The organism is Fictibacillus nanhaiensis (assembly GCF_023715445.1).
Classification (GTDB): domain Bacteria; phylum Bacillota; class Bacilli; order Bacillales; family Fictibacillaceae; genus Fictibacillus; species Fictibacillus nanhaiensis_D.
Map to the genome: position 1 here is coordinate 115,344 of NZ_JAMBOD010000007.1, position 57,671 is coordinate 173,014.

60 protein-coding genes and 5 pseudogenes (2 of these 65 cut by a window edge) are annotated in these 57,671 nt (G+C 38.9%); 51 read left to right on the forward strand and 14 right to left on the reverse strand.

From position 1 onward, the window contains the following. From M3196_RS17005 to M3196_RS17125, 25 genes and pseudogenes are all read left to right on the forward strand, one after another. A protein-coding gene (locus M3196_RS17005; protein WP_251323529.1) for a 2-keto-4-pentenoate hydratase crosses the window boundary here: on the forward strand, positions 1-67 show its final stretch. Its footprint begins 734 nt before the window's first position; the window shows 67 of its 801 coding nt (coding positions 735-801); its start codon lies off the left edge, out of view; the stop codon is at positions 65-67. A gap of 11 nt (positions 68-78) precedes the next feature. Further along, entirely contained in the window at positions 79-261 is a 183-nt protein-coding gene (locus M3196_RS17010; RefSeq protein ID WP_251323530.1) for a 4-oxalocrotonate tautomerase, read from the forward strand. A gap of 615 nt (positions 262-876) precedes the next feature. After that, positions 877-1,772: pseudogene (locus tag M3196_RS17015) on the forward strand (manganese catalase family protein). 83 nt (positions 1,773-1,855) lie between these two features. Next, positions 1,856-2,674 carry a sensor histidine kinase gene (locus tag M3196_RS17020; protein WP_251323531.1) on the forward strand — a complete coding sequence of 273 codons (819 nt, stop codon included), beginning with the start codon at positions 1,856-1,858 and terminating at the stop codon, positions 2,672-2,674. Beyond that, positions 2,671-3,303, forward strand: a complete 633-nt coding sequence (locus M3196_RS17025) for a response regulator (protein ID WP_251323532.1) — start codon at positions 2,671-2,673, stop codon at positions 3,301-3,303. The genes M3196_RS17020 and M3196_RS17025 overlap by 4 nt, the downstream gene beginning before the upstream one ends. 121 nt (positions 3,304-3,424) lie before the next feature. After that, positions 3,425-4,714 (forward strand): PepSY-associated TM helix domain-containing protein, encoded by a 1,290-nt coding sequence (locus tag M3196_RS17030; protein ID WP_251323533.1) that lies wholly within the window; start codon positions 3,425-3,427, stop codon positions 4,712-4,714. Between the two features lie 116 nt (positions 4,715-4,830). After that, a complete protein-coding gene (locus tag M3196_RS17035; RefSeq protein WP_251323534.1) occupies positions 4,831-5,466 on the forward strand; it encodes an SCO family protein in 636 nt (211 codons plus the stop codon). 186 nt (positions 5,467-5,652) lie between these two features. Then, positions 5,653-5,934 carry a DUF3817 domain-containing protein gene (locus tag M3196_RS17040; protein WP_251323535.1) on the forward strand — a complete coding sequence of 94 codons (282 nt, stop codon included), beginning with the start codon at positions 5,653-5,655 and terminating at the stop codon, positions 5,932-5,934. A gap of 418 nt (positions 5,935-6,352) precedes the next feature. After that, entirely contained in the window at positions 6,353-6,985 is a 633-nt protein-coding gene (locus M3196_RS17045) for a flavodoxin family protein (RefSeq protein WP_276531420.1), read from the forward strand. 16 nt (positions 6,986-7,001) lie between these two features. Then, positions 7,002-8,276 (forward strand): ergothioneine biosynthesis protein EgtB, encoded by a 1,275-nt coding sequence (egtB, locus tag M3196_RS17050; RefSeq protein WP_251323536.1) that lies wholly within the window; start codon positions 7,002-7,004, stop codon positions 8,274-8,276. Continuing rightward, entirely contained in the window at positions 8,273-9,238 is a 966-nt protein-coding gene (gene egtD, locus M3196_RS17055) for an L-histidine N(alpha)-methyltransferase (protein ID WP_251323537.1), read from the forward strand. Before egtB ends, egtD begins: the two co-directional genes overlap by 4 nt. A gap of 83 nt (positions 9,239-9,321) precedes the next feature. Continuing rightward, on the forward strand, positions 9,322-9,648 hold the full coding sequence (locus M3196_RS17060; RefSeq protein WP_251323538.1) for a YnfA family protein: 327 nt from the start codon (positions 9,322-9,324) through the stop codon (positions 9,646-9,648). A 360-nt stretch (positions 9,649-10,008) separates the two neighbouring features. Continuing rightward, complete coding sequence (locus M3196_RS17065; protein ID WP_251323539.1) at positions 10,009-10,980, forward strand: ring-cleaving dioxygenase; 972 nt, start codon at positions 10,009-10,011, stop codon at positions 10,978-10,980. 132 nt (positions 10,981-11,112) lie between these two features. Beyond that, positions 11,113-12,051 carry a VanW family protein gene (locus tag M3196_RS17070; protein ID WP_251323540.1) on the forward strand — a complete coding sequence of 313 codons (939 nt, stop codon included), beginning with the start codon at positions 11,113-11,115 and terminating at the stop codon, positions 12,049-12,051. A 51-nt stretch (positions 12,052-12,102) separates the two neighbouring features. Then, positions 12,103-12,966 (forward strand): MBL fold metallo-hydrolase, encoded by an 864-nt coding sequence (locus tag M3196_RS17075; RefSeq protein ID WP_251323541.1) that lies wholly within the window; start codon positions 12,103-12,105, stop codon positions 12,964-12,966. Between the two features lie 53 nt (positions 12,967-13,019). Continuing rightward, positions 13,020-13,772, forward strand: coding sequence for a sugar phosphate isomerase/epimerase family protein (locus tag M3196_RS17080; protein WP_251323542.1), 753 nt, complete (start codon positions 13,020-13,022; stop codon positions 13,770-13,772). Positions 13,773-13,785: 13 nt separating this feature from the next. Further along, positions 13,786-14,181, forward strand: coding sequence for a GNAT family N-acetyltransferase (locus M3196_RS17085; RefSeq protein ID WP_251323543.1), 396 nt, complete (start codon positions 13,786-13,788; stop codon positions 14,179-14,181). A 21-nt stretch (positions 14,182-14,202) separates the two neighbouring features. Next, positions 14,203-14,595, forward strand: coding sequence for a VOC family protein (locus M3196_RS17090; RefSeq protein ID WP_251323544.1), 393 nt, complete (start codon positions 14,203-14,205; stop codon positions 14,593-14,595). A gap of 18 nt (positions 14,596-14,613) precedes the next feature. Continuing rightward, positions 14,614-16,014, forward strand: coding sequence for a bifunctional metallophosphatase/5'-nucleotidase (locus M3196_RS17095; RefSeq protein WP_251323545.1), 1,401 nt, complete (start codon positions 14,614-14,616; stop codon positions 16,012-16,014). 173 nt (positions 16,015-16,187) lie between these two features. Next, on the forward strand, positions 16,188-17,858 hold the full coding sequence (locus M3196_RS17100) for a M3 family oligoendopeptidase (protein ID WP_251323546.1): 1,671 nt from the start codon (positions 16,188-16,190) through the stop codon (positions 17,856-17,858). 318 nt (positions 17,859-18,176) lie between these two features. Further along, positions 18,177-18,362: a hypothetical protein gene (locus M3196_RS17105; protein WP_251323547.1), complete on the forward strand. Its 186-nt coding sequence runs from the start codon at positions 18,177-18,179 to the stop codon at positions 18,360-18,362. A 193-nt stretch (positions 18,363-18,555) separates the two neighbouring features. Then, a complete protein-coding gene (locus M3196_RS17110) occupies positions 18,556-19,308 on the forward strand; it encodes a gamma-glutamyl-gamma-aminobutyrate hydrolase family protein (RefSeq protein ID WP_251323548.1) in 753 nt (250 codons plus the stop codon). 116 nt (positions 19,309-19,424) lie between these two features. Further along, positions 19,425-19,688 carry a hypothetical protein gene (locus M3196_RS17115; RefSeq protein ID WP_251323549.1) on the forward strand — a complete coding sequence of 88 codons (264 nt, stop codon included), beginning with the start codon at positions 19,425-19,427 and terminating at the stop codon, positions 19,686-19,688. Positions 19,689-19,710: 22 nt separating this feature from the next. Continuing rightward, entirely contained in the window at positions 19,711-20,034 is a 324-nt protein-coding gene (locus tag M3196_RS17120) for a hypothetical protein (protein WP_251323550.1), read from the forward strand. Positions 20,035-20,424: 390 nt separating this feature from the next. Beyond that, positions 20,425-20,811, forward strand: a complete 387-nt coding sequence (locus M3196_RS17125) for a gamma-glutamylcyclotransferase family protein (RefSeq protein WP_251323551.1) — start codon at positions 20,425-20,427, stop codon at positions 20,809-20,811. A 71-nt stretch (positions 20,812-20,882) separates the two neighbouring features. Here the strand turns inward: M3196_RS17125 and M3196_RS17130 are convergent, their stop codons facing one another. Continuing rightward, the gene (locus M3196_RS17130; protein WP_251323552.1) at positions 20,883-21,110 is read right to left on the reverse strand and encodes a hypothetical protein; all 228 of its coding nucleotides are present in this window, start codon (positions 21,108-21,110) and stop codon (positions 20,883-20,885) included. Positions 21,111-21,243: 133 nt separating this feature from the next. Then, positions 21,244-21,690, reverse strand: a complete 447-nt coding sequence (locus M3196_RS17135; protein ID WP_251323553.1) for an OsmC family protein — start codon at positions 21,688-21,690, stop codon at positions 21,244-21,246. A 282-nt stretch (positions 21,691-21,972) separates the two neighbouring features. Here M3196_RS17135 and M3196_RS17140 point away from each other — a divergent pair, with 282 nt between their 5' ends. Continuing rightward, on the forward strand, positions 21,973-23,496 hold the full coding sequence (locus M3196_RS17140) for an MDR family MFS transporter (protein WP_251323554.1): 1,524 nt from the start codon (positions 21,973-21,975) through the stop codon (positions 23,494-23,496). A 245-nt stretch (positions 23,497-23,741) separates the two neighbouring features. Further along, a complete protein-coding gene (locus tag M3196_RS17145; protein ID WP_251323555.1) occupies positions 23,742-24,056 on the forward strand; it encodes a hypothetical protein in 315 nt (104 codons plus the stop codon). 40 nt (positions 24,057-24,096) lie between these two features. Here the strand turns inward: M3196_RS17145 and M3196_RS17150 are convergent, their stop codons facing one another. Next, positions 24,097-24,906: an undecaprenyl-diphosphate phosphatase gene (locus tag M3196_RS17150; protein WP_251323556.1), complete on the reverse strand. Its 810-nt coding sequence runs from the start codon at positions 24,904-24,906 to the stop codon at positions 24,097-24,099. A gap of 239 nt (positions 24,907-25,145) precedes the next feature. Here M3196_RS17150 and M3196_RS17155 point away from each other — a divergent pair, with 239 nt between their 5' ends. The 4 genes from M3196_RS17155 (at position 25,146) to M3196_RS17170 (ending at position 29,257) form a co-directional block, all read left to right on the forward strand. After that, on the forward strand, positions 25,146-26,495 hold the full coding sequence (locus M3196_RS17155; RefSeq protein ID WP_251323621.1) for a hemolysin family protein: 1,350 nt from the start codon (positions 25,146-25,148) through the stop codon (positions 26,493-26,495). 88 nt (positions 26,496-26,583) lie between these two features. Next, on the forward strand, positions 26,584-26,817 hold the full coding sequence (locus M3196_RS17160; protein WP_251323557.1) for a hypothetical protein: 234 nt from the start codon (positions 26,584-26,586) through the stop codon (positions 26,815-26,817). 189 nt (positions 26,818-27,006) lie between these two features. Further along, complete coding sequence (locus M3196_RS17165) at positions 27,007-27,258, forward strand: hypothetical protein (RefSeq protein WP_251323558.1); 252 nt, start codon at positions 27,007-27,009, stop codon at positions 27,256-27,258. Positions 27,259-27,415: 157 nt separating this feature from the next. Next, positions 27,416-29,257: a PAS domain S-box protein gene (locus M3196_RS17170; protein ID WP_251323559.1), complete on the forward strand. Its 1,842-nt coding sequence runs from the start codon at positions 27,416-27,418 to the stop codon at positions 29,255-29,257. A gap of 198 nt (positions 29,258-29,455) precedes the next feature. On the opposite strand, the gene M3196_RS17175 is transcribed toward M3196_RS17170, so the two are convergent. Next, complete coding sequence (locus tag M3196_RS17175) at positions 29,456-29,611, reverse strand: hypothetical protein (protein ID WP_251323560.1); 156 nt, start codon at positions 29,609-29,611, stop codon at positions 29,456-29,458. Between the two features lie 314 nt (positions 29,612-29,925). On the opposite strand from M3196_RS17175, the gene M3196_RS17180 reads away from it, so the two are divergent. The 4 genes and pseudogenes from M3196_RS17180 (at position 29,926) to M3196_RS17195 (ending at position 33,528) form a co-directional block, all read left to right on the forward strand. Beyond that, entirely contained in the window at positions 29,926-31,674 is a 1,749-nt protein-coding gene (locus M3196_RS17180; RefSeq protein WP_251323561.1) for an alkaline phosphatase D family protein, read from the forward strand. Positions 31,675-31,985: 311 nt separating this feature from the next. After that, entirely contained in the window at positions 31,986-32,576 is a 591-nt protein-coding gene (locus M3196_RS17185) for a guanylate kinase (protein WP_251323562.1), read from the forward strand. 222 nt (positions 32,577-32,798) lie between these two features. After that, positions 32,799-33,253 (forward strand): annotated as a pseudogene (gene tnpA / locus M3196_RS17190) (IS200/IS605 family transposase). A 122-nt stretch (positions 33,254-33,375) separates the two neighbouring features. Further along, positions 33,376-33,528, forward strand: coding sequence for an excisionase family DNA-binding protein (locus M3196_RS17195; protein ID WP_251323563.1), 153 nt, complete (start codon positions 33,376-33,378; stop codon positions 33,526-33,528). A gap of 49 nt (positions 33,529-33,577) precedes the next feature. Here the strand turns inward: M3196_RS17195 and M3196_RS17200 are convergent, their stop codons facing one another. After that, entirely contained in the window at positions 33,578-35,674 is a 2,097-nt protein-coding gene (locus tag M3196_RS17200; protein WP_251323564.1) for a DNA topoisomerase III, read from the reverse strand. Between the two features lie 199 nt (positions 35,675-35,873). Between M3196_RS17200 and M3196_RS17205 the strand changes: the two genes are divergently transcribed. The 9 genes and pseudogenes from M3196_RS17205 to M3196_RS17245 all read left to right on the forward strand — a co-directional run bounded on the left by M3196_RS17205 (position 35,874) and on the right by M3196_RS17245 (position 43,313). Next, complete coding sequence (locus tag M3196_RS17205) at positions 35,874-37,091, forward strand: MFS transporter (RefSeq protein ID WP_251323565.1); 1,218 nt, start codon at positions 35,874-35,876, stop codon at positions 37,089-37,091. A 389-nt stretch (positions 37,092-37,480) separates the two neighbouring features. Continuing rightward, positions 37,481-38,071 (forward strand): bifunctional transcriptional activator/DNA repair enzyme AdaA, encoded by a 591-nt coding sequence (locus M3196_RS17210; protein WP_425311027.1) that lies wholly within the window; start codon positions 37,481-37,483, stop codon positions 38,069-38,071. After that, on the forward strand, positions 38,058-38,966 hold the full coding sequence (locus M3196_RS17215) for a DNA-3-methyladenine glycosylase family protein (RefSeq protein WP_251323567.1): 909 nt from the start codon (positions 38,058-38,060) through the stop codon (positions 38,964-38,966). Before M3196_RS17210 ends, M3196_RS17215 begins: the two co-directional genes overlap by 14 nt. Then, a complete protein-coding gene (locus tag M3196_RS17220) occupies positions 38,959-39,450 on the forward strand; it encodes a methylated-DNA--[protein]-cysteine S-methyltransferase (protein WP_251323568.1) in 492 nt (163 codons plus the stop codon). Before M3196_RS17215 ends, M3196_RS17220 begins: the two co-directional genes overlap by 8 nt. Before the next feature lie 187 nt (positions 39,451-39,637). After that, positions 39,638-40,177: a hypothetical protein gene (locus M3196_RS17225; RefSeq protein WP_251323569.1), complete on the forward strand. Its 540-nt coding sequence runs from the start codon at positions 39,638-39,640 to the stop codon at positions 40,175-40,177. 210 nt (positions 40,178-40,387) lie between these two features. Beyond that, a pseudogene (locus tag M3196_RS17230) lies at positions 40,388-40,898 on the forward strand (DUF1572 family protein). A 295-nt stretch (positions 40,899-41,193) separates the two neighbouring features. Next, complete coding sequence (locus M3196_RS17235) at positions 41,194-42,204, forward strand: phosphotransferase enzyme family protein (protein WP_251323570.1); 1,011 nt, start codon at positions 41,194-41,196, stop codon at positions 42,202-42,204. Then, positions 42,201-42,758 carry an isochorismatase family protein gene (locus M3196_RS17240; RefSeq protein ID WP_251323571.1) on the forward strand — a complete coding sequence of 186 codons (558 nt, stop codon included), beginning with the start codon at positions 42,201-42,203 and terminating at the stop codon, positions 42,756-42,758. Before M3196_RS17235 ends, M3196_RS17240 begins: the two co-directional genes overlap by 4 nt. Before the next feature lie 81 nt (positions 42,759-42,839). Continuing rightward, on the forward strand, positions 42,840-43,313 hold the full coding sequence (locus M3196_RS17245) for a DinB family protein (RefSeq protein WP_251323572.1): 474 nt from the start codon (positions 42,840-42,842) through the stop codon (positions 43,311-43,313). 60 nt (positions 43,314-43,373) lie between these two features. On the opposite strand, the gene M3196_RS17250 is transcribed toward M3196_RS17245, so the two are convergent. Next, complete coding sequence (locus tag M3196_RS17250) at positions 43,374-44,240, reverse strand: phosphatidylinositol-specific phospholipase C/glycerophosphodiester phosphodiesterase family protein (RefSeq protein ID WP_251323573.1); 867 nt, start codon at positions 44,238-44,240, stop codon at positions 43,374-43,376. Between the two features lie 315 nt (positions 44,241-44,555). On the opposite strand from M3196_RS17250, the gene helD reads away from it, so the two are divergent. Together helD and M3196_RS17260 are read left to right on the forward strand one after the other, a co-directional pair. Beyond that, positions 44,556-46,868, forward strand: a complete 2,313-nt coding sequence (helD, locus tag M3196_RS17255; RefSeq protein WP_251323574.1) for an RNA polymerase recycling motor HelD — start codon at positions 44,556-44,558, stop codon at positions 46,866-46,868. 81 nt (positions 46,869-46,949) lie between these two features. Then, positions 46,950-47,391, forward strand: a pseudogene (locus tag M3196_RS17260) (DUF4385 domain-containing protein). 29 nt (positions 47,392-47,420) lie between these two features. Here M3196_RS17260 and M3196_RS17265 read toward each other — a convergent pair. Next, positions 47,421-47,618 (reverse strand): hypothetical protein, encoded by a 198-nt coding sequence (locus M3196_RS17265; protein ID WP_251323575.1) that lies wholly within the window; start codon positions 47,616-47,618, stop codon positions 47,421-47,423. A gap of 118 nt (positions 47,619-47,736) precedes the next feature. Then, positions 47,737-48,114 carry a hypothetical protein gene (locus M3196_RS17270; protein ID WP_251323576.1) on the reverse strand — a complete coding sequence of 126 codons (378 nt, stop codon included), beginning with the start codon at positions 48,112-48,114 and terminating at the stop codon, positions 47,737-47,739. 330 nt (positions 48,115-48,444) lie between these two features. On the opposite strand from M3196_RS17270, the gene hmpA reads away from it, so the two are divergent. Together hmpA and M3196_RS17280 are read left to right on the forward strand one after the other, a co-directional pair. Further along, positions 48,445-49,671 carry an NO-inducible flavohemoprotein gene (hmpA, locus tag M3196_RS17275; protein WP_251323577.1) on the forward strand — a complete coding sequence of 409 codons (1,227 nt, stop codon included), beginning with the start codon at positions 48,445-48,447 and terminating at the stop codon, positions 49,669-49,671. Positions 49,672-50,180: 509 nt separating this feature from the next. Continuing rightward, the gene (locus tag M3196_RS17280) at positions 50,181-50,642 is read left to right on the forward strand and encodes a hypothetical protein (protein ID WP_251323578.1); all 462 of its coding nucleotides are present in this window, start codon (positions 50,181-50,183) and stop codon (positions 50,640-50,642) included. A 35-nt stretch (positions 50,643-50,677) separates the two neighbouring features. Here the strand turns inward: M3196_RS17280 and M3196_RS17285 are convergent, their stop codons facing one another. Next, a complete protein-coding gene (locus M3196_RS17285) occupies positions 50,678-51,001 on the reverse strand; it encodes a hypothetical protein (RefSeq protein ID WP_251323579.1) in 324 nt (107 codons plus the stop codon). An 84-nt stretch (positions 51,002-51,085) separates the two neighbouring features. Between M3196_RS17285 and M3196_RS17290 the strand changes: the two are divergent. Beyond that, positions 51,086-51,184 (forward strand): annotated as a pseudogene (locus M3196_RS17290) (glyoxalase); the annotation flags it as partial. A 340-nt stretch (positions 51,185-51,524) separates the two neighbouring features. Here the strand turns inward: M3196_RS17290 and M3196_RS17295 are convergent. From M3196_RS17295 to M3196_RS17305, 3 genes are read right to left on the reverse strand one after another with little or no spacing between them, the layout of a single operon-like run. After that, positions 51,525-52,043, reverse strand: coding sequence for a DinB family protein (locus M3196_RS17295; protein WP_251323580.1), 519 nt, complete (start codon positions 52,041-52,043; stop codon positions 51,525-51,527). 16 nt (positions 52,044-52,059) lie between these two features. Continuing rightward, the gene (locus tag M3196_RS17300; RefSeq protein WP_251323581.1) at positions 52,060-52,701 is read right to left on the reverse strand and encodes an alpha/beta family hydrolase; all 642 of its coding nucleotides are present in this window, start codon (positions 52,699-52,701) and stop codon (positions 52,060-52,062) included. Positions 52,702-52,745: 44 nt separating this feature from the next. Beyond that, on the reverse strand, positions 52,746-53,225 hold the full coding sequence (locus M3196_RS17305; protein WP_251323582.1) for a GyrI-like domain-containing protein: 480 nt from the start codon (positions 53,223-53,225) through the stop codon (positions 52,746-52,748). Between the two features lie 261 nt (positions 53,226-53,486). Between M3196_RS17305 and M3196_RS17310 the strand changes: the two genes are divergently transcribed. Beyond that, entirely contained in the window at positions 53,487-54,839 is a 1,353-nt protein-coding gene (locus M3196_RS17310; protein WP_251323583.1) for a glucoamylase family protein, read from the forward strand. An 85-nt stretch (positions 54,840-54,924) separates the two neighbouring features. Here the strand turns inward: M3196_RS17310 and M3196_RS17315 are convergent, their stop codons facing one another. Both M3196_RS17315 and M3196_RS17320 read right to left on the reverse strand, forming a co-directional pair. Beyond that, positions 54,925-56,412: a class I adenylate-forming enzyme family protein gene (locus tag M3196_RS17315; protein WP_251323584.1), complete on the reverse strand. Its 1,488-nt coding sequence runs from the start codon at positions 56,410-56,412 to the stop codon at positions 54,925-54,927. Positions 56,413-56,446: 34 nt separating this feature from the next. Next, positions 56,447-56,857, reverse strand: coding sequence for a MerR family DNA-binding protein (locus M3196_RS17320; RefSeq protein WP_251323585.1), 411 nt, complete (start codon positions 56,855-56,857; stop codon positions 56,447-56,449). A gap of 92 nt (positions 56,858-56,949) precedes the next feature. Here M3196_RS17320 and M3196_RS17325 point away from each other — a divergent pair, with 92 nt between their 5' ends. Further along, positions 56,950-57,671: the beginning of an acyl-CoA dehydrogenase family protein gene (locus M3196_RS17325; protein WP_251323586.1), read on the forward strand. 892 nt of this gene lie beyond the right edge of the window; the window shows 722 of its 1,614 coding nt (coding positions 1-722); the start codon lies at positions 56,950-56,952; its stop codon lies off the right edge, out of view.

The window sequence follows — 57,671 nt, forward strand, 5'->3', positions numbered from 1 at the left end:
TGACACGATTGTTGCTCAATTCGACGGATTAGGTTCTGTTACCCTTTCATCCCGGTATGTAAAGTAGGCGAAGCTTAGATGCCAATCATTTATGTACATGTTATTGAAGGCAGAACGGATGAGCAGTTGAACAGGCTGATGGAACGTTTAACCGATGCTGCAGCCGAAAGTTTAAATGTAAAAAAAGAGCAAGTCCGCGTGCTGATTCAAGAAGTTCCGAACAAACACTGGGGAGTAGGCGGAAAACCGAAGCAAAGTTGAGCCCCTTTGATGACAGAAGCTGCTGAAAAAGCTGAGTTTGAAGAAGCTGATATGATTGTAGAGGAAAACGGAGAACATATCTGGCTAAGAAAAAGAGCTCAGCCTCTCTCAATTGAATAAAAATGTCCCTTCTGATTATTTTCAGTAGGGATATTTTTCATTTTCAGGGGAAAAATGAGGTGATCTTACAAAAAACTAAGCTAGTCAGGGTTGAACCCATCGTAAAACGCTCAAATCAGGTGCAGTTTCGGGTACCAAAACTGTTTCCGGATAATACCTAATGGGGTATTCAGCCTTCACCAAGAGTCCGATTCCAGAAAAAAGCGGACTTAATCCAGAAATTCGTGCAGTTTATCCACGAGTTTTAGCCCTCAATCAAAAAGTTTTAGCTGTTTATCCACGAGTCTACAATCCTCGACAAATTCCGCCCCCTCGTATACCCCGTCCACACCTTTCAGAACAATATAAAAAGCCCTCAAATTCTATATTGAGAAAAAAGGCTTTGACGAGCGCAACCGACAATGAATAGCTCAAGATAACTTTTGTAAAACAGGGATAGTACAATCGTCAAATCACATACCCTTAAACGATATGCTATCGTGAGGAGGGAACTTGATGATTAAGCGTTTTAATAGACTGGCCATCGAATTGCCGACGCCTACGAACCCTGATGCGAATGCAGCAGCTGCCGTTCAGGAGCTATTAGGTGGTCGATTCGGAGAGATGTCTACGCTCAATAACTATATGTATCAATCGTTTAATTTTAGAAAAAGGGGAAAGCTTAAGCCGTTCTTTGATCTCGTTTCAAGTATTACTGCAGAAGAATTTGGCCATGTTGAACTTGTTTCCCATACAATTAATCTGATGATTTACGGTACGACGCAGCCGGGTGATGTGAATTCGGCACCGATGGCGGCAGCTACTGACAAAAGAAACACGCAGCATTTTATTGCAACCGCACAAACTTCATTTCCGTTTGATTCGATGGGGAAAGCATGGAATGGAGATTATGTGTTCAGCAGCGGCAACTTACTGCTGGATCTGCTTCATAACTTTTTCTTGGAATGCGGGGCGCGGACTCACAAAATGAGAGTATATGAAATGACCAGCAATCCAGTAGCACGTGAAATGATTGGCTATCTGCTCGTTCGGGGCGGCGTTCACGTTCTTGCTTATGCAAAAGCGATTGAAATGGTAACAGGTGTAGATATCAAGAAAATGCTGCCTGTTCCAGATCTCGAAAACGCAGCATTTGAAACGACGAGAAAGTTTGAGGCGGAAGGTGTCCACCGGAAACTTTATACGTTCAGTGATACGGATTATCGGGATATTGCATTAATTTGGGCAGGACAGCATCCGCTAGGGGGTCAGCTGGAAACCGTAATCGGTGCTCCAGAAGGTGCTCCTATGCCTGAATTAAGATCAATATCAGAAGAGTTGCACCAGGTATCTCTAAGGAAGATTTTTATCAAATTTATGAAAGATTAAAGAAAAATGCTGGAATTACCTAAACCGGCGCAATATCCGTCCGGTTTTTTTATGTTATATTTTAAATGTTTATTTCGAATGAACTCAATTGAAGGGACTTACCTTTATGACATATAAACAAATTAAATGGCTGATTCTTTTGATTCCAACGATCTCTGTCGGGTTGTGGGAATATGCCCGGCATACGTTGCTGCTGCCTTATATATCTATGAATGCGGGAAACTGGCTGTCTGCCATAATCGTATTTCTTGTTACGCTATATTTTTTAAATATCCTGTTTGGCCGCTTGGAGCGAATGCAGCAGGAATTGCAAAAAGAACGTGCTGAAAAGGCAGTGCTGGAAGAACGCGAGAAAATCGCTAAAGAACTGCATGATGGGATCGCACAGTCACTCTTTTTCCTATCCGTTCAAGTCAACAAACTAGGAAATGAAGTGAAGGATACTGAGCAATATAACAAATTAAAAAAAACGCTGCAGCACATTCATGATGATACGAGAAGTGCGATTCAAAATCTTCGAAATGTCCCAGCTGAATCTGATATTACATGGACAAAATCCTTAAATGTCTTTTTTAATGAAATGGAAAGTCAGCACGATCTAACGATTCATCGGAATTGGCAGCTGACGGATAAAGATCTCACTTCAAAAGATAAGGTAGAACTGTTTGCCTGTGTAAGAGAAGCCATCATTAATGTGATTAAACATGCTGGGTCAAACGAAGTATGGGTTGAATCTAAGCTTACGCCTAATGGCTGGGTTTGCAAAGTGTTAGACAATGGGATGGGTTTTGATAAAAGTAAAAAAACAGGTGGGTTTGGGTTGAAGATTTTAAAGGACCGTGCGGAATCCATGGACTGGAAACTAACCATTGAAAGTGAAAACGGAAAGACGATTATGGTGATTGAAAAGGAGGTAATGGCATGACACAGCCCATCCGGCTATTGATTGTAGATGATCACTTTCTGGCGCGCGAAGGCGTTAAAGAAATTCTTGAAGGTCAAAAAGAATTTGAGATCGTTGGGGAAGCTGCGAACGGTATTCAGGCGATCGGAAAAACGAAAGAACTATTGCCAGACCTTGTTCTTATGGATATCTCCATGCCTAAAATGAATGGCTTTGACGCGACAAAAGAGATCAAGAGGCAGTTCCCCAACGTGAAGATTGTGATGATGACTGTTTCGTATGATATCACCGATTGGTTTGAAGCATTAAAGCGTGGAGCCCAAGGATATCTTATTAAAAATTTGAACACGGAAGATATGCTCAATGGACTGAAAGCTTATTCTTTGGATGAGATTCCGATGTCTAAAGAAATGGCTTTCCGTATTTGGAAAGAGTTTAAAAAAGACGGACAAGCTGAGCAAACACTTTCTGTGAGAGAGCAGGAGGTATTACAATTGGTGGCAAAAGGGTTTTCAAACAAAGAGATATCGAAACAACTCAGCATTACAGAGAATACAGTGAAAACCCATATGAAGAATATTCTCGGCAAACTTCATCTGGAAAACCGCGTTCAGCTTGCAAGTTATGCCTATGATAACGGGATTGTTTGAGAGGAGTGTGTCATGAATTGGACACACTTTTTTTCATGCAATCACCCATTCGAGTGATTACCAAATTGGACGCAACGATTATACTCTTTCATATTGAGTGACAGATAAGGAGAGTATGATCATGCAATCAGCTGCTCAGAAACTACCAGAAAAAGATGTAGTTACAGCTAAAAAATCGAATAGTCTCTATCAGACATTTTGGCGTTGGCACTTTTATGGCGGTATTGTTTTTGCACCATTTTTAATTTTATTAGCCATAAGCGGTGCTCTTTATTTATACCAAGCCGAGATCGAAACAATGATTTACAAAGATAAACTTGTTGTGCAGCAGGGGAATAAAACCTTGCCGCTTTCAGAACAAGTTGAAGCGGTAAAGAGGGAATACCCAGAAGCTGAAATCGGATCGGTTCGTTTGCCGAAGGAAGATGATCGTGCGACACTAGTAAAGATCAATGAGAATGATGTAGTGACCCAAGTCTATGTAAATCCGTATACCGCAAAAATCACCGGGACCATACTGGATGAAAAGCATTTTAAGAATGTGGTCGCAAAACTTCATAGCGAATGGATTGTCGGAGGGACGCTTGTAAATCGTTTAGTCGAACTGGCAGCATGCTGGACTATAATTATTTTAGTAACAGGGCTGTATATATGGTGGCCAAGGAACAAATCGTCGTTCATGGGTACAATTGTTCCGAGATTTAAGAAAAATGGACGTGCTTTTTGGCGTGATATGCATGCGGTTACAGCATTTTGGCTATCATTAATGATCTTGATTTTAATCGTGACTGGTTTACCTTGGTCAGGTGTCATGGGAGAACAAATCAATAAACTGGCAACCTCAGCAAATGCAGGGTACCCGACCTATGCATTTATGGCACCTAAGGCAGAGAAAACAACAGACGAAATTGCTGAGGATATTCCATGGGCAACGGAAAATAATCCAGCACCAACTTCAGAGGCTGATGAAGGGAAGCTTTCACTAGATCAGGTGGTGTATTTAGCCCAAGAGAATAACATCCAAAAGCCGTATACGATTTCGAGTCCTGTCGGAGAAGACGGTGTATTTACCGTAGCGTCTTCAAGAGACAAGCCTGAGAATGAAGCAACTGTTTATTTTAATCAGTATAATGGAGAAATCGTTGAAGACGTGAGATTCAGTGATTACGGATGGATGGCTAAATCGATTTCCATTGGAATTGCGCTGCATGAAGGACATTACTTTGGACTTGCTAACCAGCTGTTAGGTACAGTTGCGGCATTAGGACTAGTTGCGATCGTAATCTTTTCATTGGTCATGTGGAAAAAGAGAAAGCCTGCAGGGAAATTAGGCGTACCAAAAAAATCTGATAAAAAACTGAAACCGTGGCTGATTGGAGTTATGATAATAACGGGAGTGTTGATGCACTAGCTGGGATTTCCTTTATCCTTGTCTTTTTATTGGATCGGTATGTTATTCCAAGGATTAAGCCACTGCAAGAATGGTTATCGTGAATAAGTAGAAATGAATGTTAGAGGTGAAACGTAATGAAAAAAATAATGATGATTGTAAGTTTAGTCTTTATGATGGCTGCATTATCAGCATGCGGCGGTTCAGGTGGATCACACGACGAACATGAAAATCATAAACAACATGAAAATAAGAGTGAAGAATCGTCTCAGTCATTAGACTGGGACGTTCAGTCTTTTTCTTTTAAAGATCAAAACGATGAGGTATTTGGAAGTGAACATATAAAGGGCAAAGTGTGGATGGCTGATTTTATATTTACCAATTGTGAAACAGTATGTCCGCCAATGACCGCACATATGGCGAAGCTCCAGCAAATGGCGAAAGAGGAGAACGTAAATGTAGATTTTGTTTCGTTCTCTATCGATCCAAAACGTGACAATGCACAAGCTAGAACGAAATTCGGTGAGAACTATGATGCTGATTTTTCATCATGGCACTTCCTTGGCGGGTACAGCCAGGAAGAAATCGAGAAGCTAGCAAAGGAATCGTTTAAAACACCAATTACAGCTGACCCTAAATCTGACCAGTTCATACATGCAACATCATTCTTCTTAGTCGATCAAAATGGAACAGTAGTATCCAGATATGATGGAGTAGAAAATACACCATACAAACAAATTATAAAAGATATAAAGAAACTAACAGAAAAATAAAACCTCTTAAAAATAGGCGCGAAAATTGAGTAAATCCCCTAGGTGAAATTCTGAATAATGAAGCGGGAAATGAATTGTAAGGGGACTGAACCCATTTGTTCACACAATAGTTAGGATTGAGAGTCTATCTCCATTGGATTTGTGATAAAACTAGAGATAGAATTGTATCATTGGAGGTTTTCATGTATGAACCCAATTAAAATGCTGAAAACAGTTGGCTACCTCGAAGGCTGGTCTTTTCTTATACTTTTGTTTATCGCCATGCCTTTGAAGTATTTTATGGATCAGCCGATGGCAGTAACGATTGTCGGAGCACTTCATGGTTTGCTGTTTGTTCTTTATATCTTAGCTATCCTTTATGTGTGGAACGTTAAGAAGTGGCCGTTCATGAGGGCGTTTCTTGCAGGGCTGTCGTCAGTATTGCCGTTCGGTCCGTTCATTTTTGACCGCAAGTTTTTAAGAGATTAAGAGATAGGGATGTCCGAATTTTGGACATCCTTTTTTCGTTATACTTCATGCATTGCCCATTCCAGACGGACATATAAATCCAATATTTGGATAAATACGTGATAGAAGGCTTTTTTTATGTGGTCAAACGAATTTTTTATGTGATGATGGTCACTTTTTATGTGATTATCGTAAGTTTTTATGTGATGATTACCATTTTTTATCGGAAGTGTGTTTTTCTCAGAAAAGGTAAAAGAGAAAGAGCAGTTCTAAGTTATATAGAGTCTCGTAATGATGAAGAAGGTGGATCGTTACCATCTTCTTTTATTAATCAAAGCATGTTCCCAGACATAAATGTTAAGAAATCTTATAGATTGTTTTAATTTCCTTATTTCCGGTTATTTATATCTTAATATGTACTATATTAAGGAGGTCCATTTTGACTATTAAAGCTCTTTTACTCAACGCATCTCTTAAAAGCGGTGATGAGGTATCCAATACGGAAAGTTTGATGCATGAAGCAGTTTCTATTTTTCATAAAAACGGTATACAAACAGAGATCGTGAGACTTGCAGATTATCAAATCGCTTACGGCGTAACAGCGGATGAAGGAAACGATGATGAATGGCCAGAGATTTTTGAAAAAGTGAAAGCAGCTGATATCCTGATCCTCGGAACTCCGATCTGGCTGGGGGAGAAAAGCAGTCTTGCAACACAGGCGATCGAGAGGCTTTATGGTGCAAGTGGCATGACGAATGAAAAAGGCCAATATATATTCTATAACAAGGTGGCAGGGGTCGTTGTGACCGGTAATGAGGATGGAGCCAAACATGCAAGTGCATCTATCCTGTACGGTCTGTCGCATATCGGGTTCACGATTCCGCCGAATGTGGATACATATTGGGTAGGTGAAGCAGGGCCGGGTCCATCTTATATCGAAGCTAAGGGAAATCAAAACGAATTTACGATGCAGCACAATCAGATCATGACGTACAACCTGATTCACTTTGCAAATCTCTTAAAAGAACATCCTATTCCATCGGAAGGCAATGTTGTGAAAAACGGCAGCTAAAAAAGGGAGGATATTTATGGCGATTGAGCATGCAGCAGTTGAACGTTTAAGCGAACACTTTCAAAAAATCAGGACCTTAACAGAAAATCTTGCATCAAAGCTTCAACATGAAGACACAATCATTCAGGCTATGCCTGATGTCAGTCCTCCAAAGTGGCACCTTGCCCATACCACATGGTTTTTTGAACGATTTATCCTAAAGGAACATGATACTTCTTATGTAACTTTCAACCCTCAATTTGATTATCTGTTTAACTCCTACTATGAAACGATTGGATCGTATCATCCCCGTCATTCAAGGGGAGTGCTCTCAAGGCCTTCAATGGATGAAGTTTATGAATACCGTAAACATGTGGATGAAGGAATCCTGAATCTTATAGATCAATACAAAGGTCAATTGCCTGAGAAAATACACGCTTTGATCGAGATTGGGCTTCAGCATGAACAGCAGCATCAGGAACTTCTTTTAACAGATGTAAAATATAACTTTTCTTGCAATCCATTATTACCACAATATGCAGATTCAAAATTTACCCCTTTATCAAACTCAAAAGCAGAAACAACCTACGTGAATATTGAAGGCGGTCTTGTTGAGATCGGATTTACAGGAGTAGGATTTTCGTTTGATAATGAACAGCCGCGGCATAAAGTCTGGCTCGAACCGTATCGGTTGGCTTCTCATCCTGTAACGAACGGTGAATATATATCTTTTATAGAAGCGGGAGGTTATGAGCAGCCTGAACATTGGTTATCTGACGGCTGGGCAGCGGTAAAAAAAGAAAAGTGGAAGCATCCGTTGTATTGGAGAAAAACAGAGGATGAATGGTACACATTTACGTTAACAGGAGAAAAGAAGCTTAACCTGGATGAACCTGTTTGCCATATCAGTTTTTATGAAGCGGATGCATTTGCGAGGTGGAATGGAAAAAGGCTGCCGACTGAAGCAGAATGGGAGCACGCCATGGCTTCGATCCCGATTGAAGGTAATTTTGTGGAAAGAGAGGCTTATCATCCAGTCATTGATGAATCAGACAATCTGGCTCCTTTTAAACAAGCTTATGGGGATGTATGGGAATGGACGAGCAGCCCGTACACTTCTTATCCGAGGAGCAAACCGCTGGAGGGTGCACTGGGCGAATACAATGCGAAGTTCATGTGCAATCAGATGGTTTTACGGGGAGGTTCCTGTGCAACATCACAGTCTCATATGCGTGCGACATACCGAAACTTTTTCCAGGCTGATAAAAGATGGCAGTTCAGCGGATTGCGTCTAGCGGAGGATCAATCATGAAAACCGTTAAACAGAACGTGCATTATCATGTCGGAAATGATATTGAAACAGATATGTACACCGAAGTTTTGAACGGTTTAAAAGTATCACCAAAAAAGATTTCACCCAAATATTTTTATGACAAAAAAGGTTCAGAACTCTTCGAATCTATCACTCTGCTTCGGGAATATTACCCGACTCGCACAGAGCTTTTTATTTTAAATAAATATAAGAACGAGATGACGGAAGCTGCAGGAAAAGACAGTGCTCTTATTGAGTTTGGAAGCGGCAGCAGCGAAAAAGTGAGGATTCTGTTAGAAGCGATGCCAGATTTAAAAGAATATGTACCAATTGATATCTCAAAAGATTTTCTGTACCAATCAGCAAGAGCATTATCAATAGAGTACCCAAACCTGAGTGTACATGCGGTATGTGCAGATTATACGTTGAAGTTCGAAATGCCACAATTACAGTCAGATCGGAAGGTGGTATTTTTCCCTGGGTCAACTATCGGAAATTTTGAACCTCATGATATGGAGCTGTTTTTAAAACAAACAGCTGCACTATTAAAACCTGGCGGAGGTCTTCTGATTGGTGTTGATATGAAGAAAGATCATGCCGTCTTAAATGCTGCTTACAATGATAAAAAGGGAGTTACTAGGAAGTTTAATTTGAACGTGCTGAACCGCTTAAACCGTGAATTGCTGGCAAACTTTAAACTGGAAGATTTCAGTCACCATGCTTTTTATCATGCTGAAAAAGGCAGAATTGAAATGCACCTTGTCAGTTTAAAGAATCAAGTGATTATGATCGGTGATGAAGAGATTGAATTTTATGAGGGTGAAACGATCCACACAGAAAACTCTTATAAATTTACTATTGAAGAGTTTCACAAGATATCGAGCATCTGCGGATTCACTCCCAAAAAAGTCTGGTCCGATGAAAGAAACTGGTTTAGCATGCATTATCTGGCGGTTGAATAAGAATGGGGAAAAACTCCTTATACTCCTTATTAGAGGAGTTTTTTTTTATGCTGTAGAATGGTTAAAAAGGAGGTGCTGGTTAAATGCTTGGTGCCATTTTTTTGTTTGTGATTGCCGGTTTAGCTGAAATTGGCGGCGGATATCTCGTATGGCTTTGGCTGCGTGAATCCAAACCGTTTACATATGGAATAGCAGGAAGTTTAATTTTAATTGCATATGGTGTGATACCGACAATGCAGAATTTCCCGACTTTCGGAAGAGTCTATGCATCTTATGGCGGGGTGTTCATCATACTGGCAGTATTTTGGGGATGGCTGGTAGATAAGAAGACACCAGACTTATATGACTGGCTGGGCGCTGGGATTTGTCTAATTGGAGTATCTGTCATGCTCTGGGCACCAAGAAGTTAGAAATTTAGGATGATATATCCTGCGAACAAAAGATACATTCAAAAAATATTTGAAGAATGGGCATAAACATATAAGGATGATTAGAGGAATGCTTCCGGACCGCGTTTTCGGTTATCAAAAAGCCTGAAAGAAGCGAGCAACATGTTTGCATCACGATCTGCTGCTGCGCATAATACACGTATTCAATTCGGGGAATACTTGTGATGAAACTGAGGACGATCCTCTCATCCAAACAGTGGATGAAATGCTCCGTAAAACGGGTTTTTATAACATAAGATGAAAAAACATATCCTTTTCATTGGGCATTCTCTGTACAAAAGTAGATAATATAGGAAAAAGTTTGAAAGTAGGTTTTTGTCGATGGAACTAAAAGGAATTCACCACGTCTCTGCGTTGACGGCTAAAGCGCCTGAGAATTTTAAGTTTTATACAGAAGTGATGGGGCTCAGGCTGATCAAGAAAACCGTAAATCAGGATGATACGAGTGTTTATCATCTGTTTTATGGTGATGAAAAAGGAAATCCGGGAACGGAGCTCACCTTTTTTGAGATTCCGATGGCCGGCCGCAACCATGACGGCAACAACTCTATCTCCGCAATTTCACTTCGTGTAAAAAACGATGCAGCGCTTAGCTATTGGGAGAAACGTTTAAAGGAGCACAGTCTTGAAACGGAAGAAATCAAAGACCGTGCAGGAAGAAAGACACTTGCTTTTCGTGATATTGAAGGCCAGCGCCTCATCTTGGTTTCTGATGAAAACAATAAAGGTGTCGCAGGCGGAAAACCTTGGATCAAGAGCACAACTCCAGAAGATGTGGCGATTATAGGTCTCGGTCCGGTACGATTAACTGTTCCAGCGGCTGAACCAACTATTCAGGTATTAATTGAGCTTTTAGGGTTCCGCCAAAAAGGGACATATACAGCAGAAGTTTCAGGTCAGCCTGATATTATCGTGCTGGAAACAGGCGAGGGTGGATCTGGTGCAGAAATTCATATTGAAGAACGAACGGATTTACCACAAGAACGTTTAGGACGCGGAGGAGTGCATCACGTCGCATTTCGTGTAGACAATGAAGAAGAACTTCGTGAATGGATAGAAACAGTGAGAAATTCACGGTTTCCCAACTCTGGTTTCGTGGATCGTTTCTACTTTAAATCTTTATATTTCCGTGAACCGAATCGGATTCTTTTTGAGCTTGCGACTGATGGACCAGGCTTTGATACAGACGAAGAATTGGAACATCTGGGAGAATCACTTGCTTTGCCGCCATTCCTGGAGCCGCAGCGTGAAGAGATCGAAGCAAGGCTGAAACCGCTTGATACAAAAGCATAAATAAAAATTAAACGTGTGAATCAAAACGATTCACGCGTTTTTTTATTATGATATTTGTAATAAAAAAGACAAATTGGGAAAAAGTAAAAAACGCTAGGTATGACTTTAGATAATGTTATGGAGGTTTCTTAAATGTTTCTAAAATGGTTTACTGGATTGCTATTAATTGCACAACCCGTCAATCAGCCTGACACCTTAACAGTGAACCAGCAAGGGAAGACAATTGCTGAGGTGAATCGTTTACAGTTTACAGTTCCGGTTCCTGGTTTTCCTTTAGTGGATGATACAAAATTCCTTCAGTTTGTCGAACAGCTGGATAGACTATCCTATAAAGCACCCATTAATGCCAAGATTAATGATCATGGGGGAATTCTCCCTGGAGAAGTAGGATACAGATTGAATAAAGCTTTGTTTAAAGAAAACTTTTATACGTATTTTTTTGGAAAGGGATCCTCTAAGATCGATGTTCCAGAAGTTAATATATATCCAAAAGTGGATACAGAACTTTTAGCGCATATTAAAACGCAGCAGATCGGACAATACATAACCTATTTTAATTCGAACAACAAGAGCCGATCAAACAACATTGAACTTGCTTCAAAAGCTTTAGACAGCCATGTCGTTTTCCCGGGCGAAACCTTTTCTTTTAATCAGGTTGTTGGAATTCGAACAATAGCAAAGGGATATATGCGTGCACCAATTATCGTGAGGGGCGAACTTTCTGAAGGAGTTGGCGGAGGGATATGCCAAGTGTCTTCCACGTTATTTAACGCTGTTGACAGGGCAGGTCTGAAAATCGTTCAGCGCTATTCTCACAGTAAGCGTGTTCCATACGTACCTTCTGGCAGAGATGCCACAGTAAGCTGGTATGGTCCAGACTTTCAATTTAGGAATCAATATAATCAGCCGATTTTAATTCGAGCCAAACGATATGGAGGAAGTATGATGGTGAAGCTGTATTCCTCTGATGTTATCAATATGAAAACGAAAAAAGTTCCAAATGCTCCAACTAACTTGCCTGAAGAAATTCATATCGAGCAGAATGTGCATCTTTCTAACCCTTCGAGATAATATAAATGTAAAATTATTGATAAGCAGAAAGAGTTTAGGGAGATGAAAATTGTGCAAACGCTCAAAAAATTAAGCGAACGATTTTGGTATCAGACACCTGTTTCTGAAACAGACCGTCCTATACTGGGTGCAGTTGTTGGAAACGATCTGACATTGATGATCGACGCAGGCAACTCCGAAGACCATGCTACTTATTTTTTGGAGGAATTGAGTAAAAACGGTATACCGAGACCGAGCCTTGCCGTTATTACTCATTGGCATTGGGATCATATTTTTGGATTATCAGCTTTAGACTTTCCATCGATCTCATCCAAAGAAACGAAGACAAAAATGAAAGAATTAATTCCATTTGACTGGACGGATGAGGCACTGAACGACCGGGTAAAAAAGGGGATAGAAATCGAATTTTGCGCTGCGGCGATCAAGCAAGAATTTCAGGAACACCGCGATATTCATATTAAGCTGCCGACCGTAACCTTTGACAAAAAAGTGGAGATTGATCTTGGTGGTGTAACGTGTATCCTGCTGCAGGTAGGGGGAGATCATTCTTCGGATTCGATTGTAGTCTACATAAAAGAAGAGAAGCCTTTATTTTTGTCAGATTGTATATATGCAAATATGTACGCTCCGAAAAATAACTATACCGTACTTAACACACTTAGACTGCTGGATATTTTAGATACGTTTGATGCTGAAACATACATTCTTTCCCATTGGAAGCCTGTCACGAAAAAAGAGTATCAGCAAGAGGTAAATACGTTAAGAAGTATCGCAAAACTTACAGAAAAATTTAAAGGGAAAAAGCAAGCGATTACAGAAGCCTATATTGAACAGATTAGCCGGGAACTGAATGAAGATGAACTGGAAACGATTGAGTTTTTCGTAAATGGATATATGTTGAATCAACAAGATTAGGAGAATAAAATGATACAAGAATTTAAGCTTCCAATTAAAAGGAGAGGATAAATATGCGGAAAATCGGATTACAGCTATACTCCATACATTCAGATGCAGAAAAGGACATGCTGGGCACTTTGGAAAAAGTGAAAGACATGGGCTATGACAGTGTTCAGTTCGCTGGTCTTTTTGGTGTTGCGGCGAAGGAAGTGAAAAAGGTGCTGGATTCAACAGGTTTAACCGTTGCAGGAGCGCACATTCCGTTAGACCGTTTTTCAGGAGAAGCCTTTAAACGTCATATGGAAGAACAGATGGTGTTAGGGAATGACTTGATGATCATGCCCTATTTAACTGAAGAACAGCGGAAGTCGATCGATGACTATAAACGAGTTGCTGAAACGCTGAACGAAGCAGGCTTTAGAGGCAAAGAATATGGTTTGCGAATGGCTTATCACAATCATGACTTTGAGTTTTATGAGTTAGATGGAAAGATTCCTTTTGATGTGATCTACCAAGAAACGGATTCTGAGCTTGTAAAAATGGAGCTGGATACATTTTGGGCGAAGTTTGCAGATTTTGAACCAGAAGACCTTTTAAACAAATACAAATATCGATGTGTATCTCTTCACTTAAAGGACATGACAACAAAAGACAATAATAAGGTAAGCACGATTGCAGGCTCAGGTATGTTAGACATGAGAGGATTTTTGCGACTTGCTGATGAACAAAAAGTAGATTATTGCGTCGTTGAACAAGAACATTTTGAAGGGAATCCGCTTGCAGAAGTTGAAAAAGGAGTGCAGAATATCAAGGCACTTTTATAAGGAGTTCTACCTAATGGCAGAAATACAGATCGTCCCGTTTAAAGTAGAGCATTTCACAGCTATTCAGGAACTGAACAAAAAAGAAGGCTGGACACAGCTCGTTGAGAGGAATGAAGCAACGTTTGAAGCCTGGAAAAACTCAAACGTTGCTTACATTGTAATGAAAGATGAAAGTGTAGCCGGGTATATCCGAGGGCTGACGGACGGCAATGTTACGGTTTATATTTGTGAAATGCTGATTTCAAAAGACCTCAGAGGAAAAGGTGCAGGAGGAAAGCTTTTAAAGTTTGTGCATAGTCAGTATCCCCGCACGAGAATGGAAATGCTCGCATCAAGTACATCACATACTTTTTATAAGTCTCAGAACTTCAGACCTTTCTATGGTTTCCGTAAAACGTTTGAAGAATAAAAAATTCAGGAGGCATTGTCAATGAGTGAAAAAGTAACCAGTATTGCTCCGATTCAAAGTCATATTAATAATGTTTTTGTTCATGTTTCAGATCTGAAAAAATCAGTAGAGTGGTATGCAGAACTCCTGGGAGTCACGATTGATTTGGACACGGTTCAGTCTCCTGTTCATAACATTCCGGTAACAGGACAGACAGGGTTATCGCTCGATGATCATACGTTTGACCCGTCTTTCCATCGCAATCCAGGATCCGGGCCGATATTTAACTTATATGCACCAGACATTGATGCAGCTTACGCCGACATCAAAGAAAAGAACATTAACTTTATCCGGGAGATCGAGTGGCATGGAGAAGTTGCCTGGTTCAATGTGGAAGACCCAGATGGAAATATCATTATGATCTGTAATTGCTAAAAAGTACAGGGGGTACTCATGAAAGAAACACTGACTATACTTCACACGAATGATTTGCACGGTCACTATGACCTTGCTTTGAGACAGTCTGCTTATATTAAAAAAAGAAAACAGGTATTATTGAGTCAAAATGAGAACGTAATCGTTGTGGATGGCGGCGATCATATGGATATGAGCATGAACGAATGCCTTGCCACTGATGGATATATTCACCTGGACATGTTGGCAGCAACGGGCTACGACGTCATGTCTGTAGGGAATAACGAGCTGCTGCGTCTGCCAAAGGAAAAAATCAGGCAGTTAAGTTCGGATTCAAAAGTTCCATGGCTTTTGCTGAATTTAGAAGAAGCTGATGGCTCACAAATCGGCGGAACAAAAAAAACGATGATGCTTGAAGTTGGAGAACATCTAAAGATCGGCATGTTTGGCGCGACCGATCAGTTTGAAGATGTATATGAAAGAAAGCATGGTTTCAGAAACAGGGATACGCTGGCGGAAATTAAAAAAGCTGCGGCTGAACTAAAGGGAGAAGGAGCAAACCTAGTTCTATTCCTCTCCCATATGGGGCATGATGCGGATCAGGAGCTGGCACGCAGCCTGTCAGGGTTAGTGGATGTTATTATTGGAGCACATACACATACAGTCGTAAATAAGCCAGTAGTTGTGTCGGATGTAATCATCGTTCAAGCAGGCTGCTACGGTCAGTATGTAGGTGAGCTAACGATCACAGTTGATCTTGAGAAGAAAGCAGTGATCAGCCATCATGGAAGATTAATTGAGATGGATTCGAATGATGAGGCTGATCTAGAATTGGAAGATGTTTTGAAAAAAGGAAGATTGCAAGCTCAACAGTTTTTAGGAGAGGTCCTTTTTGAATCAGAGGATAACATATCACATGAACAGCTTGTAAAGATGACTGCCGATAGTTTAAAAGAGTATTGGGGATCTGAAATAGGAATCATGTACGGCGGCGGAATAACGGGCGGCCTAAGCAGGGGAAAGATAACGAAGGGCACCATACTGGATGTATGTAAAAGCATGCACACTCCAATCATCATGGAGCTGACGGGCAAGCAGCTTTCGGGTCTCATTGCAGAAACATATAATGACGATATAACGAACAAACCTGTTTACGGAGGCGGTTTTCGTCCCCATGGAATTTCTATTGGAAAGCTTCAGTTTTCAGGAGTGAGCTGGAGTCGGGCAGCTGAAAATGTGACTGATATTTATGTGAATGGAGAGGCTATTGATTTTACAAAAGTATATCGAGCAGGGACTGGAGCTCCGCTTTTATATGAAGATGTATGCGGTTATCCGAGTGTGGAAGGCAGCAAACTGATTGAACTTGGTAAAAATATTATGATTAAAGATGTGCTCATGAATGATTTGAAAAAACGATATGAAGCTACAACGGTTTAAAAATTGAGAAGATTTATTTATATTTATACTTGAAGTTATTACTTTATAAACATAGAGATGCAAGCTAACTCATAAAGGAACATTCCTAAAGGGTTAGCTTTTATCATTGTGTTAATTACATAATTTACCTTTTGTGTTAATGTGAGAGTAGAATGATTGGGGAGGGATTACTTTTGAGCGAATTAAATATCGAGAGTGTAAAACAAGAATTCGAGAATCTTGTAAACGTGCAAATTGGTTCCGTAGAAGAGTTAAAATCATTTTTATCTGATCAAAAGAAGCAGTACGAAAAAGTTGAAGAAAAAATGATCAAGACTTATATCGCATTTCAATGCCAAAGTGATGATGAAGAAAACAAAAAGAAATATGAATTTGAGCAGCAGCATATCAAACCCATGGTCAAAAAGTATCAATCTATTCTTGATGAAAAATTGCTCCAATCACCTTTCCTTGGCCACTTGCCAGATAGTGAATATGGTGAGTTTAAAAAGAAGCTTCGCGTCCAGTTTGCTCTTTTTCAAGAAGCAAATGTAGAGATTGAAAAACAGGAAGACTTACTCGTTAATCAATATTTTGAGACAACCGGCAGTTTTTCAGCGGACTGGGAAGGTAAAGAGGTAACAATTAGCGATCTTTATGTCCATGCGAAAGACTCGAATCGTGATACGAGGAAAAAAGCTTGGGAAGCGATTTTTTCACCTCTTTTAAAAGAAGAAGAAAAACTGCAAAAAATCTTGGATGAATTGATTCAACTGCGTGTTAAAAAGGCAGAGAATGCAGGCCTTCCAAGTTATACAGACTATATGTTTAAGAAATACAGCCGTTTTGATTACACGCCCGAGGATTGCAATCAGCTTGCCGAGTCTATTCGGGAACATGTCGTACCTTTGACTCTCCAATTGGAAAAGGAGCATAAAAATGAACTGAACGTTGATATTTATAGACCGTGGGATATGGCAGCAGAAGCCGGCAGCAGAAAGCCATTAAAGCCTGTAGACTCTGATGAAGAATTGATTGTAAAATCTGCAAAAGTGCTTGGTGAACTTCATCCGGCGTTTGGATCTCTCGTACATGAGATGAATGAAAAAGGACTTTTGGATTTAAAGAGCCGAAAAGGCAAAACACAAGGCGGTTTTTGTGAATCCCTGCCTGAAACAGGACTGTCTTTTATCTTTATGAACCTTTCTAACACAGACGGCGATTTAATAACTTTCATGCATGAAATGGGTCATGGCATTCATGACTTGATGAAAAGGGATCAAGAGCTGTATGCGTATAAACAGATTCCTATGGAGTCAGCCGAACTGGCCAGTATGAGCATGGAATTATTTACAGTGGACCGCTGGAATGAGTTTTATAAGAAGGAAGAGGAGCTTAAGCGCGCAAAAAAGGAACATTTAAAAGCGGCAGTGATGCTTCTGCCTTATATCATGGTCGTTGATCAATTCCAGCATTGGCTTTACAAAAATCCGAACCACTCTTGGGAAGAACGAAATAAAAAGTTTGGAGAGCTAAAAGACCGTTACGATGCCTCGATTATCAATTGGGAAAGCTATGAAGAATGGAAAGAGAAAAACTGGATGAACATCCTTCATATCTATGAGCTGCCTTTTTATTTTATTGAATATGCAATCGCTCAGCTGGGCGCGCTGCAAATGTATAAATTATATAAAGAGAACCCTGAAGAAACAATTGAAAAATATAGGGATGCTCTAAAGCTCGGCAGTTCGAAATCACTTCCAGAAGTATATGAGACAGCAGGGGTTAAGTTCGATTTTTCATCAAAGACGATTTCTGAACTCATGGAATTTGTAGCGAAGGAATTGGACATGCTAACCGTTTAAGTTAAACGGAAAATAAAATTAATAAATAATTAATGAATGTAAATATTTAAAAGGGATTTAGTATTCTAAGTAGAACTATATGAATAAGGTGCCATAAATTCTTGTCAAAACCGGTTGGTGAGATAATCGTCTTTAGCTGTACCCACACACCTGATCCGATATTGAGCTGGACTAATTCAAGTAAGCCTTGTACAACGGGATTCTTAATCAGAGAGAATGAAATAATAGTTTAGGATTTATTTTTCCTTCATAAGGGAAAAAGAAAGTTAGATTGCATATTTCATAAGGCTAGTATTCGTTGATCAAGAGGTGATGGGTATGAGAAAACCGGATGACGAGAAGATCTGGAACACAGGTACATCGGATTTTGAAGAGGGCGATAAAATAACCTTTCACAATACCGAAAAAGGTGTTGAGAAAACCTATATTGTCAAAAGTGTAAAAGAGAACGGTGATATAGAGCTTGTTTATTCAGCAAATAAACAGCAGACACCCATGCAGTGATGATAACTAATTTAAAGAAAACATAAACAGCTCACATCATAGTGGGCTGTTTTTACTTTTAAGTCCATCATTTAATATAAACAACAAGGAATAATTCAATACCAGCATTTGGAATGATAAATATTGGGTGTTTAAGATACCTGTGTATGGGATACATATGAGAAAGCAATACAAATTGAGAGGAAGTATAAATATGGAAAATAAACCATTGATCGGACTAACAAGTACGGTTATGTCAATAAATACAATTGAAACACAACATGAGAATGTGGATACAATCGTAGTTTATAATAAATTTGCGGAAACTGTAAGAGATGCTGGCGGAGTTCCTATCGTCATTCCAATGGGAAAACCTGAGGCAGCAGAATACTATACGAAATTGTGCGACGGGATTATTTTTACAGGCGGTGAGGATATCAGTTCCATTACATATGGAGAAGAACCTCATCCTAAGGTGAAGAAAGTAAATAAGCAACGCGACGATTTTGAAATTGAATTAGTAAAGAAGGCGCGTGAGCATGATAGAGCTATTTTAGCGATGTGCCGTGGTTACCATTTGTTAAATGTAAGTTATGGCGGTTCAATCGTTCAGGACGTTGAAAGTGAATTCTCAGATAGCATCAACCATTTTCAAAGCTCAGCAACTCGAACTGAACCGTCTCATACGGTAACGATTGAAGAAAACAGCAAACTTTATAAAATTGTAGGAGAAAAGGAAGTAGCAGTAAACAGCTTCCATCACCAGGCGATCGGTGAAGTTGGAAAAGGATTACGCGTTGCAGCAAGAGCAGCAGACGGGGTAATTGAAGCGCTAGAGCTTGAGGACGAGAATGCTACATTCTTGCTTGGGACACAGTGGCACCCAGAAGAACTCAGACATGAAAACAAAAACATGATGGCAATTATTACAACATTTATTGAAGCCGCAAGTAAAACAAAAAATTAGTTTTTACAGAAACCTCCAATTTTTGGAGGTTTTTTGCTACGATAAAAGAAAAAGGGGTAGTGAAGAATGTGAGAGATCTGCTAGTTTTAATGATGGCTTTTACGGGTGTTTGGATTATGATCCGTATAATTGCCTTTGTGTCGAGGAGAAAATTTTCACTGAAAAGAGAAATAATTGTTGCAGCTATACCGTTTGCTTCAATTTTTATTTATTTTGTGACACTGTTTCCTTTTCCTTTTTTTAATCCCTATCAACTTGTTGAAACTGGATTAGAAAGATCCCATAATCTAATACCATTTATCGGATTTGCTGCTTTTAAAGGTATTGTTAAAATTTCTCAGAAAGAAACTTTTTCATTTCCCAAGCGTAAGATGGGATAGAACTAATTGAGGAGGTCGTCTCATGAATGTATCGAGACTGTTGAAATGGGTAACTGGTGGAATTGAAGCCTTTCTTGGTATTCCATTTTTAGGAGGAGCTATTATTTTAGGTTCTGCATGGGCTCCGCTTCAGTTTATGTTTGTTCTTCATTTAATCACATTGATTATTTGTGTTGTACAAAAAGAAAGATTTTATGGCAGCGTTCTTGGATTGATTACTTCAGTGGTTGGGTATATTCCAATTCTGGGTATGATCATGCACATTATTACGGCACTTGTATTAATTGTTGATGGTGCAAGAGGCAGCAGGAAAAAGAAAAATGAAGATGTGATTAACGTGAAGTAAAAGATTAAAGCGATATACGCGATAAAAACTGGAAGGAAACAGCAGTTTATAGAGGCGGGCGAAAAATTCTATGGGATGGAAACTCTATGAATTTTTTGATCGTATGGTTCCAGTTGGTGGGGTTCCTACGCAGCAGACCATTTTTTCAAAGCCTGAATAAAATAAATGATTTGTTGAACCTCGAACATGAAGAATGTTTGAGGTTTTTATAGTTGTGGGGTATTTTGGAAGAAAAGGGCTTTGTTGTTTGTCGAAAAGCCTATAAATGATAATGTACGGCCTATAAATCTTTTTTACGGCTTATAAATTTCAATTTAGGGCCTATAAATTAAATTTCATCTTTATTAATACCTATGGGTGTATAAAATCGAAGCAGGAGGATTCTCTAAAATGAAAGATCACCTTGTATTTGTTTATGGTACTCTTCGAAAAGGAGAGAAATATGCTTATTATTTACATCATGCTGAGTGTATAGAGCCAAATTGCTCCGTTAAAGGGCAGCTTTATGATACGGGCTGGGGTTATCCTGCTTTGTTAGAAGAAATGGGGAAGATTCCGGTAAAAGGAGAGCTTTATAAGGTCACATCAGAACAGCTAAAAGAACTAGATAAGCTAGAAGATTATGAAGAGAACGGTGCAAATAATTTATATGAGCGAGTAGTGGTTAAAGTTTCAACAGAAAGTGGAGAACAAGAAGCGATTGTTTACATTATGAAAGTAAAACGAGAGCATTTTAATAAAATTGAAAGCAATGACTGGATTTCATACAGCAAATAAACAAAACAAAAAAGAGGTCGCCATGAATCATGGTGAACCTCTTTAATTTATTAAAGTAGAATCAAGCTTCTCTATTTAGAAATGATAGTGCTGATACAATGAACGGCAGACTCGAGCTCTGAAAACTTCTCGAGGGAGTTTGTTTCAATCTGGATAACCTCGAACGTCTTATCGTTATTGGAGTACTTTACAGAAAAAACGGCGTTATTGTTTTCACTGAAGGTATGCGTAATATTAGATTCAATATATTGTTTGTTCTGCAAATTTAAAAGTACGGTTTTCACATCTTGTTGGTTCATGATACATCGTCCCCTTTCTATTATGGGGGATCAGCTAAGAACCCAAATAATAAAATAATTTCCTTCCTTAATATTTATGCTAACATAATAAAATTGGAAAGTACAGGTAACTCAAGACCTATTCCTGGTCGTATCACTGGGTTTTTATCGTCAATATGGCCTCTACTTCGACATTACCTTTCAATGCTCTTGAAATCATGCACGAATGCTCGGCTTTTATGGCGAGTTTTTGAAGAAGTGTCGAAATGTTTTTTGGCACGTCATGCTTGATAGTGACGATTGGTCGATGAATAATCTTTTTGTACGTAATTACTCCGTTTGTTACATCGACAATTCCTTCTGATTCCATCGTTAAATCTATTTTTTTGATCTTGCTGCGTTCCATTATGGCAGCAAAGGTAATGATATAACATGTTGCAGCTGCCCCGAGTAGCATTTCATCAGGATTTGTTCCGATTCCTGGGCCATCCATTTCAGGCGGGATCGAAACAATTGTTTTAAGATTTTTTGTTTCTATCGACCCCGTATCATTCCGTCCACCAGGCCAATGTGCTTTTAAATGAAAAACATGTTGCGCCATCTGGTATTTCACCTCTTTTTGTCTTATTTCTAGTGTAAAGGATATATCGATCTTCGTCACATTTCCTGTTTATAGAGAAATAATTTGACGGAAATTTCAGGTTTTTTAGGGAGGAAAATGAAATGCCTAGTTTATTTATTGCGAAAATCAGAAAACACCCTATACAAAAACTCAAAATCGAAACGGGAAATAAATTGTTGGGGGTCAGTCCCTCATGTATACTTAATATACTTAAGTTTAATCGAATACATAAGGGAGTTATTGAGGTTAGGAGATGGCAAGATGGTACATAAAGAAAGCAATCTAAAATTGGTTGTAGCGGGTTTATTGCTTGGCATATTAATGGCTGCCATGGACAATACGATCGTCGCGACTGCGATGGGGACAATTGTTGCAGACCTTGGGGGTTTTGATAAATTTGTTTGGGTAACAGGATCATATATGGTTGCTGTTATGGCAGGAATGCCGATCTACGGCAAGCTTTCAGACATGTATGGAAGAAAGCGGTTCTTTATCTTTGGACTTGTGGTATTCCTCCTGGGCTCTATGCTTTGCGGACTTGCTCAAAGTATGGAGCAGCTTATCGCATTCCGTGCTATACAAGGAATTGGCGGCGGAGCCCTTATGCCAATCGCATTCACCATTGTGTTTGATATCTTTCCACCCGAGAAAAGAGGGAAGATGACGGGTCTTCTTGGAGCTGTGTTTGGAACGTCGAGTGTTCTTGGCCCTTTACTTGGGGCATTTATTACGGATGCCATCAGCTGGCACTGGGTGTTTTATATTAATGTTCCAATTGGAGCTGCATCTTTTTATCTGATCTTCCGCTATTATAAAGAAACATTGGAACATCGCGAACAAAAGATTGACTGGTGGGGGGCATTCACTCTTGTGATTGCCGTTGTAAGTTTAATGTTCGCCTTAGAACTTGGCGGAAAGACGTACGCATGGGATTCAACACCGATCGTCGCGCTGTTCACTATTTTCACAGTATTTTTTATCGTTTTCTTCGCCGTTGAACAAAAAGCAACTGAACCAATCATTTCATTCTGGATGTTTAAAAGGCGTCTTTTTGCCACATCTCAGATTCTAGGCTTTTTGTATGGCGGTACATTTATTATATTAGCAGTCTTTATTCCGATTTTTGTACAAGCAGTCTATGGAGGTTCTGCAACAAGCGCTGGGATGATTCTGACTCCGATGATGCTGGGATCTGTAGCGGGAAGTATGGTGGGTGGTATCTTCCAGACCAAGACAACCTTCCGAAATCTTATGATTATTTCTGTCATAGCATATTTTACAGGCATGTACTTGCTTAGCGGCATGACACCAGATACCACACGTATGATGCTTACTTTATTTATGATACTCGTTGGTTTTGGGATGGGCTTCTCTTTTTCATTGCTCCCGACTGCAACCATCAACGGTATGGAATTTCGGTATCGTGGGTCAGCCAACTCAACAAACGCATTTCTCCGTTCTTTAGGGATGACGATAGGGGTTACGATTTTCGGAGCTCTTCAGAATCGGGTTTTTTATGAAAAATTAAGTGAAAACCTGCAAGGTCAGGGTGAAACGGCAAAAGGAACACTCAACATTATTGATCCTCAAAAGGTGTTCCAACCAGATGAACGTTCGAAAATACCAGCAGATATCCTTGAAGGAATCACTGCGTCAATGTCAGATTCCATCACAACTGTCTTTACTTATGCATTGATTCCAATCGCTATTTCAGCAGTTGTAATCCTGTTTATGGGGAATGAACGAGTGGCAGTATCTAAGAAAGCAAATTCCAAACCTGAATAATAGAGAAAAAAGAGCTTGGAGTACTCCAGGCTCTTTTGCCATTTAAACAAATTGAGGTAGGTGTTATTCTTTTTGGGAATCAGTTAAATTACGATATCCATTGCGAGGATAAGCGCCCATCTACACATTATGTTGTTTGCATTATCATTTAAAAAAAAAGTTCAGTTTCCTTTTGTTCAACATATCATTATTCCTTTTTATGGTAAAATATAAAAAGGTATTAGATGAAGAAAAGAGGGAAACACATGTATTCTAACTTTGGGGATGAACTGCGCAGAATTCGGATTACATTAATCGCTATAGCCATTATCCTTGTAATTATTCCTGGTAGAAGCAGCACTGTTACGGTTGATCATAATTATGATGATATGTCTGTAAGCGGAAATACGTATCACAAAAACTTAGTACCTTTAGGAAATGGTTATTTTGGACTGTACACTGGGGATAGGGAGTTAAAGGATGACAATCAAATGAAAGTCTATTTTTATGATGAAAAAGAAAACAAAATGGTGCTGAAAAGGGAAGTGAACCTGGATACTGTAGAGTTGGGTGTTGAATAACAAAAAAATGCTTAAGAACATGTTCTCAAGCATTTTTAGTTTAAAAATAAAACACAATAAACAATCCTGCGACAAGACAATATAAGGCAAAGTAACCAAGATTACCACGTTTCATGATTCCCATGAACCATTTAAGTGAGAAGTAGGAAAAAATTAGAGATGCAATAAAAGCACCTGCATAAGGCAGAAACATTTCACTAAAATTACCTGCTCCTGCAATATCTCCGATTGACATAATAAACGTACCTAAACTTACCGGAATGTATAAGAAGAAAGAGAATCGAAGCGCTGTATCTTGCTTCATACCCAGAGCCATACAAGCAACGATTGTAGCCCCAGAACGGCTGATTCCGGGAATCAACGCAACAGCTTGTGCAAACCCAACTATAACAGCATCTTTAAAAGTAAGCCTTTTATCACCTTTATAACCTTTTAAGTTTCGGATCAAAAATAGTGCAACGGCAGTCGCAAGCAACGCAAAACCAACTTGTTGAAGGCCTTTTAAATAATTTCCGATCATCTCTTCAAAAAGGATACCAAGAACTGCAACTGGAATTGTCGCAATCACCAGGTAAACGGAGAACATAAAGTCTGATTTGTATTCTTCTTTCCGAGTTGAAATATAAGCGAAAGTATTTTTTATAAGATGAAATAAATCTTCTTTATAAACCAGAAGCACAGCTAATAGGGAAGCGAAGTTAACAAGCACCTCAAAGTTCAAGTCTTTTACATCTATCCCCATAAAATATTGAACAATTACTAAGTGTCCGCTGGAGGAGACAGGAATAGGTTCTGTAAATCCTTGTACCATCCCTAAGAAAATGTAAATCAATAATTCTTTTAAATCCATATGTAAATTCACCTTTCGATCATAGAAATCAACGTAAATATAACATTTTAAAAAAAGAAAATAAAATATGACCTCTTTGTTTTAATAAAAATATTTGCTGAAAGATATGGGGAATCGTTTTTTCAGTTATTTCTTGTATTTTATGATATACTTTTCTAAATTGATAAAATTTATAAAACCTAGGAGGTGACAACTTATATTCCAGAAACATTGGGGTATAAGGAGTCTTTTTGGACAGTTTGACCTTATTGAAATTATTTGCAGTAGCTCTATTAATTCTACTAACAGCTTTTTTTGTTGCAGCAGAGTTTGCGATCGTAAAGATCCGAAAATCCCGGATCGATCAGCTAGCCGAAGAAGGAAACAAACGTGCGATTGCCGCCCAAAAGGTCATTGAGAACCTGGATGGGTCACTATCAGCGTGTCAGCTAGGGATTACAATCACAGCTTTAGGACTTGGCTGGTTGGGTGAACCAACGGTAGAAGCTATACTCGGTCCAGTATTTGAAAGCATGGAATTAAGCACGGCAGTTATTCATACACTGTCATTTGCTATTGCCTTTTCATCTATTACTTTTTTACATGTGGTTCTTGGTGAACTAGCACCAAAAACTGTAGCGATCCAAAAAGCTGAGTCTATCAGCTTGATGCTATCACCTGCTTTGATTGGTTTCTACAGAGTCATGTATCCATTCATTTGGTTCTTAAACGGAAGTGCACAGCTTCTAGTGAGAATGTTTGGGTTGAAGCCCGCCTCTGAACATGACATGGCACACACTGAAGAAGAGCTTCGCTTAATTTTAAGTGAGAGCTACAAAAGTGGTGAAATCAACAAATCTGAATTCAGTTATGTAGAAAAAGTATTTGAATTTGACGACAGAACTGCAAAAGAGATTATGGTCCCTCGTACAGAGATGGTTTGTATGTATCTTGATAACACTATGCAGGAAAACATCGATATCATTGCTGAAGAGAAATATACACGTTACCCAGTTGTGGGTGAAGATAAAGATAATGTGCTGGGTATGGTGAATGCGAAAGAAGTTTTCTTTGATCTGATTAAAGGAAAGGAATTTCCTCTTGATCATTATATTCGACCAACACTTAGCGTTTTTGAAAATACACCAATAAAAGAAACATTGTTGAAACTCCAGAAAAAAGGCTTTCACATGGCTGTTCTCGTTGATGAGTATGGGGGGACAGCAGGTATTGTTACAATTGAAGACATTTTGGAAGAGCTTGTCGGTGAAATAAGGGATGAGTTCGACGAAGATGAATCACCAATGATTCAAGCTATAAGTCCAAATGTAAAACATTTTGATGGAAAAGTGCTGATATCAGAAGTTAATGATATTTACGGACTCGAAATAGATGATAGTGAACTTGATACGATTGGCGGATGGGTGCTATCCCAGAATTCGGAGATTCAGGAGCAGCAAGTAATCATATATGAAGGCTATGATTTCAAAGTGATTGAAATCGATGGTCATCAAGTTAAGAAAATTGAAATCTCTAAAAGGGAAGTAGATCATGAAGGTGATGCTTCAGTTGAAGATTCTGAACACACTCTAATTGAAAAAGAAGCTTAAGCTAAACAAGATCAGTCAGAATTGGCTGGTCTTTTTTGTTTACAAATTTTCGAGACGGGTACGATTGTATAAAAGGAGGAGATATACGATGAAATCTGTTACCGTACAGCTTGAATTTGATGAAAGTATACTGCATGAAGGCCGAGAAGTAGAATCAAAACTGAACGAACAGCTATATGGCACGGGGTTCAAAGTAATATCTGTTAAACATAATTCATCCAGCAGTGAACGAAAGAACCCGCCAATTAAAGATGATAAAGATTCTTCTGGTGCAGGTGGGCAAACTTCACCTGATAATGAGAAACCACCAAATACGAATTAGAAGACGGGAATATCCCGTCTTTATTCTTATCTCATCTAAAATAATACAAAATAACACAACTAATTTCCCAGGAAATCGACTTAAATTGACAGAATTTATCGACAAATTTATTAAGTGGTATTATTGTTTATTAAAAAACGTTAATAATAAATACATCATGCTTGAAAAAATGAGAAGGGGTTGATAGGAATGAAGAGTTCCCCGCGGTACCGGTTTTTTCGAGTGATATCAGGAGGTGATTTAATCAATTTTGATATCTATCAATATCCTCACATTACTACTGTTATCATTAGCATGCTCTATTACCAGCAAGAGCACATCTTGATGATCTCTCATACGAATTCAGACAGAAAAACTGCTATAAAGACGGCAAATCACTCCTTTCAGCAAAGTAAAATTCTTTATGAAAAGAAGATTAATCCTCCTCCAGTCTTAAAATAATTATCCCCATTCTATTAATAATTCAAATTTGTAAAAATTTGCAACTTTAAGAATGATAAAGCAAAAATTTTCTTTCTTTATAAAAGAACATGAGTTTATAATTTATTTAATGAAAAAAACGTCTCTTGGAACAGACGTTTTGTGATGGAGGGTGGATATGAGAATTCCGGATGGTCATCCAATAGCAGCCGATATATTTATCAGTCAAATTAAGAGATATGTTAAAAAGTTTGAGCATTCTGAGACTCCTTTTCTAATCCAGGAAGACCATAAGTGGATTTATGTTAATCCGGCAGCGAGAAAGATTCTTGAAGCGGAAGAAGACATCATCGGTAAACCAATCTGGGACAACATCCCATCAGAAATTCATGGTTTAGTCGAAGAAAGAATTCAGTCTTGCAACGACGGCATTGCACCGGTGCCTAGCGAACAGACCTGGATTACTCAAAAAGGAAACCGTATTATCTTAGAAGTGATTGGATTCCCGCTCATGTTTTCATCTAATGCTACACAAATTATTATCCGGGATATCACGAAACAAAAGCTTGAGAAAAAAGAAACGATCAATCATTTGAAGCTTATTACCGAAAATATGATCGATATCATCGGGCTGGTAAATGATAGAGGAGTATTTACTTATCTGACTCCTTCTTATGAATGGGTTACCGGCCACTCTCAGGCGCAAGCGATTGGAACAACACCATTTACATTGGTTCATCCTGATGACCAGACTTATGTCATTTATGAATTTATGAAAATGATTAAAGAACAAATTCCTTTAACCGTTGTATACCGATATATGAAAAGGGATGGCTCCTATATCTGGCTCGAGTCACAGGGAACACCTGTAAATGAAGAAAACTCGATTCGTTATGCAGTAGTTGCATCTCGGGATATCACAAAGCGCAAAGAAGCAGAGTTTGCTTTGAAGAAAAGTGAATACACACACCGTATTATCCTCGAACATAGCAATGACCTTATTTGTTTAGTAGATCCTGAAGGGAAATATTTATTTGCCTCTCTTTCTTATCAAGATATTTTAGGAGTTAATCCGCAAACATTGCTTGGGCAAGATGCTTTTAAGTTTATTCATAATGATGATCATGATTCTGTACAACAATATATACAACACCTTTCTGTTGCCGAAAACACCGAGCTGCTGGTCTACCGTAAAATACATGCTTTAGGTCATAGTGTTCTGCTTGAAGGAAAAGGGATGCCTCTGCTATCGGAAAACGGGAAAATTGAAGGCTTAGTTTTTATTTCAAGAGATATAACAGAAAAGAAAAAAGCAGAGGAGTTTATGCGTAACAGTGAAAAACTCGCTGTATTAGGAGAGCTTGCTGCAGGTGTAGCACATGAGATTCGCAATCCACTGACATCTATCAAAGGACTATTCAGTTTATTAAAAAACAGTGAGATTGAAAAAGAGAAACAGAACTTTTATCACGAAGTCATATATGAAGAACTGAACCGGATTGAACATATCGTAAATGAATTTATGGCTTTGGCAAAACCAGATGCTCTGCAATATGAGAAAGAGGTTAACTTAGTTCAGCTTCTGCAAGATACGGTCATGCTGCTTTCAACAGAAGCTAACCTGTATAATGTTGAAATCCGCCTGTTATTTAAAGAAAAGGATTTGTTTGTTTCGTGTGAAAAAAATCAAATAAAACAAGTGTTTATTAACATTTTTAAAAATGCAATTGAAGCGATGAGTAATGGCGGAATTTTTACGGTAGGTATTGAAGAAGAGAAAGATGGAACAGTTAAGCTGATTTTTTCTGATACTGGGATCGGTATTGAAGAAGAACGCTTGAAAAGCATTGGTGTTCCATTTTTTACGAATAAAGAAAAAGGCATCGGACTCGGTCTAACCATTAGTAATAAAATCATTACTGATCATCAAGGAAGCTTAAAAGTAGAAAGCATCCCTGGACAGGGAACGACTGTAGCGGTAACCCTTAAGAAGAGTATAAATAATAAAAAGCTGGTGTAACCAATCATTTTGGTTAGTCAGCTTTTATGTTTTTATATAGCATTTATTCCGCATGCATGTACCAATCTGCTTTCTTCACTCGATTCTGCAGAAAATTCTTTATCTATCCTTTTAAGGTTTACAGTAAGATCTGCGAAATACTTTTCATCAAAGTTTTCAGTTTCATAGAGTTTATGTAAGTTACACCTCACAGTTATTTTATACACCGTCAAACAATCTCCAGATGCCTCTTCCAAGCACCTTGATCAAGCCCACTAGCAACTCTGGAACAAAAAAGAATACATCACACACAAAATCAAACCACGTGTAAGGCTTATGCTGCTCTTTTCGTTTTTTTCTTCGCTTGAAAGCCATCTTTGGCCGCCTTTCCTTTGTAAGGTTTATAACTAATTATACCAATTACTGATAGATTATTTCTCTAGCTTTTATACTTTGTTTAAAGGAATTATTAATTAAAATAAGCCAAAAGTGGTGTTGCGTTTCTGTGAGCAAACGTAATTTCATGGAGATTAATTATTTTTTATATGTGGACCTATAATAGGCGTAATCAAAAGGACCCAGCATTCTCTTATCTCATATTTTTTACGATTTACATTGGAAATAGTTTCTTAACAAACAGTCTTTATAATGGGTGGTGTTTAAAAATTCATTTTGAAAGGGGAACCATCATGAAAGATGAAAGACCAATGGACGAATGGATTAAAAAATTATCTGAAGACACATTTGAAAAGAAGAAACTGGACCGCCGGAAGTTTTTGGCAGGTGCCGGAAAAATTGCTGGACTATCTTTAGGACTGTCGATTGCTCAATCGATCGGAGCATTTGAAGTAAATGCAGCTCCCCGTTTTGGCAGTTATCCTTTTACACTAGGCGTTGCATCTGGTGATCCTTTATCAGATAGTGTAGTGCTATGGACAAGGCTGGCACCAGATCCGCTTAATGGCGGAGGGATGCCGAATCAGGCTGTCCCTGTTAAATGGGAGTTGGCAACAGATGAGGATTTCAAAAAGGTTATCAAACACGGAACAGAACTAGCACATCCAAACTTAGCCCATTCCGTTCATGTGGAAGTAGAAGGATTACAACCGAATAAAATCTACTACTATCGTTTTAAAAGCGGGAATGAAAACAGTCCGATAGGAAAAACGAAGACACTTCCTAATAAGGGGGCAGACGTTTCGAGCATGACCTTTGCATTTGCTTCCTGCCAGCAGTACGAACATGGATATTATACGGCATATCAGCACATGGCAGACGAGGACCTCGATCTTGTCATTCACCTCGGTGATTATATTTATGAATATGGTCCAAACGAATATGTATCTCCTTCCGGAAATGTTCGTGTACACAGCGGGCCGGAAATCATGACATTAGAAGATTACCGTAACCGCCATGCGCAATACCGTTCGGACGCTGACCTAAAAGCCGCACATGCAGCTTTCCCTTGGGTGGTAACTTGGGATGACCATGAAGTGGAAAACAACTATGCGAACATGATTCCTGAAAAAGGCCAGTCCGTTGAAGCTTTCGTAAAACGCCGTGCCGCTGCTTATCAAGCTTATTACGAGCACATGCCTCTACGCCGATCTTCTCTACCGCATGGAGCAGATATGCTGTTATACCGTGATTTTACCTATGGAAATCTGGCAACATTCAATGTCATGGATACCAGGCAATATCGTGACGACCAGGCGAATGGTGACGGAAGCAAACCTCCATCAGAGGAGTCGATGGATCCGAACCGAACGCTGACTGGGCAAGAACAGGAAGACTGGCTGCTTCGCAATCTGGAAAAATCAAAAACACACTGGAACGTTCTCGCGCAGCAAGTGTTCTTTGCACAGCGCAACTATGGGACAAGTACTGCACCTCGCTACAGCATGGATTCCTGGGATGGTTATCCGGCATCACGTCAGCGCATCACGGATTATGTCCAATCTGAGGATTTGAATAATATCATCGTCTTAACCGGGGATGTTCATGCTAGCTGGGCATGCGATTTAAAAGCGAACTATGATGACCCGGCTTCAAAAGTGATCGGAGCAGAATTCGTTGGAACTTCCATTACTTCTGGAGGAAATGGTGCGGACAAGCGTGCAGATACAGATAAAATTTTAGGATTAAATCCGCACATCAAATTCTTTAACGATTATCGCGGATATGTGCGTTGTACAGTAACACCAGAAGAGTGGCGCACAGACTATCGTGTATTGCCTTTTGTGACATCTCCTGGAGCTCCTATCTCAACGCGTGCATCCTTTGTCTATCAAAAGGATCAAACAGGCTTGAAGCAAGTTTCTTCAAACATCCTTCCAGCAGGTGTAAAGATTTCACCAGAAGTAGAAGAAGACCGCAACCGGGCACATGGAAAAGCGCATGAGAAGCAGATGAAGAAGAACTTACAAATTATCCGATAGTTTTAAGAAAGTTGACTCAAATGGAATAATCATGAGTCAACTTTTTTTGATTGTTGGTTGGCAAGTTTCATCTAGAGTGGAGTTCGTGTTTAGGAAGAATCCTTATCCCTTTATTTTTATCTTTCAAAAAATAAAGGATTAAAAAGTTGATACTTAACAACATTTGAATTATAATTATCTGAATATTCAATATAATATAAAATGAAAATGTTATTTTGAAATTATTAAACCTTTCCCCATCGTTTTGTAAAAAGAACTTAAGGTTTTAAGTTAATTAAGAACTTTGATTAAAAATAAAGGGAGGTTTTTTTATGTATCAATTAAAAGAAAAAGAAAGGATATTCATTTATACAGGACCGGATGGCTCGGGACGAAAAACGCTCGCAAAGATGGTTGCAACTGCCTTCGATATGGAAACGGTTATCTCTTATACCACACGACCTCAACGACATTATGAAACCAACGGTGAAGACTACCACTTTGTTAATGATGAAACCTTCCAAAAAATGCTTCAACAACAAGAATTTCTTGAAAGTGTAGAAATTGATGGATATTATTATGGAATTCGCGAGATAGATATAGTAGAGACGTTTAAAGAACATACTTTTGTATATTTTGCTATGAATCCGGAAGGTGCTGAAAAGTTGAAACAGATGTATGGCGATCTTGTGATTCGCATTTTTATCTACGCTAATCGTGATACTGTCATCAAAAGGCAACAAGAACGACAAGATGATGAAGCAGACATACGACGCCATATGGCCCACTATGAGGACATAATGAAATATAAAAATAGATGTGAACATGCCTTTGAAAATTATGATTTACCACAAGTTTCTTTTCAAATAAGTGAAGTGATTGAATCATACTTAGGCAGGGACTATATTGTATCAGAGTATTAAAATAACTCGTTTTGTTTACTTCCATTAAGGATAAAAGAAATAACTGTAGAAAAATGAGTTCACTTTTAAATCTAAAAGTGAACTTTATTCTTAAGAATTGAAAACCCTAGGCTAGGCCTAGGGTTCCAAAAAGCTTACAGCGAGGTATTAAAAAAAACTCTTCCGAGATGCTAAAATAATTTTGGTTCGCCAACCAATATTCCAGCATCGGAGGAGTTTTCATTGTCAAAAGACATAAATAGTTTAGCACACACAAAATGGAATTGTAAGTATCATATCGTATTCGCACCTAAGTAAAGAAGACAAGTGATATATGGAAAGATTAAGAAAGACATTGGAGAAATATAACGGACACTGTGTGAGAGAAAAGGTGTAGAAATCATTGAAGCTACAGTGTGTCGAGATCATGTACATATGTTAGTGAGCATACCACCGAAACTAAGTGTATCTGCATTTGTTTAATGATTTTTAATCGGCACGCCAACCTAAAATATCGATATGGGAACCGAAAATTTTGGTGTACCTGTTACGTAGATACAGTAGGCAGAAACAAAAAAGTGATAGAAGAATATATTCGAAATCAAATTCAAGATGATGTAGTCGCAGAACAAATAAGCATGATGGAATATATTGATCCATTCACAGGCGAAGAGGTAAAGAAAAAACAACGGAAGTAACCAGGAGGCCTTTGAGGTCTGGCCCGTAGAAGTAGTGCACCTGGCGAACCCTTCCGAGGCCCTTTAGGGCATGGCCAGTAACAAAGGCTTCCAGCCGCAGAGAAAACCACCCGTTCTCACGGGTGGTTTTTATTTTCTTTATACTAAACAATGTCATCATTAACTCTTTGTTAGTTTATTTTACGATTAAAATACATGAAAGGAAAATCCCTGCTTTTAAGATTGGAAGACATTGGCGAGTGAAAAAGTCAGATCTTGGAGAATTTATAGAATAACTTAAAAAAGGAGAACGTATCTAAACGCGTTCTCCTTTTGCATTTCCTTTTATTTTTTATCCTTCATAGCAGCTTTCAACGCATCAGCTAAACTGTTTCCAAAGCCTTCATCCTCTTTGTTGTTGGCACTGTATTTTTTCATTAGCTGGCGTTCTTCACGTTTGGTGACTTTCTTTTTCATTTCATCCGCTTTTTCAACCACGTTGCAAGGCTTGCACTGAAAGTACGTGCCTGCTTTTCCATTGTGTAATTCCATCTTTTTCTTACACTGCGGGCAGCGGCGGTTAGAAAGCTTCGGATCTTTACGACGGCGGTAAGAGCATTCACGGTCCGAACATACGAGCACTTTGCCATCACGGCCTTTGACTTCTTTTAACAGCTTTCCGCAATCAGGACACTTAGAACCGGTTAAGTTGTGTGCACGATATTCCTGAGAGCTTGTTTTGATTTCCAACACAAGCTGCTTCGTTTGCTTGCGAATGTTCTCTAAGAACTCTTTAGGGTTTCCTTTTCCACGTGCGATCGCTTCAAGTTCCTGTTCCCATTTAGCCGTAAGTTCAGGAGACTTTAACTCATCATTAACTAAATCGATCAGCTGTTTTCCCTTTGGTGTGGGGTGCAGTTTGTTGTTTTTTCGATCCAGAACTTCTGATCCAAGCAAACGCTCTATTATATCTGCCCGTGTTGCCGGAGTTCCCAAGCTGTATTTTTCCATTCGAGAAAGAAGATCGGCTTCTGTAAAACGGGCAGGTGGTTCTGTCAGCTTTTTCTCCAGGTTTACGTCTTTAACCGATAGTGTTTGACCTTCTTTTAAGCTGGCTAATGCTCTCGGACTTTCTTCTTCTTTTCCAGATAACACTTTAAAACCGGGATCAATTACTAATGTTTCACGTGCAACAAATGTATCGTTTCCAATTTTTAATGTGGCTGTTAATGTCTCTGATTTGTAAGCTGGATAGAAAAGAGCTAAGAATCTTCGTGCGATCAGATCATACAATTTACGTTCGTCGTTGTCGAGATCACCGAGATGCAGCGGTTCATCTGTCGGAATGATCGCATGGTGATCAGTAACTTTTGTGTCGTTAAACACTTTTTTCGCAACCACTTTTCCTTTTTGCTTCAAAAGAGGCTGCACTTCGTCACGATATCCAGCAGACATCCCTTGGAGGCGGTCATACATGGTATTCTCCATATCCATCGTCAAATAACGTGAATCTGTTCGTGGGTACGTAACAAGCTTGTATTGTTCATAAAGTTTCTGCAGTACGGAAGATGTCTTCTTAGCCGAGAAACCAAAACGGCGGTTCGCATCACGCTGCAGTTCAGTAAGGTCATAAGGCATTGGGTGAGCTTCTGTTTTTTCTTTCTTTTGCAGAGACTCGACTGTTGCAGTCTGACCCTTCACTTTATTCATTATCTCATTTGCCTTTCGCTCGTCAAAAAGCCGTTTTTCCCCGTTTTGTTCCCAGGAAGCTTTCAATAATCCGACGTTTGCATCAATTGTCCAATAGTCTTTTGGCTGAAACGAATTGATCTCTTGTTCTCGCTCTAAAATCATAGCAAGAGTTGGGGTTTGTACACGTCCGGCTGAAAGCGGATCATTGTATTTAGTAGTAAGAGCTCGCGTTACGTTAAGCCCGATCAGCCAATCTGCTTCAGATCGGCAGACCGCGGATTGATACAAGTTGTCATATTGCTTAGCGGGCTTTAACTGGTTGAATCCATCACGAATCGCTTTATCTGTCTGCGATGATATCCAAAGGCGCTTTACGGGTTTTTGCCATCTCACTTTTTCCATGATCCAGCGGGCAACTAGCTCCCCTTCACGCCCTGCATCGGTTGCGATAACGAGTTCACTTAAATCTTTCCTTTTAGTAAGCTGTTCAATAGCGCGGAATTGATGACTAACCTGCCGGATCACCTTCAGCCCCATATATTTAGGTATGATTGGCAAGTCTTCTAAGCGCCACTGCTTATATTGCTTATCATAGTCTTCTGGCATTTTTAACTCTACAAGGTGGCCGAGCGCCCATGTCACAATGTGCTTCGGACCTTCGATAAAGCTTTTATTTTGTTGCTTACAGCCTAGTACACGGGCAAGATCACGTGCCACGCTCGGCTTTTCAGCAAGAATCAGTTGTTTCATAACGTACCCCTTTCGGCAATCTACTTTAGTCATTATAACAGAGTATAAAAGAGGGAAGAAATGAGTGTAATTTATTACGACGATATTTCAAAATACTGGTATACTATAACAAGAGATACTTAACCTTGTTGAGTAATTTTTTTACATGTAAAAAGGCTGAAATACATAATTTCGGTGGGGCTGAGAGGGGAAAGAGAACATGTGGAGAAACCGGAATTTTTTAATTTTAATGTTTGGTCTAGCTGTTTCGAGTACAGGTTTGTGGGTAGGAATTATCGGCAATCTTGAGTTTTTGCAAAAGAATGTGGAGTCATCCTTTTTGCAAGCGCTTATTATTCTAGCTGGTTTTCTTGTAGGGATATTTTTGGCACCAATGGCTGGAAGGATCATTGATCGAAGCAATAAGAAAAAAATCCTGATCTATGCTGGGTTTGCCAGATGTGTCGCTATCTTTTTTATGTATTTGGCTATAGCCTCCAACAACGTATGGTGGATGGTTGTCTATACACTTGTAATAGGTATTTCAGGAACTTTTTCACAGCCTGCTATGCAAACGATGCTTCCATTAATCGTGAAAAAAGAAGAGCTTTTAGATGCGAACGGCGTGAACATGAATATATTTACTGCTTCAAGGATTGTCGGAACTGCACTCGGCGGGGTGATGCTTGTCGGGATGTCACTTTTTGCTTTATATACGGTTACATTGGTTTCTTATATTATCCTGTTAATCTCAACATTCTTCTTGGATGTGGAGGAAAAACCGAAAGAAGTCAAAAAATCAGATAAAAAGGATAACTTCTTCAGAACACTTGGTGAACTGTACCCAATCGTGAAGAAGCAGCCGAAAGTGGTTTATGGAATCTTTTTATTGATTCCTGCTTATTTATTTCTATCGGGCTTCAATTTGATGGTTATTGAAATCAGTGACCTGCAGGACAATCCGGGGATAAAAGGCATTCTTTATACGACTGAAGGAGTTTGTGTGTTTATAGGAACCTTTTTATCGAAGAAATTTTTCCGTGATAACCCAAAGCTCTCCTATATGTTTGCGATTACGTTTATTATTGCGACAGCACACACATCCTTGTATTTAGCAGATCATCCGATCATGTCTATACTTTCATTCGGACTGTTTGGTCTCGCTGCAGGAACACTTTTTCCGGTAGTTACGACGATCTTCCAGACGGATGTTCCATCTGACTACCATGGAAGATTCTTCTCGATAAAAGGGATGGTCGATAATATCATCTTCCAGGCATTAATGCTTTTAACTGGGCTATTCCTGGATACGATTGGATTCTTTAACATGGTTATCGGATTTGGTTTAACATCCTTTATTATCGCATCTGTCATTCTTCTTCAATATATGGGAAAAGGTAACCGGAATAAAAAGGGACCCGTTTTTGTAACAAAATAAATCTTCAAAAGCTGACCCGAAAGGACGTGAAATAGGTTCTTTTGGTGTCAGTTTTTCTTTATTAGAAGTAAAGATGAGAGACCTTTATGCGAAACTCGCGCTGGATTGCCCCAAACTCCATAAGATTGAGCGAAACTCGCAATGGTTTGAGCGAAACTCCATGCAGGTTGAGCGAAACTCAGAATGTTTGAGCGAAACGAGCAGCCGATGGAGCGAAAACTCACTATTCTTGAGCGAACGTGTAATAATTAAAAGAACACGTACCGTAAAGCCCTTACTTATTATTAACGAAAGGTCAAATAAGCTACTTTCGACCATAACAGCAAGATTGAGGACGATTTCCTTGTTTTAGATTGATAAAATAGAGACGAGAATATAACGGTGGAGGGATGAAGGTGGAAAACGTAAATATATCGTTTGATGAAATGTGGGATAAGATCATGGAATGCGACAGGTCTTATGACGGGTTGTTTTATACAGCTGTTAAAACGACAAAGATTTTTTGCCGGCCTTCATGCAGATCCCGCAAGCCCAAAAAGGTCAACGTGGAGTTTTATGAGACGATCCCAGAATGTATAGAGGCCGGTTACCGAGCCTGTAAAAGGTGTCAGCCGGATATCGAACACTGCCCCCAGATCGATTTGGTACGAAAAACGACCGGGTATTTGTTGAACCATCTTAACAAAAGAATTGTGTTACAGGATATTGCTGATCATGTGGGTGTCAGTGCGTTTTATCTGGAGCGGCTATTCAAAGAAGAAATGAATGAAACGCCGCGTGAATATTTGGAGAAGATCCGCATTGATAAGGCAGGCTATCTTTTAAGAAACACGAAAAGAACAAATCTAGAAATATGTTATGAATCCGGATTTCAAAGTCCTTCTAATTTTTACAAAGCATTTCGGCGTGTGAAAAATTGTTCGCCAGGTGATTACCGTGATTCAGCTGGGATAAAGGAGTCATGTGATGCAATGGATTGATAATGGGACTTATATTGAAATATGTCCTCCTGAAGCGTTCTGCTTTAAAGAATGCCTTATATTCCTGGGAAGATCTGATTTAGAAGTACTGCATGATATTCAGGATCAGCGGCTTATGAAACTAGTAAAAGTAAATGGTGAACAGGTTCTGTTAAAAATCACAAGCAAAAATCATAGACTTATCGTCGAGTTTCCTCTTGGTGAACCATCGGGAAAAAGTAAAAAGGAAGCAGCGGATTTTATAATTGATTGGTTTGACCTTAAGAAAGACCTCTTGAATTTTTATGATGTGGCATCTAGAGATGTGATTTTACAGCCTTTAGCCGACAGGTATTATGGCTTGCGTATGATCGGAATTCCAGACTTGTTTGAAGCACTCACATGGGCAATCATGGGGCAGCAGATCAATTTGAAATTTGCCTACACGCTAAAAAAACGGTTTGTCGAACACTTTGGAGAAAAACGAGATTACGAGGGGAGATCATATTGGCTGTATCCAAATCCTGAAACGATTGCTGAACTTGAGTTAGAAGATTTGAGAAATCTGCAGTTTACAAGCCGTAAAGCAGAGTATGTACTTGGAGTAGCAAAAGAAATAGCTACTGGCCGGTTATCAAAAGACAGTTTGATCGATTTACGAGAACCGGTGAAGCAGCACCAAGCACTTTTATCTATAAAAGGTGTTGGAGCATGGACGGCAGATTACGTTATGATGAAATGTTTACTGGAGGCATCTGCATTCCCAGTTGCAGATGTGGGCCTTCATAATGCGATAAAAAAGCAGTTGAATCTGGAAACCAAACCGAAACTAGATGAAATTAGAGAAGCTGCGAAAAACTGGAGCGGCTGGGAAGCATATGCCACTTTTTATCTTTGGAGGTCGTTGTATGAGTAAACACTACATGCTAGACTATCATTCGCCGATTGGGGTCATTGAGATTATAAGCAGCGAGAAATCTATTCTTTCCATAATGTTTGTCAATAGAGATTTACCGGTTGAACATCAGTCTGAATTGCCAGAGATTTTACGAGATTGCTATAAACAGCTTCAGCAATATTTTAAAGGGGAGCGCAGGGTATTTACCTTTCCCTATGAAATAAGAGGGACTTCGTTTCAACAAACCGTATGGAATGCGCTTGTTCAGATTCAATATGCCGAGACTGCCTCATACCGTGATATTGCCAACTCTCTTAAAAAAGAGAAAGCAGTGAGGGCTGTAGGGAATGCGAATGGCAAAAATACACTAAGCATTGTAATACCTTGTCATAGAATTATAGGAACAAACGGAAGTTTAACAGGTTATGCCGGAGGTCTTTGGAGAAAAGAGTGGCTCTTGAATCACGAAAGAAAATTCAAGAAAATGAATTATATATTATAGTGATAAAACTTTTATCAATAATTCAAGATTATTTAAAATAATCGGATAATTCAATCATATTAAGGCTTAAGGATTAATTTCAAATTCTTTTAAAAAAGTCGAATCATTTTAATTTACAATATTAAGAAAAAGTATTAAAATGAGAAAGTTCCAAAAAATAGAAATATAGATATAGGGGGCATTCTCAATGAAAAACTTCTTAGCAGTAACAGCAGCTGCCGTACTTGCGCTAAGCGTAGGTTGCAGCAAGGAAGAAGAAAAGCCGAAAGAAGAAGCAAAACCAGCAGCAGCTACAGAGAAAAAAGAAAGTGCTAATACAGAAAAAATCACTCTTCTAAACTTTGAAGGTGAACTTATGCAGCAGCTTCGTCAGTATCATGCTGCATTCAACGCTTATGCTGCAGGTGCGGCAAAAGAAGGTGAAGAAGCACTTCCGAAAGAAGAGCTTGATACGCTAAAAGCTGATGCGAAAGCAGCTGGAGAAAAAGCGGTAGCTGAAATCCCATCTGTTGAAGTTCCAACTGACTTATCTGAAGAGAATCAAACAACGGTTAAAGCTGCATTAGAAGAACTAAAGAAGTCATATGAAGCTAAAGTTGCCGGCTTAGAAGACGAAGCAAAAGCAGCAGAAGCTGACGAGTTATTTACAGCTTTTGAAGAAAAATTAAACACAATTCATGAAGACTTAAAATTAATTCCTGGAAAATTCATCAACGAACTACAATAATAGAAGTAATTGAACTGCTGTCTCAAAAGAGGGAGCAGTTTTTCTATTTAAAGGAGGTTGATCCTTCCCATGGTACAAATAAGAGCAGAAAGAAATGAAGATCATCATGCCATTGCCAAATAAATGATGAGGTTTGACACGGTTTCATAGGATTTTCAAATTCGCATAGAGAATAGATAAGATATTCTATTCGTAAAGGAGATGTGTTTCATGAGTCTTGCTAAAACTGATGTCTCATCTGAGTATTTGCGTTCTGTGAAGTGCCGTTTTTCCGATGCGAAAAAGTATGCAGAGAGGACGTTTGAACACCTTAGTGAAGAACACTTGTTTTGGTATCCCAACGATGATTCCAACAGTATTGCTGTGATTGTCAAACACTTGAGCGGGAATATGATTTCGAGATGGACAGACTTTTTTTGAAAGTGATGGTGAGAAACCAGATCGCAACCGGGACGGTGAATTTGAAAATACCTTTTCTACTCGTGAGGAGATGTACAACGTCTGGAACAAAGGCTGGAGCGTGTTCTTTGAGGCTTTGAATAGCTTAACGGAGGAAGATCTGCTTCGAGAGATCTATATCCGGAATGAAGCGCACTCTGTCATGGACGCCATCGAGCGGCAGATGTACCACTATTCTTATCATATCGGGCAGATTATCTATATTGCAAAAATGCTAAAATCTGATGAATGGCAAACATTGACCATCCCCAGAAAAAAATAATTCCAATTTTCCAAAAATTAGTTTATAATAAAGCTATCTAATGAAAGGGGTGATGACAAGATGATAATGAAATTCAATAAGAACAGTCATGTCTTGTCCTTGCCCAACGGTTATAAAAAATAAACGTTTAATCGTGGCGCTCTGGATTCACAGGACTTCCAGGAGGTTTTTCTGATCAATAAACGTTAAAGCCAAACGGACAAAAATTATCCTTTGGCTTTTTTGTTATTGTCAGGACACCTGGCTTATTGAATAGTTTTTACTTAAAAAACTATTTGAAGAGGTGCCAAAACCAATGATGAAGTTGAGTACAATGTTAAAAGCAGCGAACACGGTTGACGGGGAATGGCGTAGTCCGTTGGCGGAAAAAATCCTTGAGCGATGGGGATACGATGAAGGCAGTGTTTTTGCCTTTCGGTATAGTGCTAACTTTATATTTATTTTTAAACGAAATGAACAAACCCATTTTCTAAGGTTTAATGAAGTGTCTGAGAAAGATCTAGCTTCACTTGAAGAAGAGATGAATCTATTAAACAAGTTAGCGGAGATACCCTTGCGTGTTTCAAAACCAGTTGTTTCATTAAACGGTAAGAAAGTGGAACGAATTGAAACAGAGCTAGGCGAATATTATGCTTCTGTATTCGAAGCCCTGTCTGGAAAACAGTACGAGATGGAAGAGCTTGAGTCGCATCAGTTTTTTACATGGGGAAGTACGCTCGGCAAGCTGCATGAAAAATTAAAGAAAACGGGTGTGACTTCTTGTGTTGATCGGATGACATGGAGAGATCATTTAAATGAAGTGGAGTGTATGCTTTCAAGTCAAGACAGTGCTGCGAAAAAAGAACTTGCAGCGCTAATAAAATGGGCAGAAAGCTTACCCGTTACAAAAGACAACTTTGGGCTCATTCATTATGATTTTGAATTAGACAATCTGCGATGGGATGGTAATCGTCTCGGAATGCTCGATTTCGATGATTGCGCCTACTATTGGTATGTTGCCGATATTGCTTATGCATTACGGGATTTGGAAGGAAAAAAGATGTCTAATCCTTTATTTGCTGAGTTTATAAAAGGTTATGTGAGCGAAACGAGCCTTGATTATCAGCTCCTGGAACAACTGCCGATGTTTCAGAGACTTCATGACCTAAGGATGTTTGCGAGATTGCTGCGTTCGGTTGATATTTTAGAATCTCCTGAGCATCCGGAGTGGATGGAGAATCTGCGAAAGAAGCTGGTTGTGAAGATTGAGAACTACCGTGCTTCTTTTGAAAAGTTGAATAAAGATAAAAAGGAGTTGTTATCATGAACCAAGCCTTGATTATTGTTGACGCACAACAGGATCTCATTGATGGAAGCGGAAAAGAGAGTCCTGTTTTTAATAAAGACTTATTGATAAAAAACATCAATTCAGTGATAGAAAAAGGCATAAAAGCTAAAGCGGCTATCATCTTTATTCGGGATGTAGATGTTGCAGAAGGAAAGGGAAAAGGATTTGAAGTGCATCAAGAGATAAATATACCTGCGGATGCGCTTATCTTTGATAAAAGTGCTACTAATGCTTTTTATGGCACGGATCTTCTGAACAGTATAAAGAAGAAGGAGATCAAACATGCAGTGATTTTGGGATGCAAAACTGAACATTGCATTGATACAGCTGTTAGAATGGCAACCGTAAATGGTCTGGATGTGACGTTAGTTGGTGATGGACATTCTACAACAGATTCAACAGTATTAAAGGCACATCAAATCATTGAACATCATAATAAGGTTCTGCACGGACATTACAATGTTGATCACTTTTCTGTCGTCAGGAACACGAGCGAAGATTTGTTCAGCCCGATTCATGATCAATACCGGTAAATAGACTTTTCATAGTCAGATATTTTTCCAGCCTGTATAATGTGAAGTGATAGGCTTTAACAATTTTAAGGAGGCGTAAGGATGAGTGAATTAACGTTTAAGAACTTTGAATTGTCACGAAGCTTTTTTCTGAAAAATGTAGAGGGAATGAATGAAGAAATTGCAAAGATTCAGCCGGAAGGATTCAATAACAATATTCTCTGGCATGTAGGGCATGTTCTATTAACAGCAGAGTATTTCATGTTCGGATATCCTGAGAAATCAACTCATCTGCCAATGAACTACATTGAGTTATTTAACAGAGGCACAAGCCCAGCGGATTGGAAAGGAGAAGTCCCTGCACTTGCAGATCTCAAATTACAGTTGAAGGAGCAAATAACACGAATTAGAGAAATTCCAAAAGAGCGTCTTCAAGAAAAGTTAGAAAAGCAAATTTTTGATTTCACAACGTTTGGTGAACTTGTTAATTTTGCTGTATTTCATGAAACGTATCACCTTGGCCAAATGCATGCGATGAAGCGTGTTATCGAAAAGTCTTCTATTGTTCAGCCTTAACAGTAACAAAATAGAATTTTAAAAAAATCCGTTACCCAATTGGGATAACGGATTTTTTTCTTACCATTTTATATGCGGAGTTGTTGGGTTTTTGTCGTGTTCAAGTAAAAATTGCTGAAGCCCTGAAAGATCATCTGAATTAATCAGGTCGACGCCTGCATCCATTAATTCCTTCCAGACTGCTTCCCGATTAGGAAGAGCTGCGTCAGGTGTTGCCCAAAAACGTACCATCTGTCCATTATTATGAGCTGTTTCTACAATCGAATGAAGTTTATCACGTTCAGATGCAGGCATTTCACCAACACCCTGCCACGTGAAATGTTTTGTCCAGTTATCACTGATTACTGGCATAAAGGTATTGGACACATTAGTTCCAAGATCACTTATTCTTCCATCGTAAGTGGCATAGCGAATCGGCTGTTCCATCATTAATTCATAAGGCCGGTTACCTGAAATAATAACAGTTACAGCTCCTTGTTTGACACCTGCTGCTGAAATGCGAGTTAGCATGTTTTGATAGTTTTTCAATTGTTCGTGGATAGCGTTATAAGTAGCCATATCTTCTGATTTGATGTCAATCCACAATAGAAAATCCTGACTTTTATACTCCTTGTAAACAGAACCTTGATTGTTTATTATTCTTTTTTTAAGAGGCTCTAAATAAAGCGTTTCTAATGTCCGATCTGACCGGACATCAATTTCGTCATGAGCAACTAAAAGCTTACCCTCTTTGAGCCATACATCTGCTTCAACACTTGTAAATCCATGATTTAGAGCATCTGCCAAAGGTTTGTCGTGTTCATAATCATTGTGTGCATGTGCTTTTGCAAGCGGAAGTACTGAAGAATTTTCGTTCGCCGTTGCTGGAGTAAAATTCATTGTAAAAAAGATGAGGGTCATGCAAATAAAGACAGTCCATTTTTTCATCACTATTTTCCTCCTGTTTTGTTTTCGGCTTAATCTTAATACAAAATCAAAGAGGAAAAAGGAAATAGGGGTAATGTTAACAAAGGATTTATAAACTTAACACACTATCTTATAAATTAACAATAAAAAAACAGTGGTTCCAGAAACGGACACCACTGTTTTTTTTGTAATAAAATATGTACTTCTTGCACAAGATTATGCTATTATAAAAAAGACGCACTTTTAATAATTATTAGTATAAGTTATACCCAATTATATTATATAACAAAAGGGAAGAGTGTGTCAACCTAAAATTTTGTTGTAGGGAGAGATCGGATGACGACTTGGAATCGGGAACAGCAAAATGAACAAAAACGAGTAGATGACGTGATTGAAAAGCTTTCTCTTGCAACTTCAAAACTTCATGAACATTTAGGCGGTAAATTGGCTGATGTGGTTCAGATTCGAAAGAACTTTTGGTCTGACGTTACTGTGAACTTAGACGACGTTTTTGAAGCGGCTGAAACGGCAGCAAGTATAAAACAGCAATCAGAACTTTTATCCGAGATCGAACGCAGTCATATTTCAGCGGAAAGCAGATTAAAAACGTATGAAAAACTGAAAAGATCACCTTATTTTGGACGGATTGATTTTAAAGAACAAGGTGAAAGGGATACGGAACGAGTTTACCTTGGCATTGCTTCCTATTATGATGAAGAGGAGAGCGATTTTTTAGTACATGATTGGAGAGCACCGATCTCTAGCTTGTATTATGACCATTCACTTGGGGAAGCAGCTTTTCGGGCACCAATGGGAACTGTAAAAGGTGAATTAAATTTAAAAAGACAATTCATTATTAAAAATGGCCGGATACAAGGCATGTTTGACACCGGGGAAGCAATTGGGGATGAACTTCTGCAGCAGGTCTTGGGGAATCAGGCAAATACTCAAATGAAAAGCATTGTTGCAACCATTCAAAAGGAGCAAAATTCAATAATACGGAACACGGATAGTGATTTGCTTATTGTTCAAGGTGCAGCAGGCTGCGGGAAAACCTCAGCAGCACTCCAGCGTGTAGCATACTTGTTATATCGGGATCGTGAAACTTTGCAATCCCATCATATCGTCCTTTTTTCACCCAACAATATGTTCAACAGCTATGTTGCGAACGTGCTTCCTGAGCTTGGTGAAGAAAATATGGAGCAAACTACTTTTCAAGCCTACATTGATCACCATTTAGCTAAAGAATTTTCTGTTGAAACTCCTTTTGAACAGATGGAAGATATCCTCTCTGGAAGCGGGGAGTCACAACGTCTTGAGGGGATAAAATTTAAAGCATCGTCAGACTTTTTAGAAGCAATTCATCGATATGTTGAGAAGCTTGGTGAATCAGGAATGCAGTTTTTAGATGTGAAATTTCGAGATAAAACAATAATCCGGGCAAAGCAGATCGGTGATTACTTTTATTCTCTGGACGATCGCGAAACGATTCCTTATCGGATGAAGCAAACGTCTCAGTGGCTCTTATATGAGTTAAAGAAAGCGGAAAGACGTGAACGCAAAAAGCCATGGGTTGAGAAGGAAATTCAGTTTTTAGATAAGTCAGTGTATACGAAACTCTATGAACAGCTTCAAAAGAGAAGTAAATATGGGGATGACTCTTTTAATGATCTGGAAAGTGAGCAAAAGGTTCTTTCAGCTTATGTAACAAGGTTGGCTTTTAAGTCTTTGCGTGATTCAATAGAAAACTTCTCCTTTTTAGATATGAAGAGTTTATATGCGAAATTGTTTCAGAAGAACAACAAAAGGCTGAACAACCATGAATTGTGGAGTCGAATTTGTAATCAAACACTGTTTAATCTTAAGCAGAATCACCTGTCAAATGAAGATGCTACTCCCTTTTTATATGTAAAAGAATTATTGATTGGCTTTCAAACCAATGCTGCAGTACGGCATGTATTTATTGATGAAGCTCAAGATTTTTCGCCATTTCAATTCGCATTTATCCAACGGATTTTCCCAAGAGCGAGATTAACCGTTCTCGGTGATTTAAACCAATCCATTTATGCACATGCTTCCGATCAATCATTTTCCATGCTGAAAAAATTATTAAATAAGAAAAATGTCGAAACTATTACACTTACAAGAAGCTACCGTTCGACAAAAGAAATCGTAGAATTTTCGAAAAGTCTTTTAAAAGTTGGAAGCTCGATTATCCCTTTTAACAGACCGGGAGAAAAGCCAACTGTCGTAAAGGCAGAAGGGGAAGCTCAACTTTTAGGGCAGTTAGAAACTCAAATTGATACGTGGGTAAAAGAAGGCCATGAAACAATCGCAGTAATCTGCAGGACTGCAAAAGAGAGCAGAAAGGTATATGAAAAGCTAAATTCGAAAATAGATGTAAGACTCATGATTAATGAGGATGCCGCTTTTCAAAAAGGGATCATCGTCATACCTTCCTATTTAGCTAAAGGCATAGAGTTTGATGCAGTGGCAGTCTATAATGCGTCCGGCTATCAAGACGAGCGTGAACGTAAACTGTTTTATACTGTTTGTACCCGGGCGATGCACGAGCTGGCCGTCTACTATGATGGATTACCATGTCCATTTATAAAAGAAGCTCCAAAAACGTTATACGAAATTAATTAATGTGCAAATCCGTTGTCTTCTGAGCAACGGATTTTTTTTATTTTGAAAAAAGGGTAACGATAAGAAAGAGGAGGGAAATCTATGCCTTTTGATTATGATCTTGATTTTGAAAATATCAATTTTTTGGGAATCCCGAAAAATATCGAGTAGGACACGGTGAACAGGGAGTTCTTCTTGTAGAGCCATATAAAAGTGAGATACTCCCTCATTGGCGCTTTAAGACACCTGAAGAAGCAAAAAATTCATCAGAGAAAATTACGAACAGTTTCTGGAGTACAAAAAGAAGAAAGATTTTGTCGGCGCAGACATGGCTCGAAAGTTTCTGCAGATGGGCTATACGCGTGCAAGGCGTTATACGAATTATAAGGGCGGAAGAAAATACAAAGAGAATGGTGAGATAAATAAACGCCAGATTGATCCTGTTAAAGCAAAATCAGCCGCAATCTTTGAAAAGTGGAAGCTTGCAAGGACAGATGAAGAATACTTGAAAATGAAAAAAGCACACCAAAAAGAGTTTGGGTGAACACCTCTTTACAACAGGAGGTGTTCTTTTTATTGTTCTCCGCCTCCGCCAAAACCACTGCCGCCGCTGGTGTGGCGGTTATCACCATACTGATAATTGGTGGTGTCACCAGGTTTGGATCCTGTATACGGAGGGTAATCTGGGTTATTATTGTTTTTCTTTCGTCTCCAGTCTATAAGGAAAGCTAAGACTAGAATACTTGCAAGAAAAATAAGTAACCAAGTCATGGAAGACACCTCCTTTTTAACCAAAAGTATGCTTAATGAGGTTCATTAAGTCTTATTAAATAAAACAGCAAAGAACTTACTATAACCTTAGTTGCTTGATCCTGTCGCATATTCGCTTTTATTTGCTTTTGACCGTTTCATGCCCTGAAACAAACTCTCCGAACAAGACATGATCCAGTGGTGCCACGTGGGAAACAAATTCGTTTAACAAGGCGTTCACTTCTGCGTCTGAATCAAATGCTTCCATCGTAATGCGGGCGTGTTTTTCTGATTGAAAGCGAAGCAAACCTATCCACAGTTCTTCATCTTCCTGAACCTCGAGTTTTTTTGGAATAGAAGAAACACCATAGTTTTTTGTGGAAGGTGATAATCTAAAGATTCGTTCTGTAACTCCGCCGTATTCCTGGAACTTTTTATTCGTTTGGGCACAAATCTCTAGGAACTTTTCTTCCATTTCTGGTTTGATTTTATAAAAATAGACAAGTAGATGCGCCATTTTTCAGACCTCCTTTTTAATTCAATTTTTTATGTACAACTTCTCGGTTTATTACAAACCCTAGTTTTTTATAGAAATTTTTTGCAATGGTGTTTACTAATTTTCATTCAGAGGATCCTCTCACAAGTTCATAAGGTTAAGTTCATTTTCCAATTTTATCATATTTTTACTAAAATAATTAGAATAGTTAGAAAATTATTATTAAGTTAACCTAAAAAATGTAATTTCTTTTGTTCACAAAACGTCCAAATGAAATGTGATTTCAATCACACAACTTCTTCTCAAATTCTTTTACGATAAAGTTGTAAAAAGAACTGAGGGGGAATTGACATGTTACAAGCAAGAACGATTGAAATCATTAAGTCAACCGTACCTGTATTAGAAGTCCACGGAGAAGCGATTACTTCCCGTTTTTATCAGCTGCTATTTCAAAAGCATCCAGAACTATTGAATATTTTTAATCATGCGAATCAGAAGAAAGGACGTCAGCAAGCGGCACTTGCAAACGCGGTATACGCCGCAGCTGCCAACATCGATAAGCTCGAAGCGATAATCCCAGTGGTAAAGCAAATCGCCCATAAGCACAGAAGCTTAGGAGTACAACCAGAGCACTACCCGGTTGTTGGTGAAAACTTATTGCTCGCGATTAAAGACGTACTCGGTGATGCGGCTACAGACGATATCATTAATGCTTGGGCAGAAGCTTACGGCGTGATCGCTGATGTATTTATCGGTGTAGAACGTGAGATGTATGAAGAAGCGGAACGGCAAAAAGGCGGATGGGAAGGGTTCAGAGCTTTCGTTGTTTCTGAAAAGGTTGAAGAAAGCAGTGTGATTACCTCTTTCTACTTAAAACCTCAAGATGGAGGTCCTATCGCAAACTTCAATCCTGGTCAATACGTAAGTGTAAGAATGGAAATCCCAGGTGAAAAGAACACACACGTCAGACAATACAGCTTATCAGATGCACCAGGCAAAGATTATTATCGTATCTCTGTTAAAAAGGAAACGGGTCTAAATTCACCAGATGGTGTTGTTTCTGTCTATCTGCATGAAGGTGTAAAAGCTGGAGACGTTCTTTATCTAAGTGCACCAGCTGGTGATTTTTACTTAGATACAAAAAGTGAAAAACCTGCAGTCCTTATCAGCGGAGGAGTTGGTCTTACGCCGATGGTAAGTATGCTGAAAACAGCAGCAGAAAGACAGCCTGGTCGTGAAATCACTTTTATTCATGCAGCAATTAACAGTAAAACACATGCTCTAAAAGATGAAGTAAAGAAAATCGCAGAAAACACGGAGAACATCTCAACTTATTTTGTATATGAAAAACCATTAAACGAAGACTTCGGATACGATCAAACGGGTTATATCGATGCAGCATGGCTTCGCAAAGTTTTACCGCTAAATACAGATGCAGTATACTATTTCTGTGGTCCGGTTCCATTTATGCGGGCAATCAATCATGCACTGCAAGAATTAAATATTCCGAAAGAAAACATCCACTTTGAATTCTTCGGTCCCGCAAGTGATCTCGAGAAAGAAAAAGTAAACGCCTAATACGGAAAAAACACCTTCCTAAATCATATGGAAGGTGTTTCTTTATGATGTGATCCAGTGGTCAAAGCTTTTTAACAAAGCTTTTCTTTTTATCAAGAGCAATGTTATTAAAATAAACAAGCTCAAAGCTGTAATCCCCGATCCTAGATAAATTCCGCCGAGAGTAAAGTAAATACTGATCCTAGGCGCGAAAAAAATCCATCCAACAATACCTAGTAGCCCGACACATAGATTCAACATGACACTTATAAAAAAGTGAGGGATAACCATCCCTGTATGCTTTACCATAAAAGCGGCATATCTGTAGCTGAGAGGCAATCCTGACAGTAAGAACAAGGTATAAACTATAATATTTAAATCGGCTTCACTGAGCAAAGAACCACTCCTTTTGTATTCTATTTATTCCACTGTAGAAGGAAACATTCCTTTGTGTATATTCCATCTTGAAACTCATATGGAAATGATATCGTCTAACGTTAAAAGGGGTGCTAAGGAATGAAAAAAGCTTTTTGAAAGTCTTTTTATTATTGTTGCTCGTAATGACAGGTTGTAATCAGTTGGATGCAGAGCCTATTGATGGAAAGGTCTCAGGTGCAGTGTTTGGGAGGGTTCAATCGGTAGCTGGAAGTCAGCCGATCGGCTTTGATTTAAAGAATATGAGTATAGATTGGGTGGAGAATTCGTACAAAGAAATTCAAACCTTAGCAGATCCGTGGCTTCAAACCTTAAAGCCTACACATGAAATAAACAAATTCCCATTAAAAAAATATATTCATATTTACTACAGCGATCCTTATGATCAGAATGAAAATATAGATTTGTTTATACCATACCCGAATGACGGAAAAGCCCATAAAAATATAATCCTAAAAGGGAAAGACAATGGCATGACACATTATTATGTGTTTGAAGGCGGGGAAAAGGAAACGGAAAGATTAATAGACTGGATGATGGACCACGAACCGAATTGAGTAAACAAAGGGCAAATGAATGCCCTTTTTATTTTTTATACAGAGTATGGTGCAAAGTTGGGGAACGGATGGTTCGCTTCATCTAATGATGAGAGACTTTTGATTTCTGCTATTTCCATGATTTCATTCCAGATTTTCATCACAGCAGGAGATTCGTGAGCGGCATCTTTTGCTTGATCTGATTTCCATTCGAAGATTTCTATGACCGTACCATCAGCAGCTTGCGCACGAATCGGTTCACGTGAAGTAATTAGATCTTCTGCTTCTAGTGTTTTGATGTGATTTTTTAAGACGGAATTTAGCTGTTCTTCTTTTCCCATGTTTGGCTGGTAAAGAGCCATCGTAATCAGTGCAGACATTTCTTTTTCCTCCTATGTAAGGCAGATTTCTTTAAGGGTGCTTTCCTCCTATTTTATCATAGGGAATATGTTTTATAGAGGGCTAAGCCGTACCGCATGGTTTATTGTGAAGATCCGCACGGTAACCTGATTGAAATTTACAGCCATAGTTACGAACTGACCTATTCAGATGGTGCATATTAAGAAATAAGAGGATGATTTCAATTGGAGTCTTCCTTTTTTACTGTTAATTAACATTTTTCATCTTGAAAAAAACAAATTCTGTTTTAAAATGCTTTTTTATCCTTCGATGTGTATATGAGAAAGACAATTTCATGAAAAAGACTAAAAAAATAGACCCGTTAAGGATAAGAATTCATTAATCCCACGTTAATTTCGAAATACCCACGTTATTTTAAATAATCCCACGTTAAGTGACCAAAATCCCACGTTAATTTTCATTTATCGAATTTTCGACATGGGTAGATAAAATATATACATAAATAATCCCCTTTTGTGAAATAAACGCTGCAGTAAGCAGCGTTTATTTCAGGATACCCAAATAATTTGCCCATGGACCCACATCTTCCTTATAGCGTTTTGCCATAATTCTTGTAATTTGTGTAATATGCGTTAAGTCATGAACAGCCCATGTAGAAAGCAATTCTCGTAATCTTACAGGACCGAATTCCGGATGGAGCGCTGTTTGTTCATAATCGGGTAGACCAGTGAGCTTGTTTTTAAGTGTATTGAGACTCTCTTCGCGGCATTGTTTAAATTCGAGCAGGAGTTGCTCTATGTCTTTTTCTTTATTAGATAGGTGAGAAAACCGGTCAAAAGGAGGGAAGGTGTAGCTTTCGCCTTTTGTAAGAATCATATTTATGCGAGGAATCCAGTTGACTTTTTCGCCCTCAATAAGATGAGCCACAACCTCAAGCGCATTCCATGTATCATCACCTTCGTTGCAAGTTAACCAGTCAGGAGAGAGACCAACTAAAAGGTGAGAGAGAGTTCCAGGTGTGCGTTCTAATAGTTCAATAGCTTCATTGATCTTGAAGTTCATATGAGCTTCCTTTCCTTTAAAATTCATTGATCTTTTTTACAACACTTTTTACTAAATCAATAGATTCATATATTTGATTATCTATCTCTAAAGCATGGTTCGCTCCATTCGGAATAAAATAATCTATCTTTTTATTTACCTGTAATTGTTCAATGTTTTCTTTATTATAGAAAGGATCCTTATCTCCAATTATACATAGTCCTTGATTTTGACTATTCAGCATAGCCTCAAAAACTAATTTTTCTTTCAAATGTGGTGTTAACCAAACAGCCTTCGCGTTACTTAAAGGATAAAAGTTTAACGCTTCTCCCATCGCTATACAGCCAAATGATTTCCCAATGAGGTAATAAGATTTAAAATCAGCACCATGTAAAGTTTCGTTAAGGACTGCCATCACATCCGCGATTACTGCACGTTTGAGTTCCTCGAATGTAAAATGGTCATAGTGATCTGTTTGGTACTGATAGTTTATATGCAGGACATCATAACCTTTATTTAAGAATGCGCCAGTTGCGAAATGCAGTATAGGTGACCTAACTGTATAACCTACACCAGGGAGTATTATAGCTAGTCCCTTTGGGTTTTCAGTCTTACTAATAAATCCATAAGGTATTGTCATATCTTTGTAGCCGGTAGTCGTACCTGCACTTACTTTCATATGTATGGCCTCCATTAATATAAATACTATTGAAAAAGGGTTGATTATAATATCGTATCGAACAGTTGAACCATTAAATGGTTTTTGTTTTCAAACTCAAGAAAAAGTTCTAGATGCCATTTGTTAAGTGCTCTTTGATAGTTATTTTGCAAAATCCCTTGATGTAGCGTTTCATAGCTGTTTTTGATTTCATAGTTAGGTCCTTCATGAGTGATTACAGCGTACTTTTGTTGCGGAACAGTGAGAGTGACCATGTCTCTCGGAATGTCCTCATATTTATCGACCTGAACACAAACCCAATAGCCATCTTCATTTTCAGAAGCTGCATCAACAATAAAGGCTCCTATTTGGTGATCAGGAGAAATCACGTTTTTTATATCTTTTAAACGATGCTGTAAGTTTAGTGATGCTTTTGAAATCTCTTGTAGGTACTGATCACCTTTGCAAAGTACTCTAAAACCAACCAGTTGTTGTTCGCCTAAATCTTTTATCGTTATTTTCTCTTGAAGGATTTTTCCACTCATAAAAAACTCCTTTCTATGTTTCATAACGTTTTCTATTAAAATGATTCCCATCCTTTATTTTCCTTAAATGTGTTCTCCTTTAGATTCGCTTTTCCTTTAATTATCAATTCTATAATTCCTTTTACCTGTTATAGATTAAATTACATATACCAAATGACCGAATATTGTGAAAGGTACTTATCCAAAGTCTATGTAAATGTTAAAATGTTGGTGAAACGTTTCGATTGATGGAGAATATAAAACGGAAAGGGGTATTAGTTTATGAGACCAGCAAAGGTTATAAGTTTTCTTTTAATGTTTAGTCTTTTGGCCAACTTGTTTGTAACACCTACAGCAACGGCTGCTGATCTAGGAAAAGACCTTGCTTTTCAGGTAGAATTGAAAGCGATTGCAAATAAAACGTATAAATACTTTCAAGATCACACAGATCCCGTGACAGGGATGACATATGACGAAACTCGCTATACGGTTGAAGGTAAGAAGAATGCAACCCACACATCGCCAACAAATATTGGGATGTACATGATGAGTACAGTATCTGCCCAGCAGTTAGGAATCATCAGTGAAGATGAGGCAGTGAAACGCATACAAGTAACACTAAATACACTTGAAAAATTAGAAAAATGGAATGGTTTATTTTATAACTGGTATAACACGAAAGACGGATCACTTAAGAAAGACTGGGGACAGTTCATCTCTCAAGTGGATAACGGCTGGCTTTCAGCGGGATTGATTGTGGTCGGACAAGCATACGAAGAGCTGAATCCTCAAACAAGCGAATTAGTAGAAAACATGAACTATACAACACTTTATGATCCTGAAGTAGGTCAGTTCCGCGGGGGATATGACGTTGCTCAAGGTAAATTAACGGACCATCATTACGGATTGTTCAATACAGAACCGCGTGTGGCAAGCTACATTTCCATCGGAAAGGGCGACGTACCAAGCGAGCACTGGTGGAAGATGTACCGAACGATGCCAGCAAGCTGGGATTGGCAGGCTCAAGTCCCAAAAGGACATGATGCTGTATACGATGGAGTGACCGTATTTGAAGGTTATTATGAATATAAAGGAGTAAAATTTGTACCGAGCTGGGGCGGAAGCATGTTTGAAAGCCTCATGCCGGGGATCGTATTAAAAGAGAAGGATCTAGGAAAGAATGCATTAGGCTTAAACAACAAGCGACACGTTGAACTTCAGCAGGCCTTTGCAGAAGAAAAAGGATATCCAGCATGGGGATTCTCACCGGCTGCTACACCTGACGGATACAGTGAATTCGCAGCAACACCGCTTGGCACATCTGGTTACAAAGACGGTGCAACTATAACAGCACATGCTTCGTTCCTCGCACTTGACTATGATCCAGAAGCTGTAAAAGAAAACATTCAAGCTTTAAGAGAATTAGATACTTACAGCAGGTACGGTTTCTATGATTCTGTTAACGTTGAGACCGGCGATATTGCAAAAGCGTATCTTGCACTAGATCAAGGAATGATCATGGTATCGATCGCTAACTATTTAAAGGATGGCGTAATTCGTGACTACTTCCATCAGGATCCAATCGGTAAAAAACCGGAAGAACTGCTTAAAAAAGAAGTGTTTTCGATTCAATAATAATAAAGTGAGCACCCCATCCCTTGAGGATGAGGGTGCTTAGTTATGAATAAGACACTTAGACCCGATGAACGGGGGAAACATCTTAATGAACTAGCTTCACTTGCTGCTTCAATATTTTGCCGCTTGCGTTACGAGGAAGTTCTTTTACAAAAGAATATAGTCTAGGAAGCTTATATTCTGCTAAATGCTTTGATACAAATGAATGTAATTCTTCTACTGTTACTTCTTCTTTCAATACGACTACCGCTCTAACGGTTTCGCCCCATTCATCATGTGGCACACCAATCACACACGACTCGAGAACAGCTTCATGCTTAGCAAGAACTTCTTCAATCTCACGAGGATAAATATTAACACCGCCGGAGATGATCACATCTTTTTTCCGGTCAACAATGTAAACATATCCTTTTTCATCTTTATATGCTATATCACCCGTATATAACCATCCGTTTTGAATTACAGCAGCGGTTTCATCCGGATTATTGTCATATTCGAGCATAAGGCTGTCACCGGTAAGAAGAATCTCACCATATTCATGAGGAGAGGTATCCGTACCATCTGGACGTACAACGCGAAGCTCCATATTAATGGTAGGATGTTTTCCGATACTGCCGGCATTTTCTAGATGTTCTTCTGGATAGAGAAGAATTCCGTTTGGGCCAGCTTCTGTCAAACCATAAACTTGGTAAAAGTTCTCGTTTTGAAAAGCCTTTTTTACATGATAGTAAGAAGCTAGTGCAAGAGGTCCTCCTCCGTAAGCAAAAACACGCATGCTGGATAAATCATAGGATGATAGTTCTGTATCTTTCGCTGCTAGTAAGTACGCAACGGGTGCGGCAAATGAAAAGGTGGTTTTTTCCTGGTGAATCCACTGTAAGAAAGCTTTTGGTGTGAAGTCACCGATTACATGAGTAGTGCCGCAGTAGAGTCCGCTCATAAAGAACGTGTTCAAAGGTGCAGAATGGGATAGCGGCATTAGAGTTAACATGGAATCTCGGTGTGAAAGGGTGAAGTTGATGGAAACAGCTGAGGCAATGGCAAGAATTCGTTCATGGCTGAACACCACTCCTTTAGGAGTTCCCGTTGTTCCTGAAGTGAACAAAATTTCACATACGTCTCTTGGATCAATCGGTACGTTCAGGTTTTCTTCAGAGAGAGCTGCTGCGACTGCTGTGGATTCCTGGATAGAAAAAAGTTGTTTAATAGAGAGTGCTTCTGTTAATTGGCTGATAGAAGACTGCAGTTCACTTTCATAGAAAAGAGCAGAAGCGCTGGAATTTTGAACGATAGCTTTCAATTCTCCTGCGGTCAGCTTAATATTCATAGGCATAGGAATAGCACCAATTTTCATTACGGAGAAAAAGGCATAAAAAAAGTGCTCGTTGTTTCGTGACATTACTGCTACACGGTCACCTCTTTTTATTCCTTGGCTTTGAAGGTATCTTGCCAGCTGATTGCATGTGCGGTTCATATTCCCGTATGTAAGCCGGTTTGAAGCTGTAATAAAAGCATCTTTATCAGGAAATTTCCTTGCGTTTCTTTCAAGAACACCATGAATGGTTGCGTTCATATCGATCAGCTCCTAATAGAATGAAATATATATTTCATCCGCCTTTTACGGACGTGCTGCTGTTCTTGTTATGATTTTGATATTTTTCTTTGTAGGATATGATGTCTTCTTTTAGCATTTGAAGCTGCAAAATTTGTTCATTAATCTCATTGATTTTTTCATCAGCAAATTCTATGATTCTTCTTTTCTCCTCATCTCCTTCAGGGTTCGTCTCATACAAATCAATCATTTCTTTAATTTGTTGCAGACTGAACCCCAATTTTTTTCCACGCAAGATCATCTTTAAACGCCTGCGTTCTCTGTTTGTATAACTCCGCTGCTTTGTCATGATTTCTCTATTTTCTGAGATAAGCATGCCAATTTCTTCGTAATAGCGGATGGATCGGGAACTGATATCAAACATAGCGGCTAATTCACTGATCGTATACAGCTTATCTTTTGTCATGATGGTCTCCTTCTAGTTGACGTTAACGTTATCTTAATTTTATAATAATTCTGAAAATAAGATTCTGTCAATTGAAAAAGGAGTGAATTTCGATGAACATAGCCTCGAAGGATCAGACGGTAAAAGGTAAGAATACGTATACCTTTGATGAATTTATTAACAAGCGTCAAAACCTGGATTGGTACCGGGACGAACCTTTTTTGCAAAAAGCTCTACAACACTTTGCGGGTTCTGATTATGAAGGCTTGCATAATTCCCTTCAATCCTTTTCTCCAAAGGTTTCTTCAAAGTGGAACCGCTTGGCTGAGCAGAACGCCAGACCTGAAGTTCGTCCTTACATGCTTCATTACGATGCATTCAATAACCGTATTGACCGGATTGTTCGTCCTATGGAAATTCACCAATTAGAAAATGAAGTGTTTGGGGAAGGGTTATTTTCAGACCAAATGTCACACTGGGAAAGCTTTGTGAAGCGAATGCTTATCCACCAGCTGGGTGAGGCTGGGGTAGCTTGTCCGTTAACGTGCACCATTGGATTGATTGCGTTACTAGAGGAATATCCAGATGAAAACCATCCTGAACTTCAGCAGATTTTACAGCACACGAAAGAGGGAATCGATGCGGACTTTGCGATTGGTGCCCAGTTTATGAGCGAAATTCAGGGAGGTTCAGATCTGCCGGCCAATGTTCTCGAAGCCGTGCCAGACGGGAAGAACTATCGGTTGTATGGAAACAAATTCTTCTGTTCTGTAGCACATGCAGATTATTCAGTCGTAACTGCTAAAATTACAGGGTCTGATAAAGTATCCACGTT

Coding starts and splice junctions, on each gene's coding strand:
- M3196_RS17010 (WP_251323530.1), top strand. CDS start 79: ATGCCAATCATTTATGTACATGTTATTGAAGGCAGAACGGATGAGCAG.
- M3196_RS17020 (WP_251323531.1), top strand. CDS start 1,856: ATGACATATAAACAAATTAAATGGCTGATTCTTTTGATTCCAACGATC.
- M3196_RS17025 (WP_251323532.1), top strand. CDS start 2,671: ATGACACAGCCCATCCGGCTATTGATTGTAGATGATCACTTTCTGGCG.
- M3196_RS17030 (WP_251323533.1), top strand. CDS start 3,425: ATGCAATCAGCTGCTCAGAAACTACCAGAAAAAGATGTAGTTACAGCT.
- M3196_RS17035 (WP_251323534.1), top strand. CDS start 4,831: ATGAAAAAAATAATGATGATTGTAAGTTTAGTCTTTATGATGGCTGCA.
- M3196_RS17040 (WP_251323535.1), top strand. CDS start 5,653: ATGAACCCAATTAAAATGCTGAAAACAGTTGGCTACCTCGAAGGCTGG.
- egtB (WP_251323536.1), top strand. CDS start 7,002: ATGGCGATTGAGCATGCAGCAGTTGAACGTTTAAGCGAACACTTTCAA.
- egtD (WP_251323537.1), top strand. CDS start 8,273: ATGAAAACCGTTAAACAGAACGTGCATTATCATGTCGGAAATGATATT.
- M3196_RS17060 (WP_251323538.1), top strand. CDS start 9,322: ATGCTTGGTGCCATTTTTTTGTTTGTGATTGCCGGTTTAGCTGAAATT.
- M3196_RS17065 (WP_251323539.1), top strand. CDS start 10,009: ATGGAACTAAAAGGAATTCACCACGTCTCTGCGTTGACGGCTAAAGCG.
- M3196_RS17070 (WP_251323540.1), top strand. CDS start 11,113: ATGTTTCTAAAATGGTTTACTGGATTGCTATTAATTGCACAACCCGTC.
- M3196_RS17080 (WP_251323542.1), top strand. CDS start 13,020: ATGCGGAAAATCGGATTACAGCTATACTCCATACATTCAGATGCAGAA.
- M3196_RS17085 (WP_251323543.1), top strand. CDS start 13,786: ATGGCAGAAATACAGATCGTCCCGTTTAAAGTAGAGCATTTCACAGCT.
- M3196_RS17090 (WP_251323544.1), top strand. CDS start 14,203: ATGAGTGAAAAAGTAACCAGTATTGCTCCGATTCAAAGTCATATTAAT.
- M3196_RS17095 (WP_251323545.1), top strand. CDS start 14,614: ATGAAAGAAACACTGACTATACTTCACACGAATGATTTGCACGGTCAC.
- M3196_RS17105 (WP_251323547.1), top strand. CDS start 18,177: ATGAGAAAACCGGATGACGAGAAGATCTGGAACACAGGTACATCGGAT.
- M3196_RS17110 (WP_251323548.1), top strand. CDS start 18,556: ATGGAAAATAAACCATTGATCGGACTAACAAGTACGGTTATGTCAATA.
- M3196_RS17115 (WP_251323549.1), top strand. CDS start 19,425: ATGATCCGTATAATTGCCTTTGTGTCGAGGAGAAAATTTTCACTGAAA.
- M3196_RS17120 (WP_251323550.1), top strand. CDS start 19,711: ATGAATGTATCGAGACTGTTGAAATGGGTAACTGGTGGAATTGAAGCC.
- M3196_RS17125 (WP_251323551.1), top strand. CDS start 20,425: ATGAAAGATCACCTTGTATTTGTTTATGGTACTCTTCGAAAAGGAGAG.
- M3196_RS17130 (WP_251323552.1), bottom strand. CDS start 21,110: ATGAACCAACAAGATGTGAAAACCGTACTTTTAAATTTGCAGAACAAA.
- M3196_RS17135 (WP_251323553.1), bottom strand. CDS start 21,690: ATGGCGCAACATGTTTTTCATTTAAAAGCACATTGGCCTGGTGGACGG.
- M3196_RS17140 (WP_251323554.1), top strand. CDS start 21,973: ATGGTACATAAAGAAAGCAATCTAAAATTGGTTGTAGCGGGTTTATTG.
- M3196_RS17145 (WP_251323555.1), top strand. CDS start 23,742: ATGTATTCTAACTTTGGGGATGAACTGCGCAGAATTCGGATTACATTA.
- M3196_RS17150 (WP_251323556.1), bottom strand. CDS start 24,906: ATGGATTTAAAAGAATTATTGATTTACATTTTCTTAGGGATGGTACAA.
- M3196_RS17160 (WP_251323557.1), top strand. CDS start 26,584: ATGAAATCTGTTACCGTACAGCTTGAATTTGATGAAAGTATACTGCAT.
- M3196_RS17165 (WP_251323558.1), top strand. CDS start 27,007: ATGAAGAGTTCCCCGCGGTACCGGTTTTTTCGAGTGATATCAGGAGGT.
- M3196_RS17170 (WP_251323559.1), top strand. CDS start 27,416: ATGAGAATTCCGGATGGTCATCCAATAGCAGCCGATATATTTATCAGT.
- M3196_RS17175 (WP_251323560.1), bottom strand. CDS start 29,611: ATGGCTTTCAAGCGAAGAAAAAAACGAAAAGAGCAGCATAAGCCTTAC.
- M3196_RS17180 (WP_251323561.1), top strand. CDS start 29,926: ATGAAAGATGAAAGACCAATGGACGAATGGATTAAAAAATTATCTGAA.
- M3196_RS17185 (WP_251323562.1), top strand. CDS start 31,986: ATGTATCAATTAAAAGAAAAAGAAAGGATATTCATTTATACAGGACCG.
- M3196_RS17200 (WP_251323564.1), bottom strand. CDS start 35,674: ATGAAACAACTGATTCTTGCTGAAAAGCCGAGCGTGGCACGTGATCTT.
- M3196_RS17205 (WP_251323565.1), top strand. CDS start 35,874: ATGTGGAGAAACCGGAATTTTTTAATTTTAATGTTTGGTCTAGCTGTT.
- M3196_RS17210 (WP_425311027.1), top strand. CDS start 37,481: ATGAAGGTGGAAAACGTAAATATATCGTTTGATGAAATGTGGGATAAG.
- M3196_RS17215 (WP_251323567.1), top strand. CDS start 38,058: ATGCAATGGATTGATAATGGGACTTATATTGAAATATGTCCTCCTGAA.
- M3196_RS17220 (WP_251323568.1), top strand. CDS start 38,959: ATGAGTAAACACTACATGCTAGACTATCATTCGCCGATTGGGGTCATT.
- M3196_RS17225 (WP_251323569.1), top strand. CDS start 39,638: ATGAAAAACTTCTTAGCAGTAACAGCAGCTGCCGTACTTGCGCTAAGC.
- M3196_RS17235 (WP_251323570.1), top strand. CDS start 41,194: ATGATGAAGTTGAGTACAATGTTAAAAGCAGCGAACACGGTTGACGGG.
- M3196_RS17240 (WP_251323571.1), top strand. CDS start 42,201: ATGAACCAAGCCTTGATTATTGTTGACGCACAACAGGATCTCATTGAT.
- M3196_RS17245 (WP_251323572.1), top strand. CDS start 42,840: ATGAGTGAATTAACGTTTAAGAACTTTGAATTGTCACGAAGCTTTTTT.
- M3196_RS17250 (WP_251323573.1), bottom strand. CDS start 44,240: ATGAAAAAATGGACTGTCTTTATTTGCATGACCCTCATCTTTTTTACA.
- helD (WP_251323574.1), top strand. CDS start 44,556: ATGACGACTTGGAATCGGGAACAGCAAAATGAACAAAAACGAGTAGAT.
- M3196_RS17265 (WP_251323575.1), bottom strand. CDS start 47,618: ATGACTTGGTTACTTATTTTTCTTGCAAGTATTCTAGTCTTAGCTTTC.
- M3196_RS17270 (WP_251323576.1), bottom strand. CDS start 48,114: ATGGCGCATCTACTTGTCTATTTTTATAAAATCAAACCAGAAATGGAA.
- hmpA (WP_251323577.1), top strand. CDS start 48,445: ATGTTACAAGCAAGAACGATTGAAATCATTAAGTCAACCGTACCTGTA.
- M3196_RS17285 (WP_251323579.1), bottom strand. CDS start 51,001: ATGTCTGCACTGATTACGATGGCTCTTTACCAGCCAAACATGGGAAAA.
- M3196_RS17295 (WP_251323580.1), bottom strand. CDS start 52,043: ATGAACTTCAAGATCAATGAAGCTATTGAACTATTAGAACGCACACCT.
- M3196_RS17300 (WP_251323581.1), bottom strand. CDS start 52,701: ATGAAAGTAAGTGCAGGTACGACTACCGGCTACAAAGATATGACAATA.
- M3196_RS17305 (WP_251323582.1), bottom strand. CDS start 53,225: ATGAGTGGAAAAATCCTTCAAGAGAAAATAACGATAAAAGATTTAGGC.
- M3196_RS17310 (WP_251323583.1), top strand. CDS start 53,487: ATGAGACCAGCAAAGGTTATAAGTTTTCTTTTAATGTTTAGTCTTTTG.
- M3196_RS17315 (WP_251323584.1), bottom strand. CDS start 56,412: ATGAACGCAACCATTCATGGTGTTCTTGAAAGAAACGCAAGGAAATTT.
- M3196_RS17320 (WP_251323585.1), bottom strand. CDS start 56,857: ATGACAAAAGATAAGCTGTATACGATCAGTGAATTAGCCGCTATGTTT.